This window comes from Streptomyces sp. NPDC058632, from assembly GCF_042717095.1.
Lineage (GTDB): Bacteria > Actinomycetota > Actinomycetes > Streptomycetales > Streptomycetaceae > Streptomyces.
Window position 1 is genome coordinate 1 of the sequence record NZ_JBHXQZ010000030.1, and the last position, 57,671, is coordinate 57,671.

The window sequence follows — 57,671 nt, forward strand, 5'->3', positions numbered from 1 at the left end:
GCCCGGCGTGCCGCGTCGGCGTTCGAGGCGTCCACCGCCGCGTTCGCCGCGGCGTTCCTCGCCCGCGCCGCCGCCTGCGAGGCACCGGCCGCGGCCGAGGCCGCCTGAGCCGCCGCGTTCGCGGCGACCCTGGCCGAGTTGTTCGCCGCCCGCGCCGCGCCGATGGCCCGCTGCGCGGCCGTGGCCGCCTGCGAGGCGGCCTTCGCCGCGCGCCCGGCGGCACTCGCCGCCCGCTGTGTGTCGTCCTTGGCCACCTTGGCCTCGGCCGCGGCCCGCTGGGCCGCTTCCTTCGCCAGTTTCGCCGCTTCCACGGCCTTGGCGGACTCCGCCTCTGCCGCCTTGGTCTCCGCTGCGGCCTGCCGCCCGGCCTCCTTCGCCTGGGCCGCCAGCTCGGCGATCGTGGCGTGTTCCTCGTCCTTGTTCCGCGCTACGAACTGGCCGATCTCGAGAAACTCACGAATCTCGTCGGCTCCGCCGCTCAGCGCGAGGCGGCCGGCGGCCCGCACGTTGGGCCCGCCCACACTGACGATCTGGGTGAGCTGCACCCGGTCGTCCTGCTCCTGCCAGGTGTACTGCCCCTCCTCCAGGAACTTCTGGATCTCTCCCGATCCGCCCTCCAGCGCGGCCCGGCCGGCCTCCTGGACGTTCGGGCCGCCCGCGTCGATGATCTGGGCCACCCGCACCCGGTTGTCCTGCTGGGCCGGGGCTTCCCAGCCCCAGCTCAGGAAGATCTCCAGGTCTTCCTGGGTGCCGGCCAGCGCGGTGCGTGCCGCGACCACGAGTTCCGAGCCGCCGACACTGGCGATCTGGGCCGCGCTCACCCTTTCGTCCTGCAGCAGCAGTTCCTCGGCGACCGTCAGGAACTGCTGTACATCGGCTTCACTGCCGGTCAGCGCCGCCTCGGCCGCCGCCTTGACACCGGGGCCGCCGGCCTTCCAGTAGTCCAGTACCCGGCCCCGGTCCGTCGCGGCCGCCTCGGCCAGGGCGGCAACGGCCTTCCCGCTCGTGCTCCGCGTCTCCTCGGCCACGGCCGGGGAGATCCCACCTCCCGTCACCGACGGTCCGGGCGGCGTCGCGTCCCGTGCGCCGTGCGACTTGGCCGGCCTGCCTCGCGGCCCGGGTCCCTGTGCCCCGCGCCCTCGGTCCCCGCTCGCTGGACTTCCCCGGCGGTGTCCGCCCGTGGACCGACACCGATCCGGCCTCGCTCGTCGTACGCTTCGGCCGGCTGCGCACCCGGGTCGGCGAACTGAGCGCGGCCGACACGCCAAGCCGAAGGGGGAACCGGCCTGCGTCAAGACGATGAGCAGGTCCGCGGCCAGGACGGGGGCCAGGACCGGCGCCGCGAAGACCACCCCGGCCGCTCCCCGCCACCGGCTCGGTGTACCGCAGGGCCCACCGGCTCGGTGTACCGCCCGCTGCGACGAGCCTTCCAGGGCGGGCGCGGGCAGGGCCTCTCCGCTCCTCCGGACCCCCGGGGGCTTTGGCAGTCAGCGCCCACTCCACACGTTGCGGACACGCGCGTGTCGTCCGGACGTCGGTACGCGTTAACCCGGACGTCCGTCTCCGCGACGAACCCTGGAGTGACCGCGTGCCCCTGCCCCTGTCCCGATCCGGTCGGCCGTCCCGGTCCGGCCGGCCGTCACGATCCCGTCGTCGGCTCACGGCGGGCGTCCGCCGGCGCCGTGCCTCGCCCCGGCCCTCCGGCCGTCCGCTCGTCGCCGGAGTGCTGGTGGCGGCCGTCCTGGCCGGCGCCTTCGTGGCGCAGACCGCCGGGGCCCTGCTCCCGGACGTCCCGCTGCTGCTCGCCGCGACCGCCGTGTCCCTGGCGGTCGAGGGCGTGCTGTACCGGTGGCAGCCCGGCATCCTGTCGCTGCTGGCCAAGTCGCACGCGGACATCACCGTCCGCCATCTGCTGCGCGATCTGCTCCTGACGGTGGGCCTGTTGCGGCTCGGGGAGCACGACCGGGAGCCGCAGTACGCGTGGCTGGTCGCCGGTCTGCTGGCCTTCTACGCGCTGCACTGCGCGATCCAGGCGGTGTCCGTCCTGGTCCGCCGTACCCGCACCCTTCCCGTGGTGACGCGCAACATCGACGCCTCGGCGCTGCGCCTGTCCCCCGCGCCGGCCGCACTGCTGCGCCGCCCCGGCTACCGGCTGCTGCTCCTCGGCCTGCCCACGACCGTCGGCCTGGCCGCGACGGCGGTGACCCGGCAGCCCTTGCCCGCGGCAGCCGGGATCGGGTCGGCGCTGCTGCTCGCGGCGGCGGGCCTGGGGGTGCTGCTGGTGCGGCTGCTGCCCTCCCGGCGTCCGGCGGGCGAGCAGGAGGTACTCGACTGGTTCGACACCTGGCTGGCCGACTACCGGCCCACGGTCGGCCTGTACTTCTCCGGCGGGGTGTCCTCCGCCTACCAGGCCAACATGTGGCTGGAGACGATGAGCAGGCTCGACGGACGGCCTGTCGTCATCCTGCGCGAGCGGTTCATGGTGGCGAGGATCGCGGCGACCGACATCCCCGTCGTGTGCCTGCCGAAGGTGTCCACCCTCATGCGCCTCGAACACTCCACACTGCGGGTCCTCATCCACCCGTCGAACTCCGGCAAGACCTCGCAGGTGCTGCGCATCCCCACGATCAAGCACGCCTTCGTCAACCACGGCGAGAGCGACAAGCTGTCGTCCTGCAACCCGTACGCGAAGGCGTACGACGAGGTGTGGGTGGCCGGTCCGCAGGCCCGCGAGCGGTACGCGCGGGCGGCGGTCGGGGTCGAGGACAAGGACGTGGTGGAGATCGGCCGGCCCCCACTGGACGCCGTGCGCCCCCGGTCGGGCACCCCGGCCGCCGGTGCCCGCACCACTGTGCTGTACGCGCCGACCTGGGAGGGCTGGGACGGCAACCCGGGCAACACCTCGGTGGTCTCGGCCGGGGAGAACCTCGTCCGGGCGCTGCTCGCGGACCCGGGTGTGCGGCTGCTGTACAAGCCGCACCCGCTGACCGGCTCGGTGCGGCCGGCGGCGGGAGCCGCCGACCGCCGCATCCGGGACCTGATCCGGGCGGCGAACCGGGAGCGGCCCGCGGCATCCGCGGAACCCGCGCGATCCGCCCCGGAGCTGGACCGGCTCACGGCGGAGCTGGACCGGCTCACGGCGGCCGGGGTCCGGGAGGGCGCCGACCAGGTGGAGAGGATGCTGGCCCAGTCCGCTCCTCCGCCCGGACGGGCCGAGGCGGTGGCGAGGGCCACGGCGGCCTGGGAGGAGGCGTACTGGGCGTCGCTGCCGGCGGACGAGCACCAGGTCGTCACGGGCGTACGGCCCGCCCTGTACGCCTGCTTCAACGTCGCCGACCTGCTGATCAGTGATGTGTCCAGCGTCATCAGCGACTTCCTCGCCAGTGGCAAGCCGTACGCGGTGGCGAACACCGGCGGGCTGTCCGAGGAGGCCTTCCGCGCCGAGTTCCCGACGGTGGCGGCGGCGACCGTGCTGACCCCGGACGCGGGCGGGGTGCCTGCGCTGCTGGAGGCGGTCCGGCACCCGGAGAAGGACGGACTGGCGCACGCCCGAGCGGAGTTGAAACTGCGGCTGATGGGCCCCGACGAGCCGACGTCCCAGGAGCGCTGCAACACGGCCCTGCGCGGCCTGTACACGGCGGCCCTGAACCACAGGGCGTGCGGTGAACAGGCCGGGGCACAGGGGCATCCACACCCTCAGCGGCTCATGGAGGACCTGCTGCCCGGTCTGCCCGGCCAGCCCGGTCTGCCCGGTCAGCGCCGGGAATCCGACGCCGGTACGGGAGCCGGTACCGCAGCCGACGCCGAGGCGGCACCGCCCGTCACGCCGCCGTCGCGGTCGGCGCCTCCGGTGTGACCTTCTCGGCGGGTGCCAGCAGGCGGCGGGCCCGGCGGGCGGCGCGGCGCAGGACGGTCCTCGTGCCGCCCTCGCGGTAGCCGGGGAAGCCGCGGGCCTCGCGGGGCGCGGCGAGGTAGACGGAGTCGGGGATGCCCGCCGCCCGGTCGCGGAAGTGCGGGTAGGCGAGGTAGACGCGTCGGCCCCGCCGCTCCAGCAGGACCGGCGCCTGCTTCTTCGACGCCGTGAACTTCACCGCTTCGGTGAGGAGTTCGAGCCGCTGCTGAGCCACCAGGTGCAGCCGCAGCCGTTCCTCGACCTTCAGGTGCCGGGCGACGTCCTCGGTCCAGTGGGCGTCCGTCAGCGGCTTCGCCAGCTCCAGTTTGTGCCGCCGCACCCGGTCGCTGTCCTTGAGGAATCCGGGGCCGAACTGCGGGAGCAGGGTGATGGTGAAGGGCCGCACCATCAGCCGGTCACGCTGCGGTCCCTCGGGGACCAGGTCGGCGATCAGGTTCGTCAGGAGGCGTGCGGAGTCGAACCGCAGGGCGTAGCTCCCGCTCTTGGTCACGTGCTTGCCGTCGTCGCGGCCCACCAGGTAGTAGCAGGTGTGGTCGGCGACCACGGAGACGCCGTCCGCCCTGAGGTACGCCTCCATGGTGAACAGCGCGTCCTCGCCGGTGTAGAGCGACTCGTCGAACCGTAAGCCGTGCCGCTCCAGCAGGGCCCGGCGGAACAGCTTCTGCGCGCTGAGGGTGAACATGATGTTGGAGGAGTGCACGTCGGTGCGCTCCACCGTGCGGCCCCACATCGACTTCGGGGCGCCGCGGTTGACGCCCTCGATCCGTCCCAGGACGACATCGGTGCCGGCCCGGTCCGCCATGGCGACCATCCGCTCGAGGGCCTCGGGGCCCAGCCGGTCGTCGGCGTCCAGGAAGAACACGTAGCGCCCGGCCGCCTTGTCCAGACCGACGTTGCGCGGGCCGCTGGGGCCACCCGAGTTCGCCTGCCGGATCACCGTGACCCGCATGGGCGCACGGTCCGCGAACTCCTCCAGGTACTCCCCCGTGCCGTCCGTCGAGCCGTCGTCGACGGCGACGACCTCGACGCGCTCCGGGTCGATGGTCTGCGCCTCCACCGAGGCGAGGCATTCGACCAGGTACGGCATCGCTTCGTACGCCCCGATGACCACGGTGACATCAGGCTGCGCCACGGTCACGTTCCCCCCTAGTTACGGGATATTTCACTTCGCATAAGCTCATTGTCCTTCTGTTAGACGGGTGTTCGAGGAAGAAGGTTGCCCCGGACCGTCGTTCGGTGGCCTGCGCCACACGGGTGTTGCGGGAGCCCGGCGGAGGTCGCGGACGCGACTGGGCTCGGCCCCCGAGGTGTCGCTCCTCGGGGGCCGAGCCCTGTCAGGTGTCCGGAGGGGTTCCGGGTGTCCGGATCCGGTCAGTTCGCTCCGGTGCCGTCCGGCTCGCCGGTGACGGACGCCGGCTGCGCGGGCAGCGCGTCCGCCGGTTCCACGTCCGGGCCGCCGACCGTGATACGGGACTCCTGGCCGAGGTTGCGCGTCTCGGCCTTCCGGGCGAGCCGGCCGACCGCCGCGTTGAACTGGTCGATGGACGTCGGCTCGTCCGGGCCCAGCAGGTAACGCTTGAGCTCGCCCCGCTCCCCGGCCAGGGAGTCGGCCGCCGGGGTGCGGACCGCCTCGAGCAGCTCGGCCAGCCCGGCCGCGTCGTTGGACAGGATCACCGCGGCGCGCACCGCCGTGTTCTGCCGCTTGAACTCCTCCACGCCCAGCCCGGCCGAGTCGGTGACGGCGTACGGCTTGCCGCTGGCGATGAAGTCGGAGACGACGCTGGAGATGTCGGAGACCATCGCGTCGGACACGTTGAAGCAGTCGTACAGGCGCGGCTGGGCGCCCGTGATGACGCGGTGCTCCCAGTCGGGGAAGGAGCTCCAGTACGCGGTGTTCCACTCGGCACGCAGCCGCGCGGTCTCCTCGTGCAGGGCCACGTCGATCACGCCGTCGCGGCTGGCCTCCGCCTCGTCGCCCTTGTCTGCGGAGCCGGTCAGTTCGGCCAGCCGGGCTTCGATACGGGCCAGTTCGCTCCGCGCCCGGTCCTGCGCCGCCGAGTCGACGGTGAAACGGGGGTCGGCCGCGCGCTCGGCGGCGGCCTGCTCGATCAGCGCGGTGATCCGCAGATGGGCGGCCTTGGCCTGCGCGCTGCGGGTGCCGGTGAAGGGGTGCGGCTTGTAGAGGACACGCACCGCGGGGTCGGCCGTGATCAGCCGCTTCACGATGTTCTCACCGGCCAGCAGGAGCGAGGTGTTGCCCGGGTTGTCGTCCCAGCCCTCCCAGGTGGGGGCGTACAGAACCGTCGGGCGGTGCCCCTCGGCGGAGCCCGCGGCCGCGGCCTGCCGGGTCTCGATGGGGGCCAGCTGCGGGCGGCCGACCTCGACGATGTCGTCGTCACGGACGCCGACGTCGGCGATGGCGTAGCGGTCGCGGCCCGCGCGGCCGGCCGTCCACACCTCGTCGTAGACCTTGCTGAACGGGTTGACGCTGGCGAGCTTGTCGCTGTCGCCGTGGCCGATGAAGACGTGCTTCATGGTCGGTACGCGCAGCAGGTGGATGTTCTTGCCGACGTTCGCCGCGTACAGCGCGACCCGCACCGTGGACAGGTCCAGGTTCATCAGGTGCACCCCTCCGGGCACGCAGACGACCGGGACCGTGGTGGGGGCCAGGTTGTTCAGTATGACCCGCTCGCGCAGGATGACCAGCGGCCGCGTGTCCAGCTGCTCCATGGTCTCCAGCCACATGTTGACCTGGTACGCGGAGTCCTTGGAGCCGGAGAAGTACAGCACCGTCTCCGGCCGGTACTCGCGCAGCCAGTCGTCGGCCGCCACCAGAACCCGGTCGGCCTTCGGCGGTGTCCGCCGGCCGCGTACGTAGGGCACCAGGGCCAGCACGTACAGGAGGCCCAGCAGCACCGTGACGCCGATGCCGGCGAAGCCGACGACGGCCGAGTCGAGGGCCGCGGCGAGGAGTATGCCGACGACCGCCGCCAGGTCGAGGTGGAGCATCTTCTCCGCGGCGCGGTGCGTCAGCACGCGCGGCGGCGCGTCCGGGATGCGGACGCGGGACGCCAGGTCCACGTTGCGGGTGGCCACCGGCATGCGCCGGCGGTTGCGGATCAGCGTGGTCAGCGCGCCGTGCGGGGCCTGCAGGCCGTAGAACGCGATGAAGCAGGCGATCGCTCCGTAGTAGATCAGGTTGTCCGCGAGGGACAGCCGGGCCAGCAGCAGGATCAGCAGCAGCTGCCGGATCAGGAAGCGGATCGACAGGCCCGCCCGCACCTTGCTGAGGCGGTTGACCAGATAGCTGCCCCTGCGGTGCAGGTAGTGGTCCGCCAGGTACGTCACGGCGGCCGCTGCCGCGAAGGCGGGGACGCTCGGGACGAGCGCGGCCAGCATGAGGCAGGGGAAGCCCAGCATCACGAGGACCGCCGCGGCCAGCTCGGCCGCGCTGCCCACCCGGGCGACGCGAATAGCGGTGGATATCAACGGAGAAACCTGCTCTTGGAGGGTGAGTGCCGGTTTGTGCCTGTGGGTAATTCGGTGACGACGGATTCAGGCCCCCGCGAACACCCGCGCAGGAACTGCGTGAACGGGAGGCCGCAGAGGCCTGAATTACCGGAGTCTATTTGCCGTCGATTATTACACGCCGTCCTGACGGTCCAGCACCGACGCCAGCGCCTGCTCGAAGCCGCTGGCACGGGCCGCGCCCGCCGTCGGGTCCTGCTGCCGCACGTCGATGACATGGCCGGTGAGCTCGGAGAGCAGCACGTCCAGGGACGTACGGGCCACCGCCTCGGAGGACAGCAGGCTGCCCGCCGGCTCCTGGCCGAAAGCCTTGGTCCGCATCGGCGTGGCGGTGCGCTCCGGGTTGACGCAGTTGACGCGGATGCCTTCGCCTGCCCACTCGTCGGCCAGGGCCTGGGTGAGGTTGACCATCGCGGCCTTGGTCGAGGAGTAGAGGCTGTACTCGGCGCGCCCCCGGGTGTAACTGCTGGAGGTGTAGAGCAGCAGCTGCCCCTTGCTCTCGGCGAGGTACTTGTACGCCGACCGGGCGATCTGCACGGGTGCCAGGTAGTTGACCTTCAGCGCCTCCTCGATGGTGGCGTTGTCGGTCTCGGCCAGCTTCCCGATGCGCAGCACACCGGCCGTGTTGACGACGTAGTCGATGCGGCCGGTCTCGGCGTACGCCTTGGACAGCGCGTCGTCGACCTCCTCCGGGTTCTCCACGTGGGTGCCGGTGGTGGAGCGGCCGAGCGCGTACACGGTGGCGCCGTAGGACTCGGCGAGCTGGCAGATGTCCTTGCCGATGCCGTACGAACCGCCGAAGACGACGACCGTCTTGCCGGTGAGCAGCTCGCGGTAGGCGCCCTCCCCCATCTGCTCGGGGGTGGCCGTGGAGGCGAGCTGGAACAGCTTGTCGGCGATGAAGACGTCGACCGGCTGGGTGACCTTCATGTTGTACTCGTCGCCCGCGACGACGTGGATCGGCACGTCGGGCAGGTACTTGAGCACGACCGAGCAGTCGTCCGTGGCCTGGAAGTTGGGGTCGTCGGCGGCGACCTCGTAGGCGCGGCGGATCGTGGACAGCTTGAACGCCTGCGGAGTCTGTCCGCGGCGCAGCCGGGAGCGGTCCGGGATCTCGGTGATGAACTCGCCGTCCTCACCGTGCGTCCGCGTGACGATGATGGTGTCGGCGGACGGGATGGCGACGTCGACGGCCTGGTAGCGCTCCAGGGCGCTCACGCAGTCCTCGATGACGCGCTGTGACAGCAGGGGGCGGACGGCGTCGTGGAAGAGGACGTTGCGGTCCTCACCCTCGGCCAGGCCCTCGCCGAGGGCGGAGATGGCCCGCTCGGTGGTCTCGTTCCGCGTCGAGCCGCCCTCGATGACCCGGGTGACCTTCTTGAACCCGGCCTTGGCGACGATCTTCTCGACGTCGGGCACATAGCCCGGCGCCATCAGCACGATGATGTCGTCGATCGAGTCGGTGTTCTCGAAGGTGGTCAGGGTGTGCTCGATGACTGCCTTGCCGGCGATCTTCAGCAGCTGCTTGGGAATCGAAAGACCCACCCGCTGGCCGGTGCCACCGGCCAGGATCACTGCGGTGGTACGGGGCTTGGCTATGCGCTGGGACACAGGTGACCTACCTTGGGGCGACAGGGAACTCCCAAATGGTCCCACTTGCGGTTACCGCAGTGCAAGGTGAGCGACCTCCGCCGCATATGTGCACGCAACCTGCCATTCACCTGGGACTCCTGGTGACGGGTGACGGTTCCCGGAACCCCCTGCGAATCGCCGTGAGTGACTCCACAGGAGTCACGTCCTCGCCGTGCGTGACGGGTGGGACGCCCCCGGCGCGCTCAGCGCAGACCCAGTCGCTTCAGGCAGCGGTGACCGAGGACCTTCACGAGTTCCTTCGACGATGTCCGGTGAACGCTACGCCCCTTGCCGGTGCCGTCCGCCCTGCCGGTGGCGTTCGTCGCGGCGACCGTGGCCAGCACCCCGAACAGGGCCTGCGCGGCCACTTCGGGAGCGAGCCGCGGCTCACCCGCCGGCCCTCCGGACTCCGGTACGCGGGACAGCCGTCCCGGGTCGCCGAGGACCCGCACGCCCATGCCGCCGATCCGCCCGGCCACCTCGGCGCCGATCCCGGCGGCGGCCTCCAGGGCCCATTGCGGGGTACGGATCTTCACGTCCTGCGGGGTGGGACTGCACGAGTTCTTCATGTGCGCGATGGCGCCGTGCCGCACAAGCCTCGAATACAGCTCCTCCGGAAGCCCATTGCCGCGGAATTCCTTATTAAGATTCCGCAGCATTTCGGTCTCGGCGAGGGTGAGGGAACGGTTCGCGGTCTCCGGAACCGGCCGCAGCAGTCCCCCGGGGAGCCCGAGCAGCGCCTCGAAGGTGCGCATCAGCGCGTCCCGGTCGCGGTCGTCGACCACCACGACGGTCACCCGGTCCGGCCCGGTCGCCCCGACCCACCGCTCGACCAGCCGGTCGTGCCGGTGCCGGCGCCAGAAACTGGGGGTGGGCTCGTCGTACGGGGGCCGGCGGAGCATGTGCTCCAGCCACTGCTCGTAGTCCATGCGCAGCCCGTTCTGCACGTACTGCTGCCACTGCGAGGGCATGACCCGTGCCAGGGGACGCAGGGTGACCAGCACGTGCACCCTCCCCGTGCCGCCGAGCTGCTCGACGATCCGGGCGATGGCCGTCTCCTCCTCGGCGTCCGCGAAGAACTCGCTGCTGAGCACGGAGCTGCGCCGGCCGGTGGCCCGCACCTGGTCCAGCAGCCGCTGCCAGTGGTGCTCGGTGGGGGCGGTGTCCCCCATCATCGCGGGCCGGGCACAGGCGGCGAGGACCGCCTCGATCGGGTGCCGGCTGTGCGCCGGGAAGTCGACGCCGTGCCGCGCCATCTCCTCCTTCGCGGCGAACAGCGCGCCCTGGACGGCGGTGGTACCGGTCTTGTGCGGGCCTATGTGCAGCAGGCGGGTGCCGTCGGGCAGCGGGGGGACGACGGTGCCGGTGGCCGGGAGTTCTTCTCTCGTACAGTCCATGTCCATGCGGAGGCATGGTAGGAGGGTTCGCTGAGGATGCCATGAGAGGGACCCGGGCTCCGCGTGAGCGCCGGGCCCCTCCCGTCGGGCCGCGGCGTCAGACCAGGTGCACGCCGGGCCGGCCGGCCTCGACCCGCAGGCCGGCCAGGGTGCTCGGCGTGGCCTGCGGCTTCACCACGGTGTCCACCACCCGCACGCGCGCGTCGATGCCGCCCCGGCGGATGTCGAACAGGTGGTACCCGCGGTGGGCGTCGAGCAGTTTCCAGTGCGGGTTGTCGGCGCGCCGCGGGTCCCACTGCGCGCGGAAGGCGGCCTGGTCCTGGTCGCCGTTGCTGGAGATGGACGTACCGACGAACTCGGCGCCCACGACCGCGGAGGACGGGTCGGCGAAGTCCGCCCTGAGGTCGCTGATCATCGTCAGATGGCGGTCGCCGGTGAGCACGACGGGGTTGCTCACCCTGCGGAACTCCTGGAGCAGCGCGTTGCGCTCGCTCTGGTAGCCGTCCCAGGCGTCGTAGAACCAGAGTTTGCCCTCACCCACCTGGAGGTCGGTCTCGGCCATCATGATCTGGGAGGCGATCAGGTTCCAGCGGGCGGGCGAGTGGCGCAGTCCGTCGACCAGCCACCGCTTCTGCGCGGCGCCGAGCATGGTCAGCGACGGGTCCTGGGCGCCCTCCTGGCTGGTCGCCTGGTCGCTGCGGTACTGCCGGGTGTCCAGCACGTTGAGCCGGGCGAGCCGGCCGAACTCCAGCCGGCGGTGCATCCGGATGTGCGGGCCGTTCGGGACGGCGCTCGCGCGGACCGGCATGTGCTCGTAGTACGCCTGGTAGCCCGCGGTCAGCCGGGCCGTGAACGCGTCGTGCGGCTGCTTGTCGGGGTCCTGCGGGATCTCGCCGGCGAAGTCGTTGTCGACCTCGTGGTCGTCGAAGGAGACCACGAAGGGCGCGTTCGCGTGCATCGCCGCGAGGTCCGGGTCCGAGCGGTACTGGGCGTACCGGTTGCGGTACTGGACCAGGCTGTACGGCTCCCCGCCGCCCTCGTGACGGCGTACACCGGTCGCCGACGGGCTGGACTCGTAGATGTAGTCGCCGACGAACACGACGACGTCCGGGTCCTGCTGCAGCATGTCGGCGTACGGCGTGAAGTAGCCGTGCTGCCAGTTCTGGCAGGAGGCGAGCGCGACCCTCAGGTGCCCGCCCGCGCTCTGCGCGGGGGGCGCGGTACGGGTGCGGCCGGTGCGGGAGAGCTGTCCGTCGGCGCGGAAGCGGTACCAGTACCGGGTGTCGGGGCGCAGCCCGCGTACGTCGACGTGGACGCTGTGCCCGTAGGCGGGCCGGGCCTGCGCGGTGCCCCGGCGGACGATCCGCCGGAAGCGGGAGTCCTCGGCGATCTGCCACTCGACGGGTACCGCGCGGTCCGGCATGCCCCCGCCGTTCAGGGGGTCGGGGGCGAGCCGGGTCCACAGCACGACGCCGTCGGGCAGCGGGTCGCCGGAGGCCACTCCCAGGCTGAACACCCCGTCGGGCAACGGTTTTCGCTCTGCCGCGCGAGCCGTGGCCGGCAGCCACAGTTGGGCACAGGCCGCGGCGCCGAGTGCGGCGGCGCCGGCGGTCAGAACGCGGCGGCGGTCGGGCGGTACAGCTCCGGACATGGGCGGACTCCCCTGCCTCGCATGCGTCGTGGACACTGGGAAGCTCTCGCTCCGGATGGTCCGCACACTGAACCCGGAGAGTCGCGTTCATGACAAGCGGGCAGACAAGAGGAAACCCGCCCCGGCACGGGAACGTCCCGTTGCCTGGGCGGGTCCTCGAGGTGAGCGGCGGGCGACGGTCAGGAACCCCGCCGCCGGAGCGGTCCCTTGCCCCCTGCCGGCCCCGCGCGCCCTACGACTTGTCGCGGAACGGATCGAAGTCGTCGTACGCCTGCTCGGCCTCGTCCCGTTCGGCCTGCCGGTCGCGGCGGCGCTGGGCGGCCGGGCGGGGCTCCTCGAAACGGTGGTCCTCGCCGCGCCGGCCGAGCATCTCCGCACCGGCGGTCACCGTCGGCTCCCAGTCGAAGACGACCGCGTTGTCCTCGGGACCGATGGCGACACCGTCGCCGGACCGGGCACCGGCCTTCATCAGCGCCGCTTCCACACCGACCCGGTTGAGCCGGTCGGCGAGGTAGCCGACGGCCTCGTCGTTGTTGAAGTCGGTCTGGCGGACCCAGCGTTCGGGCTTCTCGCCCCGCACCCGGAACAGGCCCTCGTCCTCGCGGGTGACGGTGAACCCGGCGTCGTCCACGGCCTTCGGCCGGATGACGATGCGCGTCGCCTCCTGCTTCGGGCGGGCGGCCCGCGCCTCGGCCACCAGCTGGGCCAGCGCGAACGACAGTTCCCGCAGCCCGAGGTGGGCGACGGCGGACACCGCGAAGACGCGGTAGCCGCGTGCCTCCAGATCGGGGCGCACCATCTCGGCGAGGTCCCTGCCGTCCGGCACGTCGGTCTTGTTGAGGACGACGACGCGGGGACGGTTGTCCAGGCCGCCGTACTGCCGCAGCTCCTCCTCGATGATGTCGAGGTCGGAGACGGGGTCGCGGTCGGACTCCAGCGTCGCCGTGTCCAGCACGTGCACGAGCACGCTGCACCGCTCCACGTGCCGCAGGAACTCGAGCCCGAGGCCCTTGCCCTGGCTGGCGCCCGGGATGAGCCCCGGCACGTCGGCGATGGTGTAGACGGTCGAACCGGCGGTGACGACACCCAGGTTGGGCACGAGGGTGGTGAACGGATAGTCGGCGATCTTGGGCTTGGCGGCGGAGAGCACGGAGATCAGCGAGGACTTGCCCGCGCTCGGATAGCCGACCAGCGCCACGTCGGCGACGGTCTTCAGCTCCAGGCCGATGTCCCGCAGGTCCCCCGGCTCGCCGAGGAGCGCGAACCCGGGCGCCTTGCGCCGCGCGGAGGCGAGGGCGGCGTTCCCGAGCCCGCCCCGGCCGCCCTGGGCGGCGATGTACGAGGTCCCGTGCCCCACCAGGTCGGCGAGCACATTGCCCGCCCTGTCCAGGACGACGGTCCCGTCCGGCACCGGCAGGACCAGGTCCTGGCCGTCCTTGCCGCTGCGGTTGCCGCCCTCGCCGGGCTTGCCGTTGGTGGCCTTGCGGTGCGGGGAGTGGTGGTAGTCGAGCAGCGTGGTCACGGACTGGTCGACGGTGAGGATCACATCGCCGCCCCGCCCGCCGTTCCCGCCGTCGGGTCCGCCCAGCGGCTTGAACTTCTCACGGTGGACGGAGGCACAGCCGTGACCTCCGCTACCCGCGGCGACATGCAGCTCGACGCGGTCCACGAAGGTGGTCATGTGGGGTGCCTCCAGAGACAGTGCGGTGTGCGTACGTACGTGTTTCCTGGTCAACACGCGAAAGGCGGACCCGCCTTCCCGCCGGGGAAGTGAGGTCCGCCTCGCGAAAGCTTCCGATCAGGCGACCGGAACGATGTTCACGACCTTGCGGCCACGGTGGGTGCCGAACTGCACCGAACCGGCCGCCAGCGCGAACAGCGTGTCGTCGCCACCGCGGCCGACGCCGGCGCCCGGGTGGAAGTGGGTGCCACGCTGACGGACGAGGATCTCACCCGCGTTGACGACCTGACCGCCGAAGCGCTTCACGCCGAGCCGCTGGGCATTGGAGTCGCGACCGTTCCGGGTGGACGATGCGCCCTTCTTGTGTGCCATCTCTCCTCAGTCCCTTACTTCGCAGCCGTGGGGATCTCAGTGACCTTGATCGCCGTGTACTGCTGGCGGTGGCCCTGACGACGGCGGTAGCCGGTCTTGTTCTTGTAGCGCAGAATGTCGATCTTCTGGCCCTTGTGGTGGTCCACGACCTCGGCCTGGACCTTGACCCCGCCCAGCACCCACGGGTCGCTGGTCACGGCGTCGCCGTCGACGAGGAGCAGGGTCGAGAGCTCGACCGTGTCGCCGACCTTGGCGGTGGAAATCTTGTCAACCTCAACGATGTCGCCGACAGCAACCTTGTGCTGGCGACCACCGCTGCGCACGATGGCGTACACGCGGATCTCTCTCTCACTCGAAGAACGGCACCCCGCAGGCCAGCCGCCCGACCGTACAGACACGCGGGCAACCTCTCCCGAGCCAGTCCATGCACCCGGGAGGAAGAGGTTTACGGGAATGTGGCGGTCCCGATGGACACGCCGACGCCCAAGGTTACGGGGCGTGGCCCAAGGGGTCAAACCGGGCCCGGACCACCGGTGACGGTGACGGGCGTCCGGTGGACGGGGCGTCCGGTGGACGGGGCGCCCGGTGGACGGGGCGCCCGGTGGACGGGGCGCCCGGTGGACGGGGCGCCGCCGGCAGGTCAGCTCTCGAGCAGGTGGGCGCGCCCGAACATGGCCGCCGCGACCCGCGCGGTCGGCGTGCCGGAGTCCGGATCCGCACCGGCCTCCCGCAGCACCTCGACCACCTCGTCCGCGCCCTTGAACAGGGCGCCGGCGAGGGGAGCCTGGTCCCGGGCGTTGCGCAGATCCGGATCGGCGCCGAGCCGGATCAGGGCCCGCACGGTGTCGGCGTGTCCGTGATAGGCGGCGAGCATCAGCAGGGTGTTGCCGGCCGCATCGGTCACGTCCACCGGCAGCCCGTGCTCCACGAACTCCACCACCTGCTCGGTGCTGCCCTCACGGGCCAGATCCATGGCGAGGGCCACGACGCGCTCCGTCTGCTCAGGCGTCAGACCGTCCCTGCTCATGCGCATCTCTCCTGATCGAGCGGTAGTGCTGGTCAAACGGTTGTGCCGGTCGTGCCCACGGGGGTGCCGGGCGGTGACTGCGCCGTGCCCGGCGCGGGCCACTGTGTGGTCCGCGCCGGGCACGGTGTGAGGCGTACTGCCCGCTCCTTCGAGCGGCCGGGCTCAGAGGCTGCCGGCGGCCAGGGCCTCGATCGCCTTGCGGACGCCTTCGCCGTAGGCCGGGTCGGCCTTGGTGCAGTTGGCGACGTGCCGTGCGACGGTCTGCTCCGACGCGCCGTTGATGGCGCGCGCCGTGTTCTCGAAGAGAACCTGCTGCTGCTCGGAGCTCATCAGGCGGAACAGGTTGCCGGGCTGCTCGAAGTAGTTGTCGTCGTCCTCACGGAAGTTGAACCGGTCGGCGACGGCGCCCACGGCCTGGCTCGGCTCGCGGTAGGCCGGCTGCTCCGGCCAGCGGCCGTAGGAGTTGGGCTCGATGCCCGGGGTGGATCCCTGGTTGCCGTCGACCCGCATGGCGCCGTCGCGGTGGTAGGTGTTCACCGGGTTCTTCGCGGCGTTGACGGGGATCTGGTGGTGGTTCACGCCGAGGCGGTAGCGCTGGGCGTCACCGTAGGAGAAGAGCCGGCCCTGCAGCATCTTGTCGGGCGAGTAGCTGATACCCGGAACCACGTTCGCCGGGGTGAAGGCGGCCTGCTCGACGTCCGCGAAGTAGTTCTCGGGGTTGCGGTTGAGCTCCCACTCGCCGACCTCGATCAGCGGGTAGTCCTTCTTCGACCAGACCTTGGTGAGGTCGAAGGGGTGGAAGCGGTAGTTCTCCGCGTCGGCCTCCGGCATGACCTGGACGAACAGCTTCCACTTCGGGAAGTCGCCGTTCTCGATCGCGTCGTAGAGGTCGCGCTGGTGGGACTCGCGGTCCTTGCCGACGAGGGCCTCGGCCTCGGCGTCGGTGAGGTTCTTGATGCCCTGCTGGGTGCGGTGGTGGAACTTGACCCAGAACCGCTCGCCCTCGGCGTTGATCAGGCTGTAGGTGTGCGAGCCGAAGCCGTGCATGTGCCGGTACGAGGCGGGGATGCCGCGGTCGGACATCACGATCGTGATCTGGTGCAGGGCCTCGGGGAGGTTGGTCCAGAAGTCCCAGTTGTTCTCGGCGTCGCGGAGGTTGGTGCGCGGGTCGCGCTTCACCGCGCGGTTGAGGTCCGGGAACTTCAGCGGGTCGCGGAAGAAGAAGACCGGGGTGTTGTTCCCGACCAGGTCCCAGTTGCCCTCGTCCGTGTAGAACTTCAGGGCGAAGCCGCGGATGTCGCGCTCGGCGTCGGCCGCGCCGCGCTCACCCGCGACGGTGGAGAACCGGACGAACAGGTCGGTCTTCTTGCCGATCTCGGAGAAGATCTTGGCGCTCGTGTACCGCGTGATGTCGTGGGTCACCGTGAAGGTGCCGAACGCGCCCGAGCCCTTGGCGTGCATCCGACGCTCCGGGATGACCTCGCGGTCGAAGTGCGCGAGCTTCTCCAGGAACCAGACGTCCTGCAGGAGCATCGGACCGCGCGGACCGGCCGTCAGGGAGTTCTGGTTGTCGGCAACCGGCGCGCCGGCAGCCGTGGTCAACGGCTTCTGGTTGTTCTCGGTCAAAGCTCGCTCCTCGGTGAGTGGTTCTTCGCTTGGATTCAAGGCCTGCGGTCCTGGCCGTCCGAGTGTCCGCGCAAGCCGCCCCACGGCTCGCATCGACACACACCCTACGTTGGACAAGGTCTAAGTCAAGGCGGCTTTCAGAACCATACCTGTTCTTGAGATGGGTTCCCTCGCTGGTTAGGGTGGTGTGTATGAGTGATCTCTTGAAGAGACTTCGGGAACGCGGCTGGCGCCTGACCGCGCAGCGCCGCGTCGTGGCCGAGGTGCTCGGCGGAGACCACATCCACCTGACCGCGGACGAGGTGCACGCGCGCGCCACGGAGCGGCTGCCCGAGATCTCCCGGGCGACGGTCTACAACACCCTGGGCGAACTGGTGGCCCTGGGCGAGCTCGTCGAGGTCTCGACCGACCACCGCGCCACGCGCTACGACCCGAACGCGCACCGTCCCCATCACCACCTGCTCTGCGACCGCTGCGGAACGATCCGCGACGTGCACCCGACGGGCGACGCCCTCTCGGCCCTTCCGGAGTCGGAACGCTTCGGATACACGGTCTCCGGCGTCGAGCTGACGTACCGCGGCACCTGTCCGAACTGCACGGTCTGATGCCGGGGCAGCCATCGCGTCATCCTCGTGACCGCTCGTCGGATGCCCCGGCCCGGCTGATCCCGGCGGTCGCGGGTGCCGGCCGGGCGAGGACGCCCGCGTCCTCGGGGGCGTACACGAGGTAGCGGCCCGGGAGGGAGACCCGGCCGGCCGGGCGGGCACCCCTGTGCCCGCCCGGGTCCTTCGTCACCCGGGCGGGGACCGACCGGCCCGGCTTCGGCGCGGCCCCGGTCCGACGCGGGCCGTCGGCCATGCCCAGGGGGCATGTGGGGTGCCTCCGGGGACAGTGCGGTGCACGTACGTGTTTCCTGGTCGACACGCGAAAGGCGGACCCGCCTTCCCGCCGGGGAAGTGAGGTCCGCCTCGCGGAAGCTTCCGATCGGGCGACCGGAACGATGTTCACGACCTTGCGGCCACGGTGGGTGCCGAACTGCACCGAACCGGCCGGGGCCGGTCCGACCCGGCCGGTTCAGCCGCCGAGGCTCTCCCGGTAGGCCACGCATTCCTCGTAGGAGGGCAGCAGGCCCTGTTCCCGGGCCCCGGCCAGGGTGGGCGCCTGCTCGTCCTTGGCGGAGAGCAGCGGCGTGAGGCCCTCGGGCCAGTCGATGCCGAGCGCCGGGTCGAGCGGGTGGATGCCGTGCTCGCGCTCGGGTGCGTACCCCTCGGAGCAGAGGTAGATCACGGTGGCGTCCTCGGTGAGCGCCATGAAGCCGTGGCCGAGGCCCTCGGAGAGGTAGACCGCGTGGTGGTCCTGATCGTCCAGGCGGACCATCTCCCACTGGCCGAAGGTGGGCGAGCCGGTCCGGATGTCCACGATCACGTCGAGGACCGCGCCGCGCACGCACTTGACGTACTTGGCCTGGCCGGGCGGCACGTCGGCGAAGTGGATGCCGCGCAGGGTGCCCCGGCTGGAGACGGACATGTTGGCCTGGGCAAGCGTGAACGGGTGGCCGGCCGCCTCGGTGAAGACCGGGGCCTTGAACCACTCGTGGAAGCTGCCCCGGCCGTCGGGGAAGATCTTCGGCTCGTGCACCCAGGCGCCGGAGAGGGAAAGGGGTCGCATCGAAGGGGTCCTCAGTTCTTCTTCTGCTGGTTCGTCAGGGAACGCTTGATGTGCCCGGCGGCCCGACGCCACAGGGGGCGGGGCTGCGCGGACGGCGTCGGGTCCGGCCTCCCCGGGGCGGGCGGGGTGTGCCGGTCGATCACCCGGGCGGTGCCGTCGGCGGTGACCACCACGTCGACCGGGAGCCGGGTCCATTTCGCCTCGCCGCGGTCGGCGGACGGCACGCCGATCCGGACGGCCCAGCGCTTCCCGGTGAGCTTCTCCAGCGGCAGTGTGGCGCTCACCGTGCGGCCGGACACCTCGGCGTCGGCCGGGAACTTTCCCACGTTCTTGCGCTCGAAGCGGAGCTGCACCGGGTTCCCGGTGTCCGCCGCGACGTGCAGCGGCAGCGGGAGCCGTACGGCGGAGCCCTCGACCACGGCCTCGGTCGGGTCCATCAGGGCCACCGCCTCGCGCTCCAGCTTGTTGGTGTGCTGGTCGACGTCGAGGGAGAGGTTGCCCGGCCCGTCGGTCCAGTACGGCAGGACCAGCCGCCTCGGCTCACCGGTGAGCGCGGCCAGCCGTCCGGCCTCCACGTCCTCGCCGCGCACCGCGCCGAGCCGGGTCTCCTTGCTCCAGCCGCAGGACTTGATGCGCAGGTGCAGGTCCCAGATGCCCTTGCCCAGGGGCTTGCCCGCGGCCGCGGTCTCCGGGTCGAGGGCGGCGCGCGTGGTGATGCGCTGGCGGAAGGAGCCGTCCCCCGCGTCCAGGCGGTGCAGTTCGCACTCGACCGGGAGGTAGTACTGCCTGGCGTCCTCTCGGTGGCGGACCACCAGGTCCACGTCGCTCTTGCCGACCGGGGCGTCCAGTGTGATGTTCTGGCCGGCCAGTGCCTCGAGCGCCTTGTCGGACAGCGGCAGGCCGAGCAGGTCGCGCTCGCCCTCCCGGCGGAAGGTCATCGGCTCGCCGTCGACCTGGTACTCGGAGGTGAAGCCGATGTTCAGGACGCCGTCCTCCCAGGCCAGGGAGTCCAGGGTGCCGGTGGGTCCGATCCCGGCCTCCCAGTGGGCGAGGGCCCTGACGTCCTGGTAGTGGTCGGCGGCGACCAGTCCGGCCACCACCCGCTGGGTGGGGGCGACGCCGGCGAACACGCCCGGACCGAATCGCTCGGTGACCACACCGCGGATCTCGCGGTACAGCTCCTCGGCGTAGTCCTCGGGGAGCTTGAGCAGCCGGTTGCCGCGCAGCCGCTCGACCATCTCGTTGCGCAGCCAGCGGCTGAACAGCTTGTCGCGCAGCGGGCCGGGCTCGGTGAGCTCCTCGACCACGTCGAGGGCCTCACGCAGGTTGGTGAAGTAGCCGACCGGGTCGAAGCGCTGGAAGCCGGCGTTGGAGCCGTCGTCGCGGGTGATGTGGTAGTAGCACAGGTAGTCGCCGAGGACGGCGACGCTCTTGGCCCGCAGATAGGCCTCGACGACGAAGACGTGGTCCTCCAGCCGGCGGCGGCCCTCCTTGAAGCGCATGTTGTGCTGCTCGAGGAACTCCCGCCGGAACATCTTGTGCGGGGTGAGGCTGTCGATCAGAGGCGCGTTCTCCACCGTCGCGCGCGGCCGGTTGACCCGGAACAGTTCCTGGGGGACCGGGCGGCCGAGGCCCGCCATCTTTCCCACGACCACGTCGGCGCCGTTCGCCTTGCCGTAGTCGTACATCCGCTCCAGGGCCTCGTCGCCGAGCCAGTCGTCGTGGTCGGCGAACATGATGTACTCGCCCCGGGCGGCGTCGATGCCGGTGTTGCGGGGCTTGCCGGACCAGCCGGAGGACTCCTGGTGGATGACGTGGATGTGGGGGTGTTCGGCCGCCAGCCGGTCCAGCCGGGCGGGGGTCTCGTCGGTGGAGCCGTCGTCGACGAAGAAGACCTCGAACTCGTCGGGGGTGAGGCTCTGCCGCAGCAGGCCTGTGATGCAGTCCTCGACGTACTTGCCCGGGTTGTAGACCGCGATGACGACGCTGACCTTGACTGTCACGCCGGGTTCTCCTTCTCGTGGCCCCGGTGGATCTCCGGGAACGCCTCGGTGAGGGCCGCGCGCCAGTCGCGCAGCGGCTCGATGCCGGCCGCAGCGAAGCGCTCGTGGCCGAGCACGCTGTAGGCCGGGCGGGGGGCGGGGCGGACGAATGCCTCGCTGGTGGTGGGACGGACCCGGTCCGGGTCGGCGCCGAGCAGGCGGAAGATCTCCCGGGTGAAGCCGTACCAGGTGGTCTCGCCGGAGCCGGTGCCGTGGTAGACGCCCGCCGGGGCGGTACCGGCCAGCGCTCCGCGCCCCAGCTCGAGCAGCAGACCGGCGAGGTCGGCGCTCCAGGTGGGCTGGCCCCGCTGGTCGTCCACGACGTCCAGCGTCTCGTGCCGGCCCTCCAGGCGGAGCATGGTACGGACGAAGTTGGGACCGCCCGTGCCGTACAGCCAGGCGGTGCGGACGACGTAGCCGCTGTCCGGGAGGGCCTTCAGGACGGCCTGCTCGCCGGCGAGCTTGGTGCGGCCGTAGGCGCTGCGCGGGGCAGTGGGGGCGTCCTCGGCGTACGGCGTGGTGGCGTCGCCGCCGAAGACGTAGTCGGTGGAGACGTGGAGCAGGACGGCGCCGGTGCGGGCGCAGGCGTCGGCGAGGTGGGCCGGGCCGTCGCCGTTGATCGCGAGCGCCTCGGCCTCGCGGGTCTCGGCGTCGTCCACGGCGGTCCAGGCCGCGCAGTTGACGACCACGGCGGGCCGGTGGCGCTGAAGCGTCCGCTGTACGGCGTCGGCGTCCGTGAGGTCCAGCGCCGCCCGGTCGAGGGGGGTGACCTGCGCACCCGCCGCGGCCAGCCGGGCCAGCACGTCCTGGCCGAGCATGCCGCCCGCCCCGGTGACCAGCCAGCCGGCCGGAGCGTCGGCCTGTTCCTTCATCGGGTTCATCCCTCTTCTTGTCCTCTGTGCCGGATGGCGCGGGCCGCCGCGGGGGCCGGGGCGCGCGGATATGCCTGAGCGGGCCCGGGGCTCGTCCCGGGCCCGCAGGGGTGAAGGCGCGTCAGCTCAGCGCCGCCCGCTCCTTCAGCGGCTCCCACCAGTCGCGGTTGTCCCGGTACCACTGGACGGTTTCGGCAAGGCCCTCGCGGAATTCCTTGCGCGGCTCGTAGCCCAGCTCTTCGCGGATCTTCGTGCAGTCGACGGAGTAGCGGCGGTCGTGGCCCTTGCGGTCCTCGACGTACTCGACGCTGGTCTCCCAGTCGGCGCCGCACGCCTCCAGCAGCAGCCCGGTGAGTTGCTTGTTGGAGAGTTCGGTGCCGCCGCCGATGTTGTAGGCCTCGCCCGCCCGGCCCTTGGTGCGGACCAGTTCGATGCCCTGGACGTGGTCGTCGATGTGCAGCCAGTCGCGGACGTTGCCGCCGTCGCCGTACAGCGGGACCTTCTTGCCGTCGAGGAGGTTGGTGACGAAGAGCGGGATGACCTTCTCGGGGAAGTGGTGGTGCCCGTAGTTGTTGGAGCAGCGGGTGACGCGGACGTCCAGGCCGTGGGTGCGGTGGTAGGACAGCGCGATCAGGTCGCTGGATGCCTTCGCCGAGGAGTAGGGCGAGTTGGGCTGCAGCGGGTGGGTCTCGGGCCAGGAGCCCTCGTCGATCGAGCCGTAGACCTCGTCGGTGGAGATGTGCACGAAGGTCTTGATGCCGGCCCGGTGCGCGGCGTCGATGAGCGTGTGGGTGCCGACCACGTTCGTGCGGACGAACTCCGCGCCGCCGTCGATGGAGCGGTCGACATGCGACTCGGCGGCGAAGTGCACGACCTGGTCGTGCTCGGCCATCAGCTTGCCGACCGGCTCCGGGTCGCAGATGTCGCCCTGCACGAAGGCGAACCCCGGGTGCGCGCGCACCTCGTCGAGGTTGGCCGGGTTGCCCGCGTACGTCAGTTTGTCCAGGACGGTGATCGCGACATCACCGGGGCCCTGGGGGCCGAGCAGCGTACGGACGTAGTGCGAGCCGATGAAGCCGGCACCGCCGGTCACCAGGATCCGGGTCGGGCGGGCAGGTGAAGCTTGGGAGGAAGGGGCCGTCATGAGGAGATCTGCACCTTGCTGTGATCACCGAGCACGAGCCGGTGGGCCTTGGGGTTACGGGGAGCGGGCGTGACCTCGACATCGCGCCCGATGAGCGAGGCCTCCACCCGGCGCACGCCGGTCACGGACGAGCCCCGCAGAACGATGGAGTACTCGATTTCGCTGTCCTCGATCCGACAGCCCTCGGACACCGAGGTGAAAGGGCCGATGTACGCGTCGTTGACCACCGTACCCGCGCCGATGACCGCCGGCCCGACGATCCGGCTGCCGTTGACGCGCGCACCCTCCTCGATGCGCACCCGGCCGATGATCTCGCTGGCCTCGTCCACCACGCCCGCGTTGTGCGGCTCCAGGGACTCCAGGACGGACCGGTTGACCTCCAGCATGTCGGTGACGTTGCCGGTGTCCTTCCAGTACCCGGAGATCGTGGTGGAGCGGACGTCCCGCTTCTCGTCGATCAGCCACTGGATGGCGTGCGTGATCTCCAGCTCGCCGCGCCAGGAGGGCTCGATGGAGCGGACCGCCTCGTGTATGGCCGGGGTGAACAGGTAGACGCCGACGAGAGCCAGATCGCTCTTCGGCTGCTTCGGCTTCTCCTCCAGACCCACCACCCGGCCGTCGCCGCCGAGTTCGGCGACGCCGAAGGAGGTGGGGTTGGGGACCCTGGTCAGCAGGATCTGCGCGTCGGGCCGCTCGGTCCGGAACTCGTCCACCAGTCCGGTGATGCCACCGACGATGAAGTTGTCGCCGAGATACATGACGAAGTCGTCGTCACCGAGGAAGTCCTGGGCGATGAGCACGGCGTGCGCCAGCCCCAGGGGCGCCTCCTGGGGGATGTAGGTGACCTCGATCCCGAAGCGGGAGCCGTCCCCCACCGCCTCACGGATCTCGTCCGCGGTGTCGCCGACGATGATCCCGACCTCGCTGATCTTGGCTTCGGCGATCGCTTCCAGGCCGTAGAAGAGCACAGGCTTGTTGGCGACGGGCACCAGCTGTTTGGCCGAGGTGTGGGTGATTGGACGGAGACGGGTACCCGCTCCCCCGGAAAGCACGAGAGCCTTCACGTCTTACGCCCCAATACTCTGCTCACGCAGGGAATAAAGTCCCTGTTTGTCCAACTTTAGCGTTAATCTTAAGTCACATCATAACGGTGACTCAGGAACTTCGATTCACCCACCATTCACACATTCGATTCTTGCGTGACAACCAAGGGCCAGGATAAAAGTGATCCGCCCCCGGCAAGGCCGGGGGCGGATCACGTTCCTCGTACGGTTCGACGTCACTCCCCGTCGGTGGTGGTCGACACGGACGGGGGAGACTGCTGTTCGGCCGCCGCGGTCTTCTTCTTCGCCGTCGTCTTCTTCGCGGTCGTCTTCTTCGCGGTCGTCTTGGCGGCGGTCGCCTTGGTGGTCTTCGCCGCCTTCTTCGCCGTCGTCTTCTTGGCGGTGGCCTTGGTGGCCCCCGTCTTCTTCGTAGCCGCCTTCTTCGCCGTGGCCTTCTTGGCCACCGTGCGGGCGGTCTTCCTGGCCGGAGCCGCCACGTCGGCGGTTTCCCCGACGGACGCCTCCTCCGCGACGGACGCCTCCTCCGCGACGGCCCCTGCCTCGTCCGCCGTGGCCAACGGAACGACCACGACGGCCGCCTCCTCGGACGCGGTGGACACGGTGGGCTTGCGCACCGCGCGGCGGCGCGGGCGCGGCGGAGCGGCGGGATCGGCCACCGGCTCGGGCGACGCCGCCGGCTCGGCCGGGGACTGCTCGGCCACCGGTTCGGGCGTCGGTTCGGGCGTCGACGGCCCGGCCGTGGGCGCGGTCTCCGCGACCGTCACCACCGCGGCCTCGGCACCCGCCGGGGAACCGGCCGGCGCGGACACCTTGCGGGTGGCCCGACGGCGCGTACGGCCCTTGGGAGCGGCCTCCTCGGCGACGGGCGCCTCGACGGGGGCTTCGGCGGGGGCCTCGACGACCGGGTCCTCGGCGGCGGCCGGTGCGGCGTACGCCTCGGCGGCCGGCTCCGGCTGCACCGGACGCGCGGCTTCCTGCGCGGCCGTCGTGTCCTGGGCAGTCGGCGCCTGGTCCACAAGCTCCTCGGCGGTGGCCGCGCCCGTGGTCTCGACGGCGGCCGGCTCGCGACGGCGCTCCTCGCGCCTCGGCGCGCCCGCCGGGGCCGAGGCCCTTCGGCCGGCCCGGCGGCGGCCGCGTCCGCGGGTGGCCGCGGCCTCCGCCTCGGCGGCGCTGCTGTACAGCTCCTCGTCGGGGATGTACTCGGGCGCCGGGAGCGCGACCGGCTGGGCCGTCTCGGCGGCGACCTCGGCCTCCGACTCCTCTTCCGCCTCCTGCTCCGCCGTCGTGACGACGTCGGCCTCGTGCTCGTGGATGTGCTCCCCGGCCCCGGCCCGCGCCCGCTTCCTGCGCTTGCCGCCGCCTCCGGTGGAGGTGGGCTGGTCCAGGTGGACGAGGACACCGCGTCCGTTGCAGTGGACGCAGGTCTCCGAGAACGACTCCAGCAGACCCTGGCCGACCCGCTTACGGGTCATCTGCACCAGGCCCAGCGAGGTCACCTCGGCGACCTGGTGCTTCGTACGGTCCCGGCCCAGGCACTCCAGCAGGCGCCGCAGCACCAGGTCCCGGTTGGACTCCAGCACCATGTCGATGAAGTCGATGACGATGATGCCGCCGAGGTCGCGCAGCCGCAGCTGGCGCACGATCTCCTCGGCCGCCTCCAGGTTGTTCCTGGTGACCGTCTCCTCGAGGTTGCCGCCCTGGCCGGTGAACTTGCCGGTGTTGACGTCGACGACGACCATCGCCTCGGTCCGGTCGATCACCAGCGAACCGCCGCTGGGCAGCCAGACCTTGCGGTCCAGGGCCTTGGCGAGCTGCTCGTCGATCCGGTACGTGGCGAAGACGTCGACCTCGCTGGTCCACTTCTGCAGCCGGTCGGCCAGGTCGGGCGCGACGTGCGCGACGTACCCGTGGACGGTCTCCCAGGCCTCGTCACCGCTGACGATGACCTTGGTGAAGTCCTCGTTGAAGATGTCCCGCACGACCCGGACGGTCATGTCCGGCTCGCCGTACAGCAGCGTCGGCGCGTTCGAGCTGCCGCCGCTCCTGGACTTCCTCTTGATGTCCTCCCACTGCGCCTGCAGCCGCTCGACGTCACGGCGCAGCTCGTCCTCGCTCGCGCCCTCGGCGGCGGTGCGCACGATGACGCCCGCGTCCTCGGGGACGACCTTCTTGAGGATGGTCTTCAGCCGGGCACGCTCGGTGTCGGGCAGCTTGCGGCTGATGCCGGTCATCGAGCCCTCGGGGACGTACACGAGGTAGCGGCCCGGGAGGGAGACCTGACTGGTCAGACGGGCACCCTTGTGCCCGATCGGGTCCTTCGTCACCTGGGCGAGGACCGGCTGGCCCGACTTCAGCGCGGCCTCGATCCGGCGCGGGCCGTTGGCCATGCCCAGCGCCTCGAAGTTGACCTCACCGGCGTAGAGCACGGCGTTGCGGCCCTTGCCGATGTCGATGAAGGCCGCCTCCATCGACGGCAGCACGTTCTGCACCTTGCCGAGGTACACGTTGCCGACGTACGAGGTGGCCTGCTCCTTGTTGACGTAGTGCTCGACGAGCACGCCGTCCTCCAGGACGCCGATCTGCGTACGGTCGCCGTACTGCCGGACCACCATGACGCGCTCGACGGCCTCGCGGCGGGCCAGGAACTCGGCCTCGGTGATGATCGGGACGCGTCGGCGGCCCTGCTCACGGCCTTCCCGGCGGCGCTGCTTCTTCGCCTCCAGGCGGGTGGAGCCCTTGATGGACTGCACCTCGTCCGACGGCTCGGAGGCCTTGCGCGGCTCGCGGACCTTGACGACGGTGCGCTCGGGGTCGTCGGTGGAGGCCTCGGCCTCGGCCTCGCCACCGCCGTCCCCGGCCCGCCGGCGTCGGCGACGACGGCGCCGGCTGCTGCTGGAGCCGCCCGCGGCGTCCGGGTCGTCACGGTCCTCGGCCGGCTCCTCGCCGTCGTCGGCGTCCTCGGCGGACCCGTCTGCGGTGTCCTCGTCGTCCTGCTCGGTGTCGTCCCCGGGCTCGCCGCCCTCGGCGTCTGCCTCGGCGGACTCGCCGCGCCTGCGGCGACGGCCGCCCCGGCGACGGCGACGGCGGGAACCGGCGCCCTCGTTCTCGTCCTGGTCGTCGTCCGCGTGGTCCTCGGCCTGCTCGTCGGCGTCGGCGTCCTCGTCCGCCTCCTCGTCGGCGCGGGTGTCGGGAGCGGACTCGGTACGGGTGCTGCCGGCTCCGGCGGAAGCGGCCTGGGCGGCCGGTGCCGCGTCGGTCTCGTCCGCGGCGCCCCGGCGACGGCGACGGCGCCGGGGGGCGGCGGGCTCCTCCACAAGCTCCTCGGTCACCTCGGTCACCTGGGGCTCATCGGGCTCCGCCGGGCCGACGGCCTCGGCGGCCGCTTCGGCGGCGGCCCGCTCCGGGGTCTGGAACTGGGGCTCGGTGAACACGGGAGCCCGGAAGACGGCGACCGCGGGACGCGCGGGACGCTTCGACGGCTCGGCCTCGGCGGCCCTGGCGGACCCTGCGGCGGGCCGGGCGGGCTCGGCGAATCCGGCGGCGGCCTTGCGGACCGCACGGCGACGGCGGCGCGGAGCGGCCTCGTCCGCGGCGGGCGCCTCGGGGGTCTCGGACGTCGTGGAGGTCTCGGGGGACGTGGGGGTCTCCCCGGTGGTCTCGGTCACGGGAGCCTTCGCCTCCTCGGCGGGGGAGGCGGCGGCTTCGGCGGACGGAGCGGTCTGCGCCGTCTCGGCGGTCACGGGGGCGGAGGCACGACGCGAGGCGCGACGCCGGGTACGACGGGGAGCCTCGTCGTCGGCGACGGCGGCCTCGGCGGTGTCCGCGAGGGGGGCGGTGTCCGAAACGGCCGCGGCGTCGGCGGCCTGCGGGCCGTCCGCGCTCACGGCGCTCTCGGCGCCCGCGGTGGCCTGTGCCGCTTCGGTGGCCCCGGCGACGGGGGCCGCCGGCGAGGTCACGCGGCGCGTGGCACGACGGCGCGCCCGCGGCGGAGCCGCATCCGCGGCCGGAGCGGCCGGCTCGGCGTCCGCGACGGGCTCGACGGGCTCGACGGGCTCGACGGCCGGAGCGTCCGGCACGGCCGGGGTCTCGGTCGCCGGTACGACGGTCTCGGCGGCCTGCGCCGCCTCCGGCGCGCCCGCGGACGAGGCCGGGCGGCGCGCGACCCGTCGGCGCCTGCGCGGAGCGGCGTCGTCCGCGTCGGCCGGGGCCTCGGCCTGGGCCGCCACCGGCTCAGGTGCCGCGGCCGTCTCGCTCCCGGTGCCTTCCGCGGCCTCGGGCTCGTCGTTCTCCACGAACGGATCGGAGGACCGGGCGGACTCGGCGGCCGGTATGGCCGGGGCGGCCTCCGGGTCCGTCGTGCCGGGGGCCGCCACGGGCGGGCCGGCCGGCCGGGACGCGGCCCGGCGCCGACGGCGCGGCGGCAGGGTGTCGCTGGGGCTGTTCGGTTCGGAGCCCTCTGTGGGCTCGGTCGGTTCGAGCATGCGGGGGTTTCTCCCGTCAGGCTCCCGGGCGCCGCACCTGGTCCGGCGATGCCGGTGACGTCCGCGGTTCGCGCGAAGCGCGGTTACCGCCGTCCGGGGCGCGGGCGCCGCACGGGAGCTCTCTGTGTCCTGTCTCGCCGGTTCCGTACACCGAATGCGCACGGCCTGGCGAAAGTCTTGTGGTGGGGTGCGCTGCCCGACCCGGGTGGCTCCCGAGGTACGAGGGCGGCGCTACGACGTTTGTCCCTACGCGGGACCTTCCCTACGCCGGCACCGTCGCGGTGGCAGTGGCACCGGCCGGTTGCGGCTCGGTCGCTGCTGCCTCGCGGTCGGGCGCGAGCGGGTCGGTCACCGTGCCGGTCTCTTCATCGAGCAGCCCCTGCGCCAGCCTGGTCACCGCTGCGGGGACCGGCGGCGCCAGATCGGCCACGGCGCGGAGACCGGACAGGACGTCGTCGGGTCGAACGGCAGGCGTCACGTGCCGAACAACCAGCCGCAGTATCGCACAGGGCCGGCCGGTCGGCCTATCGGCCGGCGAAGAGGGCGTCTCCACGCTCTCCAGATCCACGACCGCGGAGCGGGCGTCGAACGTACGGACGCCGTTCTTCGTCCGGCGCTGCACCTCGACGGTCCCGGCCGCGTTGAAGGCGTCCACCGCTCGGCGGGCCTCCTCGGCGTCGACATCGTCCAGCCGCAGCTCCCACACCGAAGCCGTGAGCCGGTCGGCGAGCCCCGAGGTGCGGGCCTCGGCCGCCTCCACGATGTCGAGGCCCGGGGGCAGCGACTCGTCGAGGAGCGTTCTGAGCAGTTCCGGGTCGCGCTCCCGGGTGAGTGCGATCTCGAGGTACTCCGCCTCACTGCCCGTGCCGGTGGGTGCGGCATTGGCGTACGACACCTTCGGGTGCGGCGTGAACCCCGCCGAGTACGCCATCGGCACCTCGGCACGGCGCAGCGCGCGCTCGAAGGCACGCTGGAAGTCACGGTGGCTGGTGAACCGGAGGCGGCCGCGCTTGGTGTAACGCAGTCGGATGCGCTGCACCGCGGGTGCGGGCGGCGGGCCTTCGGGCTGTCGCTTGCCCAGTGTCGTTCAGTCCTTCGTGAGTGCGGTCGTACTGCTACCAAGAGTACGCGTGTCACCGCCGATAGGTTCCCGCCGGTTCTCGACCGGTGCCGGCCGCTGCTCCCCGACGAGCATCCGGCGGAGGTCGGCGCGCGTCTGCCGCAGCGTCGCGCGGGCGGAGGCGAGGGACTGCCGTACGGCCCGCCCCACGGCACGGCCCGCCGCGGCGGCGGGCCGCAGCACCACGTCCCGCACCACATGCCCCACCGGTGTCAGTACGCGTGCGTACACCCAGCGCGCCGGTTCCACGACGGTCCACCGGAAGAGGGCCCCCACGAACCGCCCCACCGCGAGCGAGATGTACCCGGTGACCCGCCAGGCGTGTCCGAGGGCGTTCCAGATCTCCCGCGCGACGACGGCGAGCACCCGCCCGACCGGCGCCAGAACCCAGCGCCACACGGCGAGCAGGGGCAGCACAAGCAGGATCCGGGTGATCCAGTACAGGCCCGTGCCGATACCGGTGACGAGCATGCCCCCCAGCCGCGCCAGCCCCTTCGCGCACCGGGCGACGGCCCGCCCGACGGGCGTGAGCACCCACCTGTACAACCAGGCACAGGGCACGACGACCAGATACCGCGCGAGCCGGGCGAGGGCCGCGAACGCCCCGAGCCCGATCGCGGCGCAGACGGCCGCGGCCCCGCGCAGCACCCACATCACGCCGTGCCCGAAGGGCGTCAGCACGCGCGCGTACAGCCACACCAGCGCGTTCCCGAGCGGCACCAGCACGTACCGGTACAGCCACCCGGCGGGCACGACGACCACCAGGTTCCCGAGCCACGCGAGCGCGCTGCCGAGCGGCACCAGGACGTACCGCCACAGCCCGGCCAGCGGCCACACGAACACCGCGCGCCCGATCCACAGCAGCGCCCGCCCGAGCGGACGGAACACGGTGCGGCCCAGCCACCGCGCGGCGACGGCACACGCGTCCCACACCAGCCGCACCGGCAGGACCACGAGGAACACGACGGTCCGCACCGGCAGGCGGATCGCCACGACCAGACATCCCTCACCCGCCGCCTCCGGCTGCCGCCGCGGAGGCCGCGGTACGGGCGGTGTCGGTCTCTCGGCGTCCGGCTTCTCCAGGTCCATGCAGAGGTAGACGCCCCGGCAGGCCGTTCGGATGCACCGGCACCGGGCCGACGCGTCCCCCTCCCCGCATCGCACGCCCGCGAATCTACAGTGCTGCAGAAATCAGCTCTGGAGTGTCACCGCCACGCGAACCCGCCGGTCCGTGACGTGGGCCTGCGCGCCCGCATCGCCATCGCCATCGCCAGAAGGGCGTCGGACGACCTCGAAGCCGTCCCCCCGCCCCTCGTCGCCGCCCGTCCGCCCGGGCCGGCACCAGTACAGACACCGGTACCGGCGTCCGACCCCGCGCGGCCGCAACACCGCATCACCACCGCGGGCCGCGAACGCCGGCGGACCCACCCCGATGTTCGGGAGTGGGCCCACCGGATGTCTCGTGGACGACGGCTCAGGACGTCGCCCCACTGGGAGCCGACGCCGCGTTCTTGACCGTCAGCGGAAGCAACTTCTTACCAGTCGGTCCGATTTGAATACTGGTGTCGAGCTGAGGGCACACGCCGCAGTCGAAGCACGGGGTCCAACGGCAGTCCTCGACCTCTGTTTCGTCGAGGGCGTCCTGCCAGTCCTCCCAGAGCCAGTCCTTGTCGAGGCCGGAGTCGAGGTGGTCCCAGGGGAGGACCTCCTCGTAGGTGCGTTCGCGGGTGGTGTACCAGTCGACGTCCACACCGAACTGCGCGAGGGACTTGTCGGCGCAGCGCATCCAGCGGTCGTAGGAGAAGTGCTCGCGCCAGCCGTCGAAGCGGCCGCCGTCCTCGTAGACCGCGCGGATGACCGCGCCGACGCGGCGGTCGCCGCGGGAGAGCAGGCCCTCGATGATGCCGGGCTTGCCGTCGTGGTAGCGGAAGCCGATGGAGCGGCCGTACTTCTTGTCGCCGCGGATCTTGTCGCGCAGCTTGGTCAGGCGGGCGTCCGTCTCCTCGGCCGACAGCTGCGGGGCCCACTGGAAGGGGGTGTGCGGCTTGGGGACGAAGCCGCCGATGGAGACGGTGCAGCGGATGTCGCCCGAGCCGGAGACCTCGCGGCCCTTCTGGATGACGTTCATCGCCATGTCGGCGATCTGGAGGACGTCGTCGTCGGTCTCGGTGGGCAGACCGCACATGAAGTAGAGCTTCACCTGGCGCCAGCCGTTGCCGTAGGCCGTGGCGACGGTCCTGATCAGGTCGTCCTCGGAGACCATCTTGTTGATGACCTTGCGCATGCGCTCCGAGCCGCCCTCGGGGGCGAAGGTCAGGCCGGAGCGGCGGCCGTTGCGGGTCAGCTCGTTGGCCAGGTCGACGTTGAAGGCGTCGACGCGGGTGGAGGGCAGCGAGAGGCCGACCCTGTCCTCTTCGTAGCGGTCGGCGAGGCCCTTGGCGATGTCGCCGATCTCCGAGTGGTCGGCGGAGGAGAGGGAGAGGAGACCGACCTCTTCGAAGCCGGTCGCACGAAGTCCCTTCTCGACCATGTCGCCGATGCCGGTGATGGAGCGCTCGCGCACCGGGCGGGTGATCATGCCGGCCTGGCAGAAGCGGCAGCCGCGGGTGCAGCCGCGGAAGATCTCCACCGACATGCGTTCGTGGACCGTCTCGGCGAGCGGGACGAGGGGCTGCTTGGGGTAGGGCCACTCGTCGAGGTCCATGACCGTGTGCTTGGAGACGCGCCACGGCACGCCCGACCTGTTCGGTACGACGCGGGCGATCCGGCCGTCGGGGAGGTATTCGACGTCGTAGAAGCCGGGGACGTACACGCCGCCGGTCCTGGCCAGGCGGAAGAGGAGCTCCTCGCGGCCGCCGGGGCGGCCCTCCTCCTTCCAGGCCCGGATGATCCGGGTGACCTCGAGGACGGCCTGCTCGCCGTCGCCGATGACGGCGCAGTCGATGAAGTCGGCGATCGGCTCGGGGTTGAACGCGGCGTGGCCGCCGGCCATGACGATCGGGTCGTCCGGGCCGCGGTCCCCGGCCTCGAGCGGGATGCCGGCGAGGTCCAGGGCGGCGAACATGTTGGTGTAGCCGAGCTCGGTGGAGAAGCTCAGGCCGAACACGTCGAAGGCCTTGACCGGGCGGTGGCTGTCGACCGTGAACTGGGGGACGTGGTGCTCGCGCATCAGCTCCTCCAGGTCCGGCCAGACACTGTAGGTGCGCTCGGCGAGGACGCCGTCCTGCTCGTTGAGCACCTCGTAGAGGATCATGACGCCCTGGTTGGGGAGTCCGACCTCGTACGCGTCGGGGTACATGAGCGCCCAGCGGACGTCACAGCTGTCCCAAGGCTTGACCGTGGAGTTGAGCTCTCCGCCGACGTACTGGATCGGCTTCTGCACATGCGGGAGCAGAGCTTCGAGCTGCGGAAACACAGACTCAGCGGCCTCGGCGGCTTCGGCAGGCATCTCGGGAACCTTTGTGTGCGGGCAGGGGGGACCATCCAGCCTAACCCGGCCGGGGAGGTCCCCCGCACGGCCCGCGGCGGACCCTGCGTCAGAAGGCGGTGCCGTTCCTGATCCGCGTCCAGGTTTCCGGGAGGGCCGCCTCGACGATCTCCGCGCGGCGTTCCTCGTGTCCGTGGAGCAGGCCGTAGGTGAAGGCGCTCTCCCCCGCCGCGTGGGCGACGGCGGACAGTTCGCGCAGGGTCTGGCGGGCCATGACGCTGTCCTGGTGGTCGCCGAGCAGGCTCTGGAGCGTCTTCATGTCCTTGACCAGGTCCCTGGCGGGACCCTTGAGGGCCGGGGCGGCGGCCTCGGCGGCGTAGCGGGTGCGCTTGGTCTTCTTGCGGGCTTCGTGCACGGCGACGTCGCGGTCGTGGCCGGGCGGCAGGTCCAGTGCCCGGACGACGAGGCCGGCCACCTTGGCGAGGTCCTCGCTCACGGCCTTGGCGAGCACCTTCCCGGGGTCGCGGGCGGCCTTCTTCCGCAGGGGCGGGTCGGCCAGCAGGGCGTCGAGGGTGTCGAGCAGGGAGAGGTAGCGGCGGGAGTCGAGGATGGCGGTGACCTCGCTGTGGGCTCCGCGGTGGCCGGCCTCGGACCAGGAGGCCAGCCGTTCGCGGACGGGGCCGAGGACGAGGGTGTCGGGCAGTTCGCCCAGGGCCGAGGTCAGGCGCTCGGCGAGTACCTCCTGGTCGCGGTCCAGGCCGAGTTCGGCGGCCAGCCACTTCAGGTCGACGCCGATCGGATCGGTGGTCTCCCGGTCCAGGACGGAGCGGAAGGAGCGGAAGGTGCTGCGCAGGCGGCGGGTGGCGACCCGCATGCGGTGCACGGAGTCGGGTACGTCCTGGCGTACGGCGGGGTCGAGATCGACGAGGGCGTCCCGCTGGGCGCGGACGTAGGCGAGGACGTGGTCGCCGGCGTCGACGGGTTTCCCGACCGGGCGGCTGCGGTGCCTGCGCTTCGGTGCCGCGGCCGGGGCGGGTGCGGGAGCGGGGGCGGCTTCCTCGGGAAGGCCGGCCGGAGGTGCGGTCTCGGCGAGGGCGCGGGCCAGTTTGGAGGCGGCCTTCGACGGGCGTACGCCCGCCTTGCGGAGCCGTTTGCCGACCTTGTCGAGGAAGGCGGGGTCGCCGTCGTCGGCGAGTTCGACCTCGATCTCGGTCCACTGGGCGGTGCCGCCGTGGCCGGTGAGGCGTTCGGCGCGCACCGTGTCGACGCTGATCTCGGCGAGGAGCCGGCCTGCGGCGTCGAGGAGGTGGCGCAGGTCCCGGTCGGAGCGCAGCCGGACCACGGGCTTCAGTTCGGTGTCGCGGACGCGGGAGCGGACGAGCCGGGCGAGGCTCTCCGGGAGGGTGTCGGAGAGCGGGGCGCGGATCTCGTCGCGCACGCCGGGGGCGACGGGGAACTTCAGGTGCCAGCCGGCGTCGGAGCCGCCGGTTCGTCTGCGCAGGGTGAGGGAGGCGGCGGCGAGGCGCTCGTCGGCGGTGTCGTAGTAGGTGGCGTCGAGGTGGGTCACACCCCGGTCGACGACGGACTCGACGCCGGGGACGCCGGTCAGGTCGGGGAGCTCACTGTCTCCGGACTCGTACTTGCGCTCGATTTCACGTTTTGTGTCCGCCATGACCCGAATCTACTCGTCGCCGATGATTGCACCGACCGGTTTCCCCGGTCGGTGCCGGGGAAACCAGGTCGGACGAGGAGGCCTGACGGTCGGGCCCGCCGGACCGGGCTACGCGGACAGCGGGCGTTGCAGTCTGATCGACTGCAGGAGGCCCACGGCCAGCCACACCGCGAACATCGACGAGCCGCCGTAGGACACGAACGGCAGGGGCAGACCGGTGACCGGCATGATGCCGAGGGTCATCCCGATGTTCTCGAAGGCCTGGAAGGCGAACCAGGCGACGATGCCGGCGGCGACGATGGTGCCGTACAGGTCGGTGGTGTCGCGGGCGATGCGGCAGGCGCGCCACAGGATGATGCCGAGCAGGACGATGATGAGTCCGCCGCCGACGAAGCCGAGTTCCTCCCCGGCGACGGTGAAGACGAAGTCGGTCTGCTGCTCGGGCACGAACTGGCCGGTGGTCTGCGAGCCCTCGAAGAGGCCGGAGCCGGTGAGACCGCCGGAGCCGATGGCGATGCGGGCCTGGTTGGTGTTGTAGCCGACGCCGGCGGGGTCGAGCTCGGGATTGGCGAAGGCGGCGAAGCGGTTGATCTGGTACTCGTCGAGCACCCCGAGCTGCCAGACGGTGATCGCGCCGGCCGCGCCGGCGCCGATCAGGCCGAGGACCCACCGGTTGGAGGCTCCGGAGGCGAGCAGGACGCCGAGCACGATGACGACCATGACCATGACCGACCCGAGGTCGGGCATCAGCATCACGATCGCCATGGGGACGGCGGCCAGTCCGAGTGCCTGCAGGACCGTGCGGTGGTCGGGGTAGGGCTTGTCGCCCGCGTCGACCCGGGCGGCGAGGAGCATCGCCATGCCCAGGATGATCGTGAGTTTCACGAACTCGGACGGCTGGATCGAGAAGCCGCCGCCGAGCTGGATCCAGGAGTGGGCGCCGTTGATGGTGGAGCCCAGCGGGGTGAGCACCAGCAGGATCAGCAGCACCGAGGCGCCGTAGAGGACCGGCACGGCGGTGCGCAGGGCGCGGTGGCCGAGCCAGAGCATGGCGATCATCAGGGCCAGGCCGATGCCGGTGTTCAGCCAGTGCCGGACCAGGAAGTAGTACGGGTCGCCCTGGTTGATGTCGGTGCGGTTGCGGGTCGCCGAGTAGACCAGGAGGGAGCCGAGCAGCGACAGGGTGATCGCCGACAGCAGTATCGGCCAGTCGAGGCGCCGGGCCGGGGAGTCGCGGGCGAGGAGCCGCGTCCAGCCGGCCCGCTCGGGTCCGTATCCGGAGACGTGGAAGCTGTTGACTCCGCCGGTCATGGCGCCGACCTCCGGCCTGCCGCGCGGCGTGCCCGTGCGCCGCCCCGCCGTGCGCCGCCCCGTCCTGCTTCGCCCCGTCGTGCGTCGCGGCGGCGGGTGTCGCGGTTGGCGGGCGGGGGTGTGGTCGTGGTCGCGCCCTGCTCCTGGGACCCGCCGTCGGGCGCCTGCTCGCCCTCCGCGGCGGCCCGCTGCTCCTTGGCCGGGTCCTTGGAGACCTTCGGGGAGACGATGGTGCCGTCCGTCCTGACCTCGGGCAGTGTCTTCTGCGGGGTGGGCAGCAGTGCCTTCTTCCGGTCGATGTCGCCGTCCGGGGAGACGCCGTACAGCGCGTTGTAGATGTTGCGCACGGCGGGGCCCGAGGCGCCGGAGCCGGTACCACCCTGGGAGATCGTCATGACGATCGAGTAGTCCTTGGTGTAGGTGGCGAACCAGGAGGTGGTCTGCTTGCCGTAGACCTCCGCGGTGCCGGTCTTGGCGTGCATCGGGATCTCGTCCTGCGGCCAGCCGCCGAACCGCCAGGCGGCCGTACCGCGGGTGGCGACTCCCTCGAGGGCGGCGTCTATTTCGGCGAGGGTCTTCTTGGTGACCGGCAGCTTGCTCTGCGCCTCGGGCTCGATCTCCGTGACCTTCTTGCCGTCGGGGCTGATGACGGCCTTGCCGACGGTGGGCCGGTGGAGCGTGCCGCCGTTGGAGAGCGCCGCGTAGACGGAGGCCATCTGGATGGGGGTGACGAGGGTGTCGCCCTGGCCGATGGAGTAGTTGACGGAGTCACCGGCGCGCAGGCGGTTGCCTTCGAGGCAGTTCTCGTAGGCGATCTGCTCGACGTAGCTGCCGTCCTTCTTGCCGGACTTGCACCAGGCGTCCTTGTTGGCCTCCCAGTAGTCGAGCTTCCACTGGCGGTCGGGGATCCGGCCGGTGACCTCGTTGGGCAGGTCGATGCCGGTCAGCTCGCCGAGGCCGAACTGGTGGGAGGTCTTGTAGAACCAGTCCTCGGCGTTCTTCTTGGGCTTGTTGCCGCCGTCGCGCTTCCACTCCTCGTGGGCGAGGCGGTAGAAGACGGTGTCGCAGGAGACCTCGAGGGCACGGCCGAGGCTGATCTGGCCGTGGTTCTGGGACTCGAAGTTCTTGAAGACCTGGCCGCCGATGGAGTACGAGCTGGAGCACTCGTAGGGCCCGTCGAAGGAGTACCCGGCGTTGACGGCGGCGGCGGTCGGGACGACCTTGAAGATGGAGCCGGGTGCCGACACGCCCTGGATGGCGCGGTTGAGCAGCGGGTAGTTGGAGTCCTTGCCGGTCAGGCCCGCGTAGTCCTTGCCGGAGATGCCGCCGACCCAGGCGTTCGGGTCGTAGCTCGGGTTGGAGGCCATGGCGACGACCCGGCCGGTCTTGGCCTCCATGACGACGACGGCACCGGAGTCGGCCTCGTAGAGGCGGTTGGTGTTGCGGTCCATCTCCTTGCGGGCGGCCTTCATCGCCTCGTTCAGCTCGTACTCCGCCACCCGCTGCACTCGCGCGTCGATGCTGGTGACGAGGTTGGCGCCGGGTTCGGCGGGATCGGCCTGGGCCTCGCCGATGACGCGGCCGAGGTTGTCGACCTCGTAGCGGGTGACGCCGGCCTTGCCGCGCAGCTCCTTGTCGTACTGGCGCTCGAGGCCGGAACGGCCGACCTGGTCGGAGCGCAGGTACGGCGAGTCGGTGTCCTGCGCCTTCTGGAGTTCCTCGTCGGTGACGGGCGAGAGGTAGCCGAGGACCTGGGCGGTGTTGGCCTGCCCGGGGGCCGCGTACCGGCGTACGGCCTGGGGTTCGGCGGTGATGCCGGGGAAGTCCTCGGCGCGCTCGCGGATCTGCAGGGCCTGCTTGGCGGTGGCCTCGTCGGTGATGGGGATGGGCTGGTACGGCGAGCCGTTCCAGCAGGGCTGGGGGGTCTCGGCGTCGCACAGCCGGACCTTCTCCGTGACGTCCTTGGCGGGCATGCCGAGGACACCGGCGAGCTTGGTGAGGACCGCCTTGCCGTCGTCGCGCATCTTCAACAGCTCGGTGCGGGAGGCGGAGACGACCAGCCGGGTCTCGTTGTCGGCGAGGGCCACCCCGCGGGCGTCCAGGATGGAGCCGCGGACCGCGGGCTGGACGACCTGCTGGACGTGGTTGCCGGAGGCCTCCTTGGCGTACTCGGCGCCTTCGCGGATCTGGAGGTACCACAGGCGCCCGCCGAGGGTGCCGAGGAGGGAGAGGACGAGGACCTGAATGACGACGAGCCGGATCTGCACCCGTGTACTGCGCCCGGTCTCGGGGATATTACTCATGGGCGCAGCCCATTCCGTTGGGGGGTGGTGGTGGGAGACGGATGGGCGTTGGTCACGCGGTTTCCTCCCCCTCGGTGAGGTGGTGCGGGGTCACAGGCGCTTGACCCCCTTGATGCGGCCGGCCCGCGCCACCCGTGCCCGCGCCGCCTTCACGCGAAGGCCCCGCTGGGCGCCGATGCGCAGCCCGGTGCCGCCGGAGCTCCAGCCGGAGGCGACGTCGCCGGACTTGGCGGAGCTGGTCTCGGCGAGCGGATCGTTCTCGGCCCGGCGGGCCAGGGCCATGACGCCGGGGACGACGAACGGGGCGAGCAGCAGGTCGTACAGGGCGGCGCTGAAGAGCAGTCCGCCGAGGCCGACATGGCGGGCGGCGGTGTCACCGACGAGGGCGCCGACGCCGGCGTAGAGCAGGGTGGAGCCGACCGCGGCGGCGACCACCACGGTCATGGGGCCGGTCGCCGACCTCACCTGGCCGGACTCGGGCTTGACCAGTCCGGCGAGGTAGCCGATGACGCACAGCACGAGGGCGTAGCGGCCGACGGCGTGGTCGGCGGGCGGTGCGAGGTCGGCGAGGAGGCCCGCACCGAAGCCGATGAGGGAGCCGCCGACATGGCCGTAGACCAGGGCGAGGCCGAGGACGGTGAGGAGGAGCAGGTCGGGGACGGCGCCCGGGAGGTGGAGGCGGGCGAGGACGCTCACCTGGATCACCAGGGCGACGACGATCAGTGAGCTGGAGAGCAGGATCCGGTTGACGCGCATGGGTGACAGCTCCTACTGCTCTTGCTGGTACTGGCCGTCGGCGGGGGCGGACGGGGTGACGGTCACCGTGACGGTCGGGGTGGGTACCGGCTTCGGCTTCTTCGGCAGCACCGTGTCGCGCGGGTCCTTCGCGGGGGCCTGGACGACGACGCCGACGATGTCGAGCTTGGTGAAGCTGACGAACGGCGTGACGTAGAGGGTGCGGGTGAGGTCACCGCCGGAGGGGTCGACCCGGGAGACGGTGCCGACGGGGACGCCGGGCACGAACGGCTTGTCGGCCTGGGAGCCGAAGGTGACCAGCCGGTCGCCCTTCTTGATCTCGGCCTTGCCGTTGAGGAGTTCGACGCGCAGGGGTTGGTCGCCCTGGCCGGAGGCGAAGCCGAGTTCGTCACCGGCCTCCATGCGGGTGCCGACGGTGAAGTCGGGGTCGTTGGCGAGCAGCACGGTGGCGGTGTGCGGGCCGACGGTGGTGACCCGGCCGACGAGTCCGTCGCCGTTGAGGACGGTCATGTCGCGCTCGATGCCGTCGTTCGCGCCGACGTCGATGGTGATCGTCCAGGAGAAGCCCTGGGCCGCTCCTATGGCGATGACCTGGGCGCCCTTGATGCCGTACTGGCCCTGGCCGGCGACCTTCAGCATCGTGTCGAGCTGCTTGGCTCTGCTGCGGTTGCGGTCGTCGCTGCCGAGTTCGGCCTTGAGCGTGGCGTTCTCCCGCTCGAGTTCGGCGAGCCGGTCGTGCCGGTCGCCGGAGTCACGGACCGCGGCGACCGCGTTGCCGATCGGGTCGACCGCGCCGGACACTCCGTTCTCGATCGGGCCGAAGACCGTGGCCGCGGCCTGTCGGGCACCGTCGACCGGTGAATCCTCTCCGCCGCGGATGTCCACCGTGATCAGTGCGAAAGCGGTGGTGATCAGCAGCACCAGGAGCAGCCGGCTCTCTCGTGTGTCCCTCACGTGCGGCGGCCGTGCCTTCCTCGTCGAAACGGGTAGCGAGAACGGAAGTCGTCAGGTCTTCGGAAGTCTTCGGGAACGGTCGGAAAGTATGGGTGGAACTGGTGTCTTCATATCAACGATCCGCCGTACGGGAGGAGATCGTCCCGTACGGCGGAATCGAAGAGGTGTGTCATCTGCGCGGCTGGGCGTCCAGCACCTGCTGGAGTGCCTCGAACTCCTCGACGCACTTTCCGGAACCGAGCGCCACGCTGTCCAGCGGGTCCTCGGCGATGTGGATGGGCATGCCCGTCTCCTGGCGCAGCCGCTCGTCCAGACCGCGCAGCAGGGCGCCGCCACCGGTCAGCACGATGCCCCGGTCCATGATGTCGCCGGACAGTTCCGGCGGGCATTTGTCGAGGGTGGTCTTGACGGCGTCCACGATCGCGTTGACGGGCTCCTCGATCGCCTTGCGGACTTCGCCGGCGGAGATGACCACGGTCTTGGGCAGCCCGGAGACAAGGTCCCGGCCGCGGATCTCGGTGTGTTCGTCGGAGTCCAGGTCGTACGCCGAACCGATCGTGATCTTGATCTGCTCGGCCGAGCGCTCACCCAGCAGAAGGGAGTACTCCTTCTTGATGTACTGGATGATCGCGTTGTCCAGCTCGTCGCCCGCGACCCGGATGGACTGGGCGGTGACGATGCCGCCGAGGGAGATGACCGCGACCTCCGTGGTGCCGCCGCCGATGTCCACCACCATGTTGCCCGTGGCCTCGTGGACCGGCAGGCCGGAGCCGATGGCCGCGGCCATGGGCTCCTCGATGATGTGCACCTGGCGGGCGCCGGCCTGGGACGACGCCTCGATGACGGCACGGCGCTCCACACCTGTGATGCCCGAGGGGACACAGACGACGACCCGCGGACGGGCCAGATACCGCCGCTTGTGGATCTTCAGGATGAAGTAGCGGAGCATCCGCTCGGTGATCTCGAAGTCGGCGATGACGCCGTCCTTCAGGGGGCGGACGGCAACGATGTTGCCGGGGGTGCGCCCGATCATCTTCTTCGCTTCGGACCCGACCGCGAGGATGCCACCGGTATTGGTGTTGATCGCCACGACGGACGGCTCATTGAGTACGATCCCGCGGCCTCTGACGTACACCAGCGTGTTGGCGGTCCCGAGGTCGACAGCCATGTCACGGCCGATGAACGACATTGAGTTCCCCATGAGGATTCGTCTGGCCTTCCCACTGGCTTTTGAGGGCTTTTCAGGTAGGCGAGGTGGGTGCGGTGACGCGAAGGCTTCCATCGTAGACGCGCCTTCGCGAACACGGCGCGAGGGTCTTCGCCATTGTCATCGGATGGCGGATCCCGTTGCTTGTGGAGACGGGCCATCGGGGGCATTCGTTCCCCCGAACGCCGCTCGTACGTCGAAAAGGTCTGGGGGCAAAGCCCCCAGACCGTCGCCAGGCGTCCGAAACCGCAGCCCACGGCCGCTACGTGATTGTTATGCGCGACCTTGGCGGGTGATCGTCGTGTGCGGTCCTCGCGCCCCTCGTCGTACGCGTGTTGTACACAACCGTTGTGCGCGTTCGTCGTGCACGGCGGTTACGCCACGTACGGCCAGGCGGGCGATCGGTACGCACGGCACTGCCCGTGGGGCCGTCACGCGCGGCCGGTACGCACGGTGTTGCCCGTGGACGTCAGGCGCGGCCCGGGAAGAAGATCTTCACCTCGCGCTCGGCGGACTCCTCGGAGTCGGAGGCGTGGATCAGGTTCTCCCGGACGATGACGCCGAAGTCCCCGCGGATCGATCCCGGGGCCGCGGCGACCGGGTCGGTCGGGCCGGCCAGCTGACGCACGCCCTCGATGACCCGCTCACCCTCGACGATCATCGCCACGACGGGGCCTGATGCCATGAACTCCATCAAGGGCTCGTAGAACGGGCGGCCGACGTGCTCCGCGTAGTGCTGCTCCAGAGTGGCGCGGTCCAGGGTCCGCTGCTCCAGCGCGGTGAGCTGCCAGCCGGCCTTGCGTTCGATACGGCTGATGATCTCGCCGGTCAGGCCGCGCCGGACGGCGTCGGGCTTGAGGAGGACGAGGGTGCGCTGGGTCACGGCGGAGCTCCTTGTGCATCACGGGTGGTGCGAGGTTTTGTGAAGGTTACCGGGCAGGGCTCCGTGCCTGTCACGCAGCGTCAGGCTGTTCGGCCCGGGCGGCGAACCGGGCCTTCGCCTCGTCGATCTTCCGTCCGTAGTGCACCGAGGCCCACCACAGCGCCGCGAACATCACGCCCAGGAAGAACATCACCGGGACGAAGACGCCGGAGGCGATCAGCAGGATCTGCAGGACCCAGCCGAGGGCGGTGCCGCCGGGCCGGGTGATCATCCCGCACAGGGCCACGGACAGGAACATGGCGATGCCGCAGACCGTCCACACCGTGCCGGTCGCCAGGTCCGGGTCCTTCATCGCGACCAGTCCGGCGAAACCGATGACGAAGCACTCGCCGATCAGGGTCGACGCGCAGAGTGTACGCACGGTGTCTCAGCCCTTCCCCAGAAGCAGTCGGGCCTCGCCGACGGTGATGACGGAACCGGTGACGAGCACACCGGCGCCGGTGAACTCGCCCTCCTCCTCGGCGAGCGTGATCGCCGCCTCCAGCGCGTCGGGCAGCCGGGGTTCGACCTGGACGCGGTCCTCGCCGAACACCTCGACGGCGATCCCGGCCAGTTCGTCGGCGTCCATCGCGCGGTGGCTGGAGTTCTGTGTGACGACGACCTCGGCGAAGACCGGTTCGAAGGCCTCCAGCAGCCCGCGCACGTTCTTGTCGCCGCTCGCGCCGACCACGCCGATGAGCCGGCTGAACTGGAACGCCTCCCCGATCGCGCCGGCCGCGGCCCGCGCGCCCGCCGGGTTGTGGGCGGCGTCCAGCACGACGGTGGGCGACCGGCGTACGACCTCCAGCCGGCCCGGTGAGGCGACGGCGGCGAAGGCCTTGCGGACGGTGTCGATGTCCAGCGGTTCGGCGCGCTGGGCGCCGACGCCGAAGAACGCCTCCACGGCGGCGAGCGCCACGGCGGCGTTGTGCGCCTGGTGGGCGCCGTGCAGCGGCAGATACACCTCGGGGTACTCGCCGCCGAGGCCGCGCAGGGTCAGCTGCTGGCCGCCCACGGCGACCTGCCGGGCGACGACCCCGAACTCCAGCCCTTCCCGGGCCACGGTCGCGTCGGCCTCGACGGCCTTCTTCAGCAGTACCTGGGCCGCGTCGACCGGCTGCTGGGCCATGATCACGGTCGCGTCCGGCTTGATGATGCCGGCCTTCTCGGCGGCGATCTCGGCGGGCGTGGTGCCGAGCCGGTCGGTGTGGTCGAGGTCGATCGGCATCACCACGGCGACGCCGGCGTCGATCACGTTGGTGGCGTCCCAGCTGCCGCCCATGCCGACCTCGACGACGGCCGCATCCACCGGCGCGTCGGCGAAGGCCGCGTACGCCATGCCGGTGAGCACCTCGAAGAAGGACAGCCGGTGCTCCTGCCGGTCGTCGACCATCCCGACGTACGGCGCGATGTCCCGGTACGTCTCCACGAACCGCTCGGCGGAGACCGGCGCGCCGTCGAGGCTGATCCGCTCGGTGACCGACTGGACGTGCGGCGAGGTGTAGCGCCCGGTGCGCAGTTCGAAGGCGCCGAGCAGGGCCTCGATCATGCGTGCGGTGGACGTCTTGCCGTTGGTGCCGGTGATGTGGATCGAGGGGTACGCGCGCTGCGGCTCGCCCAGGACGTCCATCAGCGCGGCGACCCGGGCCAGGGACGGCTCCAGCTTGGTCTCGCCCCAGCGGGTCGCCAGTTCCCCCTCGACCTCCCGCAGGGCCTTGTCGGCCTCGGGGTCCGCCGGCCGCGCGGGCACCTCGGACTCGGGCGCGCCGCCCTGCGTGCGCAGGGTGCGGCTGCCGGCTTCGATCACCGCGAGGTCGGGGTCCCGGTGCGTCTCGGCCTCGATGATCTCCTCGAAGGGGTCGGGGGAGTCGAGGGGGTAGAGGGGGTCGGGCCGGTCGTCGTGGTCACCGTGGTCGTCGTGGTTGCCGTTCGGGGGGAGGTCGCTCACGGGGCCAGTCTACGTATCCGCCCGTATCCGTCCCACGGCAGCCGAAAGCCCCCGGAACCGCTCGGGCTCCGGGGGCTTTCGAGGACGTGGGACGGCTGGGGGCTACGCCTTCGGGAGCCGCTCCAGCTGGGCCCCGATGCGGGCGATGTCCTCGTCCGCCTTGGCCAGCCGCATACGGATCTTGTCGACCACGTGGTCGGGGGCCTTCGCCAGGAACGCCTCGTTGCCCAGCTTGGCCTGTGCCTGCTGGCGCTCCTTCTGCGCGGCCGCGAGGTCCTTGGTGAGGCGCTTGCGCTCGGCCTCGAAGTCGATCACCCCGGACAGGTCCAGGGCGACCTCGACGCCCGCCACCGGCAGGGCCGCCGTCGCGGTGAACGCGTCGCCCTCCGGCTGGAGACGCAGCAGCTGCCGGATCGCCGCCTCGTGCGGGGCGAGCGCCGAGCCGTCGAGGGACAGCCGGGCCGGGACCCGCTGGCCGGGCTGCAGACCCTGGTCGGCGCGGAAGCGGCGGACCTCGGTGATGACGGACTGGAGGGTCGCGATCTCCCGCTCGGCGCCGGCGTCCCGGAAGCCGCCCGGTGCGTCGGCACCAGGAACGGACACAGCCTGCGGCCAGTCGGCGACGACGACCGACTCTCCGCCGGTCAGCGTCGTCCACAGCGTCTCGGTGACGAACGGGACCACCGGGTGCAGCAGCCGCAGCGTGACGTCGAGGACCTCGCCCAGGACGCGCTTGCTGACCTCGGCCGGCTCCCCGCCCGCCTGGAACGTCGTCTTGGACAGCTCGACGTACCAGTCGAAGACCTCGTCCCACGCGAAGTGGAACAGCGCGTCGGACAGCTTGGCGAACTGGAAGTCGTCGTAGAACGCGTCGACTTCGGCGACCACCGCGTTGAGCCGGGAGAGGATCCAGCGGTCGGTCGGCGACAGCTTCGACGCGTCCGGCAGCGGGCCGTCGACCGTGGCGCCGTTCATCAGCGCGAAGCGGGTCGCGTTCCAGATCTTGTTGGCGAAGTTGCGGGAGCCCTGGACCCAGTCCTCGCCGATCGGCACGTCGGTGCCCGGGTTGGCGCCGCGCGCGAGGGTGAAGCGGAGGGCGTCGGAGCCGTACTTGTCCATCCAGTCCAGCGGGTTGACCGCGTTGCCGAAGGACTTCGACATCTTCTTGCCGAACTGGTCGCGGACCATGCCGTGCAGGGCGATGGTGTGGAACGGCGGGGTGCCGTCCATCGCGTACAGGCCGAACATCATCATCCGGGCGACCCAGAAGAAGAGGATGTCGTAGCCGGTGACCAGGACGGAGTTCGGGTAGAACTTCGCGAGCGATTCCGTCTGTTCGGGCCAGCCGAGCGTGGAGAACGGCCACAGGCCCGACGAGAACCAGGTGTCGAGGACGTCGGTGTCCTGGTGCCAGCCCTCGCCGCTGGGCGCCTCGTCGTCGGGGCCGACACAGACGACCTCGCCGTCCGGCCCGTACCAGACCGGGATGCGGTGGCCCCACCACAGCTGGCGCGAGATGCACCAGTCGTGGAGGTTGTCGACCCAGTCGAAGTACCGCTTCTCCATCTCCTGCGGGTGGATCTTGACGCGGCCGTCGCGGACGGCGTCACCCGCCGCCTCGGCCAGCGGGCCGACCTTGACCCACCACTGCATGGACAGCCGTGGCTCGACGGTGGTCTTGCAGCGCGAGCAGTGGCCGACGCTGTGGACGTACGGCCGCTTCTCGGCGACGATCCGGCCCTCGGCGCGCAGCGCGGCGACGATGGCGGAGCGGGCCTCGAGCCGGTCCAGTCCCTGGAAGGGGCCGTGGACGGTGATGACGGCGTGCTCGTCCATCACGGTGAGGGACGGCAGGTCGTGGCGGCGGCCGATCTCGAAGTCGTTCGGGTCGTGCGCCGGGGTCACCTTGACGGCGCCGGTGCCGAACTCGGGGTCGACGTGCTCGTCGGCGACGACCGGGATGGAGCGGTCGGTCAGCGGCAGCCGGATGAGCTTGCCGATCAGGTGCCGGTACCGCTCGTCCTCGGGGTGGACGGCGACGGCCGTGTCGCCGAGCATCGTCTCGGCGCGGGTGGTGGCGACGACGATGGTGTCGTCCCCGTCGCCGTACTTCATGGAGACGAGTTCGCCGTCGTCGTCCTGGTAGTCGACCTCGATGTCGGAGATCGCGGTCAGACAGCGCGGGCACCAGTTGATGATGCGCTCGGCGCGGTAGATCAGCTCGTCGTCGTAGAGCCGCTTGAAGATGGTCTGGACGGCCTGGGACAGCCCCTCGTCCATGGTGAAGCGCTCACGCGACCAGGCGACGCCGTCACCGAGGCGGCGCATCTGCCCGGAGATCTGGCCGCCGGACTCGCCCTTCCACTGCCAGACCCGCTCGACGAAGGCCTCGCGGCCCAGGTCGTGCCGGGACTTGCCCTCCTTGCCGAGTTCCCGCTCGACGATGTTCTGCGTGGCGATGCCGGCGTGGTCCATGCCGGGCTGCCACAGCGTCTCGTGGCCCTGCATGCGCTTGCGGCGGGTCAGGGCGTCGATGAGGGTGTGCTCGAAGGCGTGCCCGAGGTGCAGGCTGCCCGTGACGTTCGGCGGGGGGATGACGACGGTGTACGGGGGCTTGTCGCTCTTCGCGTCCGCCTCGAAATAGCCCCGCTCCACCCAGCGCTCGTACAGCGGCCCCTCTACCTCGGCCGGCGCGTACTGGGTCGGCAGTTCGGAGGTGGGCGGCTGCGGCTGCTGAGAGTTCTCGGTCACGAGCCTCAGTTTAGAGGTGTCACGGCCCAGTCCCGAAACGCGATTCCTTTGTAACGGTGCACCCCCCGATGGCCTGATCGCGCCGGAGCTGAGACAGGATGTCAGCGACACATAAGTATCTGGAGGGGAACCCAGAACATGAGCTACAACCAGCCGGGCCCGTACGGCGGGCAGCCCCAGCAGCCCGGACCGTACGGTCAGCCGGGTCCCTACGGCCAGCAGCCGCAGGCTCCGCAGCCCGGCTACGGCTACCCCCAGCAGACTCCGCCTCCCGGCCAGCCCGGGTACGGCTACCCGCCCCAGCCCGGCCAGGGCGTCCCGCCGCAGCAGCCCCCCTACGGCCAGGCCCCGTACGGTGCGCCCCAGCCCCCGGCCCCGGGTGGCGGCGCCAAGAAGGCCGGCTGGATCATCGGCGCGGTGGCGGTCGTGGCCGCGATCGGTGTCGGCGTGTACTTCGTGATAGGCGGGGGCGGTGGCGCGGGCGGTGTGGAGGACGACGGCCCGCACAAGCTGTCCGCGCCGGAGACGGTCATGGGCGAGTACACGCGCGTCGGTGAGGGCGGCGAGGACTCGAGCTCCAGCACCACGAAGGACCTGGCCAAGGGCGGGGTGAAGAACGGCAAGTCCGTTGGCGCCTCCTACTCGACGGCCGACTTCAGCAACTACGACCCCGCGAACCCCGACCCGGCCGACATGCCCGGCCAGGACGAGCTGCTCAAGGCGAAGGGCGTGACGTTCTTCGGCGCCTACGGCGAGGTCGAGGACCCCGAGGCGGCCGTGGACAAGCTCTTCGCCAACATCGGGAAGGAGACCAAGGAGAACTCGTCCAACGAGCTCATGACCGAGCTGGTGGGCGAGCCCGAGGCGGTCGACCTCGACGGTGCGGTGATGAAGTGCCAGGCGGGCAAGGGCAACAACAACCTCACCCAGAAGGAGACCACCAACTGGTTCTGCATCTGGGCCGACTACAGCACGGTCGCCGTCGTCTCCCCCGGTGACAACACCAAGGACATCACGAAGGACGCCGCCGCGGACATCACCACGAAGCTCCGCGACGACGTGCGCGTGCCCGCGTAGTACGCGGCGCGTGCCCGCGTAGTACGCGGCGCGTGCCCGCGTACTACGCGGCGCGTGCCCGCGTACTACGCAGAGCGCGAAAGGGCCCCGGTCGCTCGACCGGGGCCCTTTCGCATGTGCGGGGAGCGGCGGTTGCCGCCGCGCCCTACGCCGTCTTCTGCTCGCCCGGTCCGCGGCCGCGGGCGTCGCGCGGGATCAGGGTCGGGTTGACGTTGGAGAGGACCACGTCCGCGGTGATGACCACGCGGGCGACGTCCTTGCGGGACGGGACCTCGTACATGACGCCCTGGAGGACTTCCTCCATGATGGCGCGCAGGCCGCGGGCGCCGGTCTGGCGCAGGATGGCCTGGTCGGCGATGGCCTCGAGGGCCTCGCGCTCGAAGTCCAGTTCCACGCCGTCGAGTTCGAAGAGGCGCTGGTACTGCTTGACGAGCGCGTTGCGCGGCTCGATCAGGATCTGGAGCAGGGCCTCGCGGTCGAGGTTGTGGACCGAGGTGATGACCGGGAGCCGGCCGATGAACTCGGGGATCATGCCGAACTTGACCAGGTCCTCCGGCATGACCTGCTCGAACTGGTCCTTGGACTCGATCTCCCGCTTGGAGCGGATCGTCGCGCCGAAACCGATGCCCTTGGCCCCCGCGCGGCCCTCGATGATCTTCTCAAGGCCGGAGAAGGCGCCGCCCACGATGAACAGCACGTTCGTCGTGTCGATCTGGATGAACTCCTGGTGCGGGTGCTTGCGGCCGCCCTGCGGCGGGACGGACGCCGTGGTGCCCTCGAGGATCTTCAGCAGGGCCTGCTGGACGCCCTCGCCGCTCACGTCGCGCGTGATCGACGGGTTCTCGCTCTTGCGCGCGACCTTGTCGATCTCGTCGATGTAGATGATGCCGGTCTCGGCCTTCTTGACGTCGTAGTCGGCGGCCTGGATCAGCTTCAACAGGATGTTCTCGACGTCCTCGCCGACGTACCCGGCCTCGGTGAGAGCGGTGGCGTCCGCGATCGCGAACGGGACGTTCAGCATGCGGGCGAGGGTCTGGGCGAGGAGGGTCTTGCCGGAGCCGGTGGGGCCCAGCAGCAGGATGTTGGACTTCGCCAGCTCGATGGCGTCCTCGCGGCCCTGGGCGCCGCCGTTCTCCCCCGCCTGGACCCGCTTGTAGTGGTTGTACACGGCGACGGAGAGGGCCTTCTTGGCCGATTCCTGGCCGACCACGTATCCCTCGAGGAACTCGTAGATCTCGCGGGGCTTGGGCAGTTCCTCCCAGCGGACCTCACTGGTCTCGGCGAGCTCCTCTTCGATGATCTCGTTGCAGAGGTCGATGCACTCGTCGCAGATGTACACACCGGGCCCTGCGATGAGCTTCTTGACCTGCTTCTGGCTCTTGCCGCAGAACGAGCACTTGAGCAGATCGCCGCCGTCACCGATGCGTGCCACGGTGTGCTTCCCCTTCGCCTGGGAGCCGCCTGGACGTCAACGTCCAGCGACTCCTGGTGCTGCCTTATGTCCGACGGTACCTTGCCGGGCCCCCCGTTCGGGCCCCCCTTGGCACGGTTCGCTTCGGCGTGGGCCGTCATGAACCATGCCAAGGGGCGGCAGACGATACAGCCTCCCGGGCCCCACGCGTCAGCGCAGGCTGGAGTTGTCCATCTTCCGGGTGGTGATGATCTGGTCGATCAGACCGTAGCTCAGCGCGTCCTCGGCCGTGAGGATCTTGTCGCGCTCGATGTCCTCGCGGATCTTCTCGACCGGCGTGGTGGAGTGCTTGGCCAGCATGTCCTCGAGCTGCGCACGCATCCGGAGGATCTCGTTGGCGGCGATCTCCAGGTCGGAGACCTGGCCGCGGCCGGTCTCGCTGTACGGCTGGTGGATCAGCACGCGGGCGTTCGGCAGCGCCATGCGCTTGCCGGGCGTACCGGCGGCGAGCAGGACCGCGGCGGCGGAGGCCGCCTGGCCCATGCAGACCGTCTGCACGTCGGGCTTCACGTACTGCATGGTGTCGTAGATCGCCGTGAGGGCGGTGAAGGAGCCGCCGGGGCTGTTGATGTAGACGGAGATGTCCCGGTCGGGGTCCATCGACTCCAGGCACAGCAGCTGCGCCATGACGTCGTTGGCGGAGGCGTCGTCGATCTGCACGCCGAGGAAGATCACGCGCTCCTCGAAGAGCTTCGCGTACGGGTCGTACTCGCGGATGCCCTGGGAGGTGCGCTCGACGAAGCGCGGGATGACGTAGCGGGACTCGGCCGCGGGGCCGGTGTACTCGGCACGGGTGCGGTCGTACAGGCCGCTGCCGGGGAAGTCGTTCACGGTGTCTCCTGGAAAGGGGCTGAGGCGGTGGGCCGGGGCTGCTGGGGCTGCCACCGGGCCCTTGGAGCCGGGCCGGGCCGGTCCGAGCGGGTCCGCTCGGAGCCGGTCCGTCCGGGCCGGGGTCCGGTGGGGGTCCTACGGGGCCGTGTGGCTCCCGTGGGCCGCTCAGGCCGCCCCGGTGCCGCCGCCGCCCGGCATGCCCGCGGCCGTGGGGATGACGTCGTCGATGAGGCCGTACTCCTTGGCCTCGAAGGCGTCGAACCAGCGGTCGCGGTCCGAGTCGCGGGTGATCTGCTCGATCGTCTGGCCGGTGTGCTGCGAGGTGAGCTCGGCCATGCGCTTCTTGGTGTGCAGCAGCCGCTCGGCGTGGATCTTGATGTCCGAGGCCGAGCCGGCCAGGCCGGCGGAGGGCTGGTGGATCAGGATCTCCGCGTTCGGCAGCGCGAAGCGCTTGCCGGGCGTGCCCGCGCTGAGCAGGAACTGGCCCATCGAGGCCGCGAGGCCCATGGCGATGGTCACCACGTCGTTCTTGATGAACTGCATGGTGTCGTAGATCGCCATGCCGGCGGTGATGGAGCCGCCGGGGCTGTTGATGTAGAGGAAGATGTCCTTGTCCGGGTCTGCGGCAAGGAGCAGCAGCTGTGCGGTGATCTTGTTGGCGATGTCGTCGTCGACCGGCTGGCCGAGGAAGATGATCCGCTCGCCGAGCAGCCGGTTGTAGACCTGGTCGCCGAGGCCACCACCGATGGAAGGCTCGCCGGCGGCTGAAGGCATCAGATTCGTCACGTATCCACCTGCTCGTCTTACGACGGCGCCGGGCCGTCTCACGTGTTCTGCCGGGGCGTGGGGCCGTCCGGCCGTGCTCGCGGACTCCCCTGCCCTCGTACTCATGGACCCTAACGCGCGGGCCCCTTCGGGGAATCCCGGAGCGGGGGGTGTTCGCTGTGAGCGCAGGTTGCTCCGCGGTGCGCGCCGGGTCCGCGCGCCGTGGGCGGAGCCGCCGGTGGGGTCCGCGGGTCGTGGGTGGCCGGTCGCGCCCGGGCGGCGGAGCCGCACACCGGCGCGGCCCCGCGTCCCCGGGGACGTCACCGCGACGGGCCCCGGGACGCACATGCGTCCCGGGGCCCGTCGTTACCGCGTCACAGGTGCCGTGGGCCTCAGCCCTCGGTCTTCTCCTCGGCCTTGTCGGCCTTGGTGTCGGCGTCGTCGGCCTCGGCGGGGGCCTCGTCGGCGTCCGCGGCGGGAGCCTCGGCGGCCTCGCCCTCTTCTTCCTCGTCGTCGAGGTCGACGATCTCGCCGTTGGTGTCCTTGACCACGGCCTTCTCGACCACGGCGGCCAGGGCCTTGCCGCGGGCGACCTCGCCGACCAGGAGCGGAACCTGGCCGCCCTCGACGACCGCCTGGGCGAACTGGTCGGGGGACATGCCGGAAGAGGCCGCGCGCCGCATGAGGTGCTCGGTGAGCTCCTCCTGGTTGACGTTGAGCTTCTCCTGGTTGACCAGCTCGTCGAGGACGAACTGGGTCTTGATGCCCTTGACCGCGGCCTCGCGGGTCTCGGTGTCGAACTCCTCGGCGGTCTTGCCCTGGATCTCGAGGTACTTCTCGAGGTCGAGGCCCATCTGGCCGAGCTGGTGGTGCTCGAGGTTGTGCTTACGGGTGTTGATCTCGTCCTCGAGCAGCTTCTCGGGGACGGGGACCTCGACCAGCTCGAGCAGCTTGTCCAGGACGCGCTCCTGGGCCTGCGTGGCCTGGTCGTACTGCTTCATGTTCTCCAGGCGCTTGCGGCTGTCCGCGCGCAGCTCCCCGAGGGTGTCGAACTCGGAGGCCAGCTGCGCGAACTCGTCGTCCAGCTCGGGCAGTTCACGCTTGGCGACCTGGGTGACCCTGACGGTGACCTCGGCCTCCTTGCCCGCCGCGGAACCGCCCTTCAGCTCGGAGGTGAAGGTGGCCTCCTGGTCGGCCGACAGGCCCGTCACCGCGGCGTCGACGCCGTCCAGCAGCTCGCCGGAGCCGATGGTGTAGGAGACGCCGCTGGCGATGCCGTCCTCGAGGACCTCGCCGTCGACCTTGGCCTCGAGGTCGATCGTGACGACGTCGCCGTCCTCGGCGGCGCGCTCGACCGGGGCGGTGGAGGCGAAGCGCTCACGCAGCTCCTCGACGGCCTTGTCGACGTCCTCCTCGCTGACCTCGACGGCGTCGACCTCGACCTCGATGCCGGAGTAGTCCGGGATCTCGATGGTCGGGCGGATGTCGACCTCGGCGGTGAAGTTCAGCGTCTCGCCGTCCTTCAGCTCCGTGATGTCGACCTCGGGCTGGCCCAGCGGGTTCAGCTCGGCCTCGTTGACCGCGTCGGTGTAGAACTTCGGGAGCGCGTCGTTGACCGCCTCCTCCAGCACCGCACCGCGGCCGAACCGCTGGTCGATGACCCGGGCCGGGACCTTGCCCTTACGGAAGCCCTTCACCGTGACCTGCTGGTTGATCTTCTTGTACGCCGCGTCGAGGCTGTCCTTGAGCTCCTCGAAGGGCACCTCGACAGTGAGCCGAACCCGAGTCGGGTTCAGGGTCTCCACGGCGCTCTTCACGGTTCGGTCTCCTTGGTGGCTGACTTCTGGATTTCTGCCGGGACCAGAACGGTCCGGCCGATTCGCAGCCCGGAGACTTCAGACGCTGAGCACACGGGCGTGCAGCTTGCATAGTACCGGCAGCGACTGCAGCGCCCCAAAGCCGATCACTGGCGGTGATCGGGTGACTGGTCGGGGTGGCGGGATTTGAACCCACGGCCTTCCGCTCCCAAAGCGGACGCGCTACCAAGCTGCGCCACACCCCGTCTGGTGCGACACGTAGGGTACATGCCGGCGCCCGGTCGGGACGCCGGATTCACCGGGCGTGGTGCGCGGCGCCGGGACCGGGACGGGCACGGGGTGTGCGACGAGGGCGCACCACCCGCTACGATGCCTGTCAGTACCGCGGCCGCAGGGCCTGCGGTGCGCGATGTGCGGGCGTAGCTCAATGGTAGAGCCCTAGTCTTCCAAACTAGCTACGCGGGTTCGATTCCCGTCGCCCGCTCCAAACGGCTCGGGGCCGGGTCGGAGGATCATTCCTCCGCCCGGCCCCGACCTCTTTCCGGGGTTCCGGTCAGTCCGCCGTGTCCCCCGCGTGTCCCTCGGGCTCTCGGTACGCCGACGATGCATGAGCGGCGGGGCAGCCGCCTTGGGGCGGGCCTCGAAGACCATGACCCCGACGTCGCGCTCCAGCAGGCGGCGCCGGCCCAGAGCCGCTGCGCCGACCCGGTCGGGCGAGCCTTACCGTTCCCCTCGCGGATGTCATGACTTCGCACGCCCCTGCGCCTCATGACCATGAGTTAGATCACTCTTACGCATCGTTACTTCGTCGCGCGCCGAGGGGAGACCTACATCACAGTGGCCCGACACAAAAGCCCACCGATGGCTGCGCAGGCTTCCCGGCAGGAGCAGCGATCGGCGGGCGGGCACCCAGGAGGTACTGCTATGCGTGTGACCTCGGCGAACCCACCTTCAATCCCCCGACTGCGAGACTGGACTGCCGTCCTCGTCGTCATCGTGGTCGTCTACGTCCCCGTCGCACAAATCCAAGACGTTCTGACCGACTTGACCGCGCTGTCGGCAGTCCTGGTCTGCGGCTCTGCGGTGAGCGCAGTATCAGCCCGACGGCCGCAGACGAACCGCGTGACCGTCGACTAGACCCGACGAGGCCCTCCCGGCCTCCCCTCCCCGGGAAGCCGGGAAGCGCCGCCCGCGCCCCCGGCGTGCCCGATCCGGCAGGAACGGACGGGGAGCAGCGGGGAACAACGGCCACCGACTCGAAACAGTCCGGGGCGCGTCTCACCAGGTCAGGCAGGGCCCGGTTACGCGATCTTCCGAACCGGCTGCGCGGGTCCGGTTCCCGTCGCCCGCTCCATACGGCCCAGGGCCGGCCGGAGGTTCATTCCTCCGGCCGGCCCTGTTCGCGTTCTCGGACACCGGCAGGACCGGACGCCGGCGGAAGGCGTCAGAAGCTGATGGAGTTGATCATGTCCGCCATCGAGTTCATGAAGCGGTTGATCGACGGCGCCATGCCGGTGGAGGCGAGGAAGAAACCGAAGAGGATCGCGACGATCGCGGGCCCGGCCTTGATGGACCCGCCTCTGATCAGCACCACAAGGATGACCGCCAACAGCACCACCACAGAAAGTGAAATGGCCACAACTGATCACACCCCTGGTCGGTCCGCTCGTCCGGTCCGGGTGGCGCATCCCCGCGCACCCCGCCAGAACCATCGTGCCACCAACAGGGCCGGGCTATGCGGCCAGTGACGCATCATCCGCCCCGCATCGGCCGTGCCTCGCGTGCGCGCGCCCGCGCGCGAGGAGAGTCGGAACGGGCGCGACAGGGCGCCGACGGTCCCCGCGCGGAGCCAACGGTGCACTCTCGCACGGCAATTCGATTCACCACCCGTGGACGGAATTCGACCGGACCCTTGCCGTATCCACACAACGCGTCCACGGTTATCCCCCCTTGCCGCCCTCCGCGCCCCCACGAGGCCCCGACAGGCCGCGACAGGCCGCGAAGGAGAACGAAGCGGGCATCTCGCAAGCTCGCACGATGGGGCATATGTGCCGTTCACCCTGTGACAATCAGCACATAGCAGGCGTACCGAATGCGCTGGAGACCTGCTCGCGCGGTGCGTTGGACGTGTTCCGGCCGTCACGGCGACAAAGCCGTCAGCATTCACCGATCGCGGGTATCCGGAATGGAGAACCGGAATGACGTGGGAGTTTTACGCCTTCCACGGCGAACGCTAGGGTGCCTCAGATGTTCCACGCTGCCTCGTCCCCCAGAAGCGCAGCGAGTGCGCCGGTCCCCTCCCCGAGTTCCTGGCGGGTGGCCCTGTGACGGACTCGCCGCGACCGAACGGCAACCGCAGGACGCCGCTTCCCCCGGCCACGCCGCCAGAGACCGATGCGCCAAGGACCGGTCCGCCGAGGGCCGCCGGGTCACCGCGAGCAGATGCGCCGCGGACCGGTGCGCCACGGACCGGTGCGCCGGGCTCCGGTGCGCCGGGCTCCGGCAAGCGGCGGGACGCGTTCTTCGACAACGCCAAGTATCTGGCGATCGTGCTGGTGGCCATAGGCCACTTCTGGGAGCCCATCAAGGGTGACAGCCGGTCCCTGGAGGCCGCGTACACCGTCGTGTACGCGTTCCACATGCCGGCCTTCATCATCGTCTCCGGCTACTTCTCACGCGGCTTCGACATGCGCCCCGACCGGCTGCGGCGGCTGATCACCGGCGTCGCCGTGCCGTACATCGTCTTCGAGACGGCCTATCCGCTCTTCAAACGGGTCGTCGACAGCGACCCGCAGCAGGAGATCAGCCTTCTCGATCCCTGGTATCTGACCTGGTTCCTGTGCGCGCTGGTGGTCTGGCGGCTGACCACGCCGATCTGGAAGGCGGTGCGCCACCCGCTGCCGCTGGCGCTCGGCATCGCCATGCTGGCGAGCGTCTCCCCGCAGATCGGCGACGACCTCGATCTGCAGCGGGTCCTGCAGTTCCTTCCGTACTTCGTGCTCGGCCTCTGCATGAAGCCCGAGCACTTCCACCTGGTGCGCCGCCGGTCGGTGCGGATCCTGTCGGTGCCCGTGTTCGTCTGCGCGTCGGCACTCGCCTGGTGGGCGGAACCGCGGATGGCCACCGGGTGGTTCTACCACCGCGACTCCGCGCAGGAGTTGGGCGCGCCCTGGTGGGCCGGTCCGGTCATGGTGCTGGTGCTGTTCGCCTGCTCCCTGCTGCTGACGGCCTGCTTCTTCGCCTGGGTGCCGGGCCGCCACATGTGGTTCACCGCACTCGGCGCGGGCACGCTGTACGGCTATCTGCTGCACGGCTTCGTGGTGAAGGCCGGTGACTACCAGGGCTGGTTCGAGCCCTCGGTGCTGCACGAGCCGGCCGGCGCGGTCGCCCTGACCGTGTTCGCCGCGGCCCTGATGACGTTCCTGTGCTCCAAACCGGTGCAGCGGGTCTTCCGGTTCGCGATGGAGCCGAAGATGGAGTGGGCGTTCAAGCGCGACGCCGCCGAACCGGCCCGCGCCCCCGGGCGGCGCGAGCGACGCGGGAAGCGGGCGGAGCCGGCGGCCGGTGAGGGGCGGGAGACCCCTGCGTCCCGGGAGACTCAGGAGCAGGTCTCCGTCTAGTCGGTCCAGTGGGCCGGTGCGTCCGGTCGGGCCGGGCGGTCCGGCCGCTCGCCCGCCACGAGGCCGAGGAGAGTGCGCATCCGCGCGTACTTCTCGGTCAGCCGGGTGCGGGTCGCCCCGTCGAGTACCGCCAGCCGCGCCGGATCGGCGTTGTGCGCCAGGTCCGCCTCCTTGACCAGCAGTGCGCCGGGCGTCGCGAGGATGCGGGCCGCGTACACCTCGGGCGGCTCCCCGGACCGCTTGGTGACCGCGAGGACGATGTCCTTGGTCCGCCGGGTCAGTGCCGCTTCCCGGAGCCACTCCTGCGACAGCCTGCCGTCCTCGACGGCGTCGTGCAGCCAGGCCGCCGCGACCTGCTCCTCGTCGCCGCCGCGCGCCCGGACGCCCTCGGCGACGGCCCGGAGGTGCTCGGCGTACGGCACGCCCGCTTTGTCGGTCTGACCCTCGTGCACGGCGCGGGCGGTGGCCTCGGTCTGGGCGAGGGTCAGCAGGTTGCGCGGTGTCCCGGTCACCCTTCCAGTGTCGCTCGCCTGCGACGGTGAGCAGACAGGAGGGCGGCAGAGGAGTGGCGGCGCCGAGCCGTACGGCGCCCGGTCAGCGGGTCGCGGCGGCTGTCGGGCCCTCGCGGCAGATCAGCAGGAGCGCCCGGTCGTCGTTGACGTCCTTGGCGACCGCTTCGATGAGGTGCCAGGCCGCTCCGTGGAAGCCGCCGGCGACATAGCGGTCGGCCTCTCCGGTGAGGCGGTCGATGCCTTCGACGATGTCCCGCTCCGACGTCTCCACCAGGCCGTCGGTGAACAGCATCAGCACGTCGCCGGCGCGCAGCGAGCCCTTCACCGGGTCGAACTGGGCGCCGTCGTACACACCGAGGAGCGGGCCTTCGGCCGTCTTCTCCTCCCATTTGCCGCTGCCCGCGCTGAGTTGGAGGCCCGGCGGATGTCCGGCGGAGTACAGCTCGTAGTCGCCGGAGTCCAGGTCGAGGACGAGGTGGATGGAGGTGGCGAAGCCCTCCTCCCATTCCTGGCGGAGCAGGTAGCCGTTGGCGGCCGGCAGGAAGGCGTGCGGCGGGAGGCTGCCGAGCAGGCCGCCGAAGGCGCCGGACAGCAGCAGGGCGCGCGATCCGGCGTCCATGCCCTTGCCGGACACGTCGGTCAGGACGACTTCCAGCGTGCGCCCGCCGTTGGTGCGGGCGGCGACCACGAAGTCGCCCGAGAAGGACTGGCCGCCCGCGGGACGCAGGGACATCTCCCGGTGCCATCCGCTGGGCAGGGCCGGCAACTGGCTCTGGACGCGGATGCGTTCACGCAGGTCGAACAGCATGGTGCCGCCCCGCCGCCAGGGCACGCCGACCCGGCTGCGGAACTGGGCGACGACCAGGCCGAAGAAGCCTCCGGCGGCCACGACGAGGACGACGCCGGGGGTGACCCGGGAGGCGCCCTCGGTGTACGGGCCGAGTCGGACGGCCTCCACGATCAGCGCGGTCGCCGCCGCCGCGTACAGGCCGAGCAGACTGGCCGGGCGCAGCAGCAGCCCGCCGGCGACGATCGGCAGGACCAGTGCGGACGGCGCGAACCAGACGGAGTTGGCGAGGGTCGCCACCGCGATGAGCGGGATCGTCAGC

Annotated in this window: 41 protein-coding genes, 2 tRNA genes and 1 pseudogene (1 of these 44 running past the window's edge); 5 read left to right on the forward strand and 39 right to left on the reverse strand. The window is 71.0% G+C overall.

Translation table 11 applies throughout. The features are described from left to right. The coding region (locus tag ACFWVE_RS13960) for an ALF repeat-containing protein (protein ID WP_384012681.1) at window positions 1-1,028 on the reverse strand (1,028 nt) is incomplete at its 3' end. A gap of 701 nt (window positions 1,029-1,729) precedes the next feature. Here ACFWVE_RS13960 and ACFWVE_RS13965 point away from each other — a divergent pair. Then, window positions 1,730-3,856: a hypothetical protein gene (locus ACFWVE_RS13965; protein WP_384012684.1), complete on the forward strand. Its 2,127-nt coding sequence runs from the start codon at window positions 1,730-1,732 to the stop codon at window positions 3,854-3,856. Here the strand turns inward: ACFWVE_RS13965 and ACFWVE_RS13970 are convergent. The 10 genes from ACFWVE_RS13970 to ACFWVE_RS14015 all read right to left on the reverse strand — a co-directional run bounded on the left by ACFWVE_RS13970 (window position 3,822) and on the right by ACFWVE_RS14015 (window position 16,827). Beyond that, a complete protein-coding gene (locus ACFWVE_RS13970; protein ID WP_384012687.1) occupies window positions 3,822-5,051 on the reverse strand; it encodes a glycosyltransferase family 2 protein in 1,230 nt (409 codons plus the stop codon). The two genes, ACFWVE_RS13965 and ACFWVE_RS13970, sit on opposite strands and share 35 nt — an antisense overlap. 233 nt (window positions 5,052-5,284) lie before the next feature. Beyond that, window positions 5,285-7,402, reverse strand: a complete 2,118-nt coding sequence (locus tag ACFWVE_RS13975; protein ID WP_384012690.1) for a hypothetical protein — start codon at window positions 7,400-7,402, stop codon at window positions 5,285-5,287. A gap of 153 nt (window positions 7,403-7,555) precedes the next feature. Then, the gene (locus tag ACFWVE_RS13980) at window positions 7,556-9,052 is read right to left on the reverse strand and encodes a D-ribitol-5-phosphate cytidylyltransferase (RefSeq protein WP_384012693.1); all 1,497 of its coding nucleotides are present in this window, start codon (window positions 9,050-9,052) and stop codon (window positions 7,556-7,558) included. A 224-nt stretch (window positions 9,053-9,276) separates the two neighbouring features. After that, on the reverse strand, window positions 9,277-10,476 hold the full coding sequence (locus tag ACFWVE_RS13985) for a hypothetical protein (RefSeq protein WP_384012696.1): 1,200 nt from the start codon (window positions 10,474-10,476) through the stop codon (window positions 9,277-9,279). Between the two features lie 91 nt (window positions 10,477-10,567). After that, on the reverse strand, window positions 10,568-12,121 hold the full coding sequence (locus ACFWVE_RS13990; protein WP_384012699.1) for an alkaline phosphatase D family protein: 1,554 nt from the start codon (window positions 12,119-12,121) through the stop codon (window positions 10,568-10,570). A 232-nt stretch (window positions 12,122-12,353) separates the two neighbouring features. Beyond that, complete coding sequence (gene obgE, locus ACFWVE_RS13995) at window positions 12,354-13,802, reverse strand: GTPase ObgE (RefSeq protein ID WP_384012702.1); 1,449 nt, start codon at window positions 13,800-13,802, stop codon at window positions 12,354-12,356. Between the two features lie 117 nt (window positions 13,803-13,919). Next, window positions 13,920-14,174, reverse strand: coding sequence for a 50S ribosomal protein L27 (gene rpmA, locus ACFWVE_RS14000; RefSeq protein WP_042172004.1), 255 nt, complete (start codon window positions 14,172-14,174; stop codon window positions 13,920-13,922). Between the two features lie 14 nt (window positions 14,175-14,188). Then, window positions 14,189-14,509, reverse strand: a complete 321-nt coding sequence (rplU, locus tag ACFWVE_RS14005; RefSeq protein WP_384012705.1) for a 50S ribosomal protein L21 — start codon at window positions 14,507-14,509, stop codon at window positions 14,189-14,191. A 305-nt stretch (window positions 14,510-14,814) separates the two neighbouring features. Beyond that, window positions 14,815-15,201 (reverse strand): ankyrin repeat domain-containing protein, encoded by a 387-nt coding sequence (locus ACFWVE_RS14010; RefSeq protein ID WP_384012708.1) that lies wholly within the window; start codon window positions 15,199-15,201, stop codon window positions 14,815-14,817. A gap of 162 nt (window positions 15,202-15,363) precedes the next feature. Then, window positions 15,364-16,827: a catalase gene (locus ACFWVE_RS14015; RefSeq protein ID WP_384012711.1), complete on the reverse strand. Its 1,464-nt coding sequence runs from the start codon at window positions 16,825-16,827 to the stop codon at window positions 15,364-15,366. Between the two features lie 191 nt (window positions 16,828-17,018). Between ACFWVE_RS14015 and ACFWVE_RS14020 the strand changes: the two genes are divergently transcribed. Next, window positions 17,019-17,432, forward strand: a complete 414-nt coding sequence (locus ACFWVE_RS14020) for a Fur family transcriptional regulator (RefSeq protein WP_384012714.1) — start codon at window positions 17,019-17,021, stop codon at window positions 17,430-17,432. 25 nt (window positions 17,433-17,457) lie between these two features. Here the strand turns inward: ACFWVE_RS14020 and ACFWVE_RS14025 are convergent. The 20 genes and pseudogenes from ACFWVE_RS14025 to ACFWVE_RS14120 form a co-directional block, all read right to left on the reverse strand. Then, window positions 17,458-17,691, reverse strand: a pseudogene (locus ACFWVE_RS14025) (hypothetical protein); the annotation flags it as partial. A 210-nt stretch (window positions 17,692-17,901) separates the two neighbouring features. Further along, window positions 17,902-18,495 carry a dTDP-4-dehydrorhamnose 3,5-epimerase gene (gene rfbC / locus ACFWVE_RS14030; protein WP_384012717.1) on the reverse strand — a complete coding sequence of 198 codons (594 nt, stop codon included), beginning with the start codon at window positions 18,493-18,495 and terminating at the stop codon, window positions 17,902-17,904. A gap of 11 nt (window positions 18,496-18,506) precedes the next feature. Then, entirely contained in the window at window positions 18,507-20,498 is a 1,992-nt protein-coding gene (locus tag ACFWVE_RS14035; RefSeq protein ID WP_384012721.1) for a glycosyltransferase family 2 protein, read from the reverse strand. After that, the gene (gene rfbD / locus ACFWVE_RS14040) at window positions 20,495-21,418 is read right to left on the reverse strand and encodes a dTDP-4-dehydrorhamnose reductase (RefSeq protein ID WP_384012723.1); all 924 of its coding nucleotides are present in this window, start codon (window positions 21,416-21,418) and stop codon (window positions 20,495-20,497) included. Before rfbD ends, ACFWVE_RS14035 begins: the two co-directional genes overlap by 4 nt. Window positions 21,419-21,530: 112 nt before the next feature. Then, entirely contained in the window at window positions 21,531-22,553 is a 1,023-nt protein-coding gene (gene rfbB, locus ACFWVE_RS14045) for a dTDP-glucose 4,6-dehydratase (protein ID WP_384012725.1), read from the reverse strand. Beyond that, on the reverse strand, window positions 22,550-23,617 hold the full coding sequence (locus ACFWVE_RS14050) for a glucose-1-phosphate thymidylyltransferase (RefSeq protein ID WP_384012728.1): 1,068 nt from the start codon (window positions 23,615-23,617) through the stop codon (window positions 22,550-22,552). The genes rfbB and ACFWVE_RS14050 overlap by 4 nt, the downstream gene beginning before the upstream one ends. A gap of 215 nt (window positions 23,618-23,832) precedes the next feature. Continuing rightward, complete coding sequence (locus ACFWVE_RS14055; RefSeq protein WP_384012731.1) at window positions 23,833-28,098, reverse strand: Rne/Rng family ribonuclease; 4,266 nt, start codon at window positions 28,096-28,098, stop codon at window positions 23,833-23,835. Between the two features lie 262 nt (window positions 28,099-28,360). Further along, the gene (locus ACFWVE_RS14060; protein ID WP_384012733.1) at window positions 28,361-29,137 is read right to left on the reverse strand and encodes a TIGR03936 family radical SAM-associated protein; all 777 of its coding nucleotides are present in this window, start codon (window positions 29,135-29,137) and stop codon (window positions 28,361-28,363) included. Between the two features lie 48 nt (window positions 29,138-29,185). Next, complete coding sequence (locus ACFWVE_RS14065) at window positions 29,186-30,307, reverse strand: hypothetical protein (RefSeq protein ID WP_384012736.1); 1,122 nt, start codon at window positions 30,305-30,307, stop codon at window positions 29,186-29,188. Between the two features lie 385 nt (window positions 30,308-30,692). Next, window positions 30,693-32,666, reverse strand: coding sequence for a TIGR03960 family B12-binding radical SAM protein (locus ACFWVE_RS14070; RefSeq protein ID WP_384012738.1), 1,974 nt, complete (start codon window positions 32,664-32,666; stop codon window positions 30,693-30,695). Between the two features lie 88 nt (window positions 32,667-32,754). Then, entirely contained in the window at window positions 32,755-34,317 is a 1,563-nt protein-coding gene (locus ACFWVE_RS14075; RefSeq protein WP_384012741.1) for a CHAD domain-containing protein, read from the reverse strand. 108 nt (window positions 34,318-34,425) lie between these two features. Then, a complete protein-coding gene (rodA, locus tag ACFWVE_RS14080) occupies window positions 34,426-35,628 on the reverse strand; it encodes a rod shape-determining protein RodA (protein ID WP_384012744.1) in 1,203 nt (400 codons plus the stop codon). Continuing rightward, entirely contained in the window at window positions 35,625-37,931 is a 2,307-nt protein-coding gene (mrdA, locus tag ACFWVE_RS14085) for a penicillin-binding protein 2 (protein WP_384012747.1), read from the reverse strand. Before mrdA ends, rodA begins: the two co-directional genes overlap by 4 nt. A 90-nt stretch (window positions 37,932-38,021) precedes the next feature. After that, on the reverse strand, window positions 38,022-38,687 hold the full coding sequence (mreD, locus tag ACFWVE_RS14090; protein ID WP_384012750.1) for a rod shape-determining protein MreD: 666 nt from the start codon (window positions 38,685-38,687) through the stop codon (window positions 38,022-38,024). A gap of 12 nt (window positions 38,688-38,699) precedes the next feature. Then, the gene (gene mreC / locus ACFWVE_RS14095) at window positions 38,700-39,641 is read right to left on the reverse strand and encodes a rod shape-determining protein MreC (protein WP_384012752.1); all 942 of its coding nucleotides are present in this window, start codon (window positions 39,639-39,641) and stop codon (window positions 38,700-38,702) included. 169 nt (window positions 39,642-39,810) lie between these two features. Continuing rightward, window positions 39,811-40,830, reverse strand: a complete 1,020-nt coding sequence (locus ACFWVE_RS14100; protein WP_384012755.1) for a rod shape-determining protein — start codon at window positions 40,828-40,830, stop codon at window positions 39,811-39,813. A 487-nt stretch (window positions 40,831-41,317) separates the two neighbouring features. Further along, window positions 41,318-41,731, reverse strand: a complete 414-nt coding sequence (gene ndk, locus ACFWVE_RS14105; RefSeq protein WP_257849078.1) for a nucleoside-diphosphate kinase — start codon at window positions 41,729-41,731, stop codon at window positions 41,318-41,320. A 70-nt stretch (window positions 41,732-41,801) separates the two neighbouring features. Then, the gene (locus tag ACFWVE_RS14110) at window positions 41,802-42,152 is read right to left on the reverse strand and encodes a DUF4233 domain-containing protein (RefSeq protein ID WP_384012759.1); all 351 of its coding nucleotides are present in this window, start codon (window positions 42,150-42,152) and stop codon (window positions 41,802-41,804) included. A 6-nt stretch (window positions 42,153-42,158) separates the two neighbouring features. Beyond that, a complete protein-coding gene (locus tag ACFWVE_RS14115) occupies window positions 42,159-43,718 on the reverse strand; it encodes a bifunctional folylpolyglutamate synthase/dihydrofolate synthase (protein WP_384012761.1) in 1,560 nt (519 codons plus the stop codon). A 102-nt stretch (window positions 43,719-43,820) separates the two neighbouring features. Then, a complete protein-coding gene (locus tag ACFWVE_RS14120; RefSeq protein WP_384012764.1) occupies window positions 43,821-46,469 on the reverse strand; it encodes a valine--tRNA ligase in 2,649 nt (882 codons plus the stop codon). 138 nt (window positions 46,470-46,607) lie between these two features. Here ACFWVE_RS14120 and ACFWVE_RS14125 point away from each other — a divergent pair, with 138 nt between their 5' ends. Continuing rightward, a complete protein-coding gene (locus tag ACFWVE_RS14125) occupies window positions 46,608-47,546 on the forward strand; it encodes a hypothetical protein (RefSeq protein ID WP_384012767.1) in 939 nt (312 codons plus the stop codon). A gap of 145 nt (window positions 47,547-47,691) precedes the next feature. Here the strand turns inward: ACFWVE_RS14125 and clpX are convergent, their stop codons facing one another. The 5 genes from clpX to ACFWVE_RS14150 all read right to left on the reverse strand — a co-directional run bounded on the left by clpX (window position 47,692) and on the right by ACFWVE_RS14150 (window position 52,675). Then, window positions 47,692-48,978, reverse strand: a complete 1,287-nt coding sequence (gene clpX, locus ACFWVE_RS14130; protein ID WP_384012769.1) for an ATP-dependent Clp protease ATP-binding subunit ClpX — start codon at window positions 48,976-48,978, stop codon at window positions 47,692-47,694. 189 nt (window positions 48,979-49,167) lie between these two features. Beyond that, complete coding sequence (locus ACFWVE_RS14135; protein WP_055593250.1) at window positions 49,168-49,848, reverse strand: ATP-dependent Clp protease proteolytic subunit; 681 nt, start codon at window positions 49,846-49,848, stop codon at window positions 49,168-49,170. 165 nt (window positions 49,849-50,013) lie between these two features. After that, on the reverse strand, window positions 50,014-50,622 hold the full coding sequence (locus ACFWVE_RS14140) for an ATP-dependent Clp protease proteolytic subunit (protein WP_266076971.1): 609 nt from the start codon (window positions 50,620-50,622) through the stop codon (window positions 50,014-50,016). Window positions 50,623-51,005: 383 nt separating this feature from the next. Next, window positions 51,006-52,430: a trigger factor gene (gene tig, locus ACFWVE_RS14145; RefSeq protein ID WP_384012773.1), complete on the reverse strand. Its 1,425-nt coding sequence runs from the start codon at window positions 52,428-52,430 to the stop codon at window positions 51,006-51,008. A 168-nt stretch (window positions 52,431-52,598) separates the two neighbouring features. Then, window positions 52,599-52,675: transfer RNA gene (locus ACFWVE_RS14150), tRNA-Pro, on the reverse strand. Window positions 52,676-52,843: 168 nt separating this feature from the next. Here ACFWVE_RS14150 and ACFWVE_RS14155 point away from each other — a divergent pair. Next, window positions 52,844-52,917: transfer RNA gene (locus tag ACFWVE_RS14155), tRNA-Gly, on the forward strand. 957 nt (window positions 52,918-53,874) lie between these two features. On the opposite strand, the gene ACFWVE_RS14160 is transcribed toward ACFWVE_RS14155, so the two are convergent. Then, a complete protein-coding gene (locus ACFWVE_RS14160) occupies window positions 53,875-54,069 on the reverse strand; it encodes a hypothetical protein (RefSeq protein ID WP_384012776.1) in 195 nt (64 codons plus the stop codon). A 685-nt stretch (window positions 54,070-54,754) separates the two neighbouring features. On the opposite strand from ACFWVE_RS14160, the gene ACFWVE_RS14165 reads away from it, so the two are divergent. Further along, complete coding sequence (locus ACFWVE_RS14165) at window positions 54,755-56,050, forward strand: acyltransferase family protein (RefSeq protein WP_384012778.1); 1,296 nt, start codon at window positions 54,755-54,757, stop codon at window positions 56,048-56,050. Here ACFWVE_RS14165 and ACFWVE_RS14170 read toward each other — a convergent pair. Beyond that, entirely contained in the window at window positions 56,047-56,562 is a 516-nt protein-coding gene (locus tag ACFWVE_RS14170; protein WP_384012780.1) for an HD domain-containing protein, read from the reverse strand. The genes ACFWVE_RS14165 and ACFWVE_RS14170 overlap by 4 nt on opposite strands. Window positions 56,563-56,644: 82 nt before the next feature. Further along, a protein-coding gene (locus tag ACFWVE_RS14175) for a PP2C family protein-serine/threonine phosphatase (protein WP_384012783.1) crosses the window boundary here: on the reverse strand, window positions 56,645-57,671 show its 3' portion. Its footprint extends 152 nt past the window's final position; 1,027 of the gene's 1,179 nt are visible here — the last part of the coding sequence; the start codon falls outside the window, past its right edge; it ends in the stop codon at window positions 56,645-56,647.

Coding starts and splice junctions, on each gene's coding strand:
- ACFWVE_RS13985 (WP_384012696.1), bottom strand. CDS start 10,476: ATGGACATGGACTGTACGAGAGAAGAACTCCCGGCCACCGGCACCGTC.
- ACFWVE_RS13990 (WP_384012699.1), bottom strand. CDS start 12,121: ATGTCCGGAGCTGTACCGCCCGACCGCCGCCGCGTTCTGACCGCCGGC.
- obgE (WP_384012702.1), bottom strand. CDS start 13,802: ATGACCACCTTCGTGGACCGCGTCGAGCTGCATGTCGCCGCGGGTAGC.
- rpmA (WP_042172004.1), bottom strand. CDS start 14,174: ATGGCACACAAGAAGGGCGCATCGTCCACCCGGAACGGTCGCGACTCC.
- ACFWVE_RS14010 (WP_384012708.1), bottom strand. CDS start 15,201: ATGAGCAGGGACGGTCTGACGCCTGAGCAGACGGAGCGCGTCGTGGCC.
- ACFWVE_RS14020 (WP_384012714.1), top strand. CDS start 17,019: ATGAGTGATCTCTTGAAGAGACTTCGGGAACGCGGCTGGCGCCTGACC.
- rfbC (WP_384012717.1), bottom strand. CDS start 18,495: ATGCGACCCCTTTCCCTCTCCGGCGCCTGGGTGCACGAGCCGAAGATC.
- rfbD (WP_384012723.1), bottom strand. CDS start 21,418: ATGAACCCGATGAAGGAACAGGCCGACGCTCCGGCCGGCTGGCTGGTC.
- rfbB (WP_384012725.1), bottom strand. CDS start 22,553: ATGACGGCCCCTTCCTCCCAAGCTTCACCTGCCCGCCCGACCCGGATC.
- ACFWVE_RS14055 (WP_384012731.1), bottom strand. CDS start 28,098: ATGCTCGAACCGACCGAGCCCACAGAGGGCTCCGAACCGAACAGCCCC.
- ACFWVE_RS14065 (WP_384012736.1), bottom strand. CDS start 30,307: ATGGACCTGGAGAAGCCGGACGCCGAGAGACCGACACCGCCCGTACCG.
- ACFWVE_RS14070 (WP_384012738.1), bottom strand. CDS start 32,666: ATGCCTGCCGAAGCCGCCGAGGCCGCTGAGTCTGTGTTTCCGCAGCTC.
- ACFWVE_RS14075 (WP_384012741.1), bottom strand. CDS start 34,317: ATGGCGGACACAAAACGTGAAATCGAGCGCAAGTACGAGTCCGGAGAC.
- rodA (WP_384012744.1), bottom strand. CDS start 35,628: ATGACCGGCGGAGTCAACAGCTTCCACGTCTCCGGATACGGACCCGAG.
- mrdA (WP_384012747.1), bottom strand. CDS start 37,931: ATGAGTAATATCCCCGAGACCGGGCGCAGTACACGGGTGCAGATCCGG.
- mreD (WP_384012750.1), bottom strand. CDS start 38,687: ATGCGCGTCAACCGGATCCTGCTCTCCAGCTCACTGATCGTCGTCGCC.
- ACFWVE_RS14100 (WP_384012755.1), bottom strand. CDS start 40,830: ATGTCGTTCATCGGCCGTGACATGGCTGTCGACCTCGGGACCGCCAAC.
- ACFWVE_RS14125 (WP_384012767.1), top strand. CDS start 46,608: ATGAGCTACAACCAGCCGGGCCCGTACGGCGGGCAGCCCCAGCAGCCC.
- ACFWVE_RS14140 (WP_266076971.1), bottom strand. CDS start 50,622: ATGCCTTCAGCCGCCGGCGAGCCTTCCATCGGTGGTGGCCTCGGCGAC.